At 65.9% G+C, this 55558-nt stretch carries 57 protein-coding genes and 1 pseudogene (1 of these 58 cut by a window edge); 12 read left to right on the forward strand and 46 right to left on the reverse strand.

Going from position 1 to position 55558, the window contains the following annotated elements; translation table 11 throughout:
- Positions 1–160 precede the first annotated feature (160 nt).
- Positions 161–1309, reverse strand: coding sequence for a GuaB3 family IMP dehydrogenase-related protein (locus QQS52_RS02320; protein WP_472772411.1), 1149 nt, complete (start codon positions 1307–1309; stop codon positions 161–163).
- Positions 1310–1386: 77 nt separating this feature from the next.
- The gene (gene guaB, locus QQS52_RS02325) at positions 1387–2907 is read right to left on the reverse strand and encodes an IMP dehydrogenase (RefSeq protein ID WP_070769190.1); all 1521 of its coding nucleotides are present in this window, start codon (positions 2905–2907) and stop codon (positions 1387–1389) included.
- A gap of 133 nt (positions 2908–3040) precedes the next feature.
- On the opposite strand from guaB, the gene QQS52_RS02330 reads away from it, so the two are divergent.
- Positions 3041–3412, forward strand: coding sequence for a DUF5319 domain-containing protein (locus QQS52_RS02330; RefSeq protein ID WP_070769189.1), 372 nt, complete (start codon positions 3041–3043; stop codon positions 3410–3412).
- 80 nt (positions 3413–3492) lie between these two features.
- Here the strand turns inward: QQS52_RS02330 and QQS52_RS02335 are convergent, their stop codons facing one another.
- Both QQS52_RS02335 and QQS52_RS02340 read right to left on the reverse strand, forming a co-directional pair.
- Positions 3493–4314, reverse strand: a complete 822-nt coding sequence (locus QQS52_RS02335; RefSeq protein WP_472772412.1) for a hypothetical protein — start codon at positions 4312–4314, stop codon at positions 3493–3495.
- Between the two features lie 61 nt (positions 4315–4375).
- Positions 4376–4936, reverse strand: a complete 561-nt coding sequence (locus QQS52_RS02340) for a sigma-70 family RNA polymerase sigma factor (protein WP_472772413.1) — start codon at positions 4934–4936, stop codon at positions 4376–4378.
- A gap of 410 nt (positions 4937–5346) precedes the next feature.
- Here QQS52_RS02340 and QQS52_RS02345 point away from each other — a divergent pair, with 410 nt between their 5' ends.
- Positions 5347–5664 (forward strand): WhiB family transcriptional regulator, encoded by a 318-nt coding sequence (locus tag QQS52_RS02345; RefSeq protein ID WP_070769187.1) that lies wholly within the window; start codon positions 5347–5349, stop codon positions 5662–5664.
- 110 nt (positions 5665–5774) lie between these two features.
- Here QQS52_RS02345 and QQS52_RS02350 read toward each other — a convergent pair.
- The 12 genes and pseudogenes from QQS52_RS02350 to glmS all read right to left on the reverse strand — a co-directional run bounded on the left by QQS52_RS02350 (position 5775) and on the right by glmS (position 19635).
- A pseudogene (locus tag QQS52_RS02350) lies at positions 5775–8155 on the reverse strand (ATP-binding cassette domain-containing protein).
- A 132-nt stretch (positions 8156–8287) separates the two neighbouring features.
- Positions 8288–9904 carry a chaperonin GroEL gene (gene groL / locus QQS52_RS02355; protein WP_472772414.1) on the reverse strand — a complete coding sequence of 539 codons (1617 nt, stop codon included), beginning with the start codon at positions 9902–9904 and terminating at the stop codon, positions 8288–8290.
- 18 nt (positions 9905–9922) lie between these two features.
- Positions 9923–10216: a co-chaperone GroES gene (gene groES / locus QQS52_RS02360; RefSeq protein ID WP_472772415.1), complete on the reverse strand. Its 294-nt coding sequence runs from the start codon at positions 10214–10216 to the stop codon at positions 9923–9925.
- A 355-nt stretch (positions 10217–10571) separates the two neighbouring features.
- Entirely contained in the window at positions 10572–11969 is a 1398-nt protein-coding gene (locus tag QQS52_RS02365) for an L-serine ammonia-lyase (protein ID WP_472772416.1), read from the reverse strand.
- A 275-nt stretch (positions 11970–12244) separates the two neighbouring features.
- Positions 12245–12670 (reverse strand): hypothetical protein, encoded by a 426-nt coding sequence (locus tag QQS52_RS02370; protein WP_472772417.1) that lies wholly within the window; start codon positions 12668–12670, stop codon positions 12245–12247.
- 469 nt (positions 12671–13139) lie between these two features.
- The gene (gene tsaD / locus QQS52_RS02375; RefSeq protein WP_472772418.1) at positions 13140–14192 is read right to left on the reverse strand and encodes a tRNA (adenosine(37)-N6)-threonylcarbamoyltransferase complex transferase subunit TsaD; all 1053 of its coding nucleotides are present in this window, start codon (positions 14190–14192) and stop codon (positions 13140–13142) included.
- Positions 14193–14293: 101 nt separating this feature from the next.
- The gene (rimI, locus tag QQS52_RS02380; protein ID WP_472772419.1) at positions 14294–14776 is read right to left on the reverse strand and encodes a ribosomal protein S18-alanine N-acetyltransferase; all 483 of its coding nucleotides are present in this window, start codon (positions 14774–14776) and stop codon (positions 14294–14296) included.
- Positions 14773–15510, reverse strand: a complete 738-nt coding sequence (tsaB, locus tag QQS52_RS02385) for a tRNA (adenosine(37)-N6)-threonylcarbamoyltransferase complex dimerization subunit type 1 TsaB (RefSeq protein ID WP_472772420.1) — start codon at positions 15508–15510, stop codon at positions 14773–14775. Before tsaB ends, rimI begins: the two co-directional genes overlap by 4 nt.
- Positions 15510–15986: a hypothetical protein gene (locus QQS52_RS02390; protein WP_296202884.1), complete on the reverse strand. Its 477-nt coding sequence runs from the start codon at positions 15984–15986 to the stop codon at positions 15510–15512. The genes tsaB and QQS52_RS02390 overlap by 1 nt, the downstream gene beginning before the upstream one ends.
- A gap of 163 nt (positions 15987–16149) precedes the next feature.
- Entirely contained in the window at positions 16150–16656 is a 507-nt protein-coding gene (tsaE, locus tag QQS52_RS02395; RefSeq protein ID WP_070769176.1) for a tRNA (adenosine(37)-N6)-threonylcarbamoyltransferase complex ATPase subunit type 1 TsaE, read from the reverse strand.
- A gap of 1 nt (position 16657) precedes the next feature.
- On the reverse strand, positions 16658–17758 hold the full coding sequence (alr, locus tag QQS52_RS02400; RefSeq protein WP_472772421.1) for an alanine racemase: 1101 nt from the start codon (positions 17756–17758) through the stop codon (positions 16658–16660).
- A 5-nt stretch (positions 17759–17763) separates the two neighbouring features.
- The gene (glmS, locus tag QQS52_RS02405; protein WP_472772422.1) at positions 17764–19635 is read right to left on the reverse strand and encodes a glutamine--fructose-6-phosphate transaminase (isomerizing); all 1872 of its coding nucleotides are present in this window, start codon (positions 19633–19635) and stop codon (positions 17764–17766) included.
- A 134-nt stretch (positions 19636–19769) separates the two neighbouring features.
- Here glmS and QQS52_RS02410 point away from each other — a divergent pair, with 134 nt between their 5' ends.
- Positions 19770–20603, forward strand: coding sequence for a poly(ethylene terephthalate) hydrolase family protein (locus QQS52_RS02410; RefSeq protein WP_472772423.1), 834 nt, complete (start codon positions 19770–19772; stop codon positions 20601–20603).
- Here QQS52_RS02410 and QQS52_RS02415 read toward each other — a convergent pair.
- The 4 genes from QQS52_RS02415 to glmM all read right to left on the reverse strand — a co-directional run bounded on the left by QQS52_RS02415 (position 20600) and on the right by glmM (position 24257).
- Complete coding sequence (locus QQS52_RS02415) at positions 20600–20881, reverse strand: hypothetical protein (protein WP_472772424.1); 282 nt, start codon at positions 20879–20881, stop codon at positions 20600–20602. The genes QQS52_RS02410 and QQS52_RS02415 overlap by 4 nt on opposite strands.
- Positions 20875–22455, reverse strand: coding sequence for a zinc metalloprotease (locus QQS52_RS02420; protein WP_472772425.1), 1581 nt, complete (start codon positions 22453–22455; stop codon positions 20875–20877). Before QQS52_RS02420 ends, QQS52_RS02415 begins: the two co-directional genes overlap by 7 nt.
- Positions 22442–22756, reverse strand: a complete 315-nt coding sequence (locus QQS52_RS02425) for a hypothetical protein (RefSeq protein WP_472772426.1) — start codon at positions 22754–22756, stop codon at positions 22442–22444. Before QQS52_RS02425 ends, QQS52_RS02420 begins: the two co-directional genes overlap by 14 nt.
- A gap of 157 nt (positions 22757–22913) precedes the next feature.
- Positions 22914–24257: a phosphoglucosamine mutase gene (gene glmM, locus QQS52_RS02430; RefSeq protein WP_472772427.1), complete on the reverse strand. Its 1344-nt coding sequence runs from the start codon at positions 24255–24257 to the stop codon at positions 22914–22916.
- Between the two features lie 137 nt (positions 24258–24394).
- Here glmM and QQS52_RS02435 point away from each other — a divergent pair, with 137 nt between their 5' ends.
- Positions 24395–25933: an FAD-binding oxidoreductase gene (locus tag QQS52_RS02435; RefSeq protein WP_472772428.1), complete on the forward strand. Its 1539-nt coding sequence runs from the start codon at positions 24395–24397 to the stop codon at positions 25931–25933.
- A 32-nt stretch (positions 25934–25965) separates the two neighbouring features.
- Positions 25966–27273, forward strand: coding sequence for a class I SAM-dependent methyltransferase (locus QQS52_RS02440; protein WP_472772429.1), 1308 nt, complete (start codon positions 25966–25968; stop codon positions 27271–27273).
- A 137-nt stretch (positions 27274–27410) separates the two neighbouring features.
- Here QQS52_RS02440 and rpsI read toward each other — a convergent pair whose 3' ends face one another.
- From rpsI to eccCa, 6 genes are all read right to left on the reverse strand, one after another.
- Positions 27411–27950, reverse strand: coding sequence for a 30S ribosomal protein S9 (rpsI, locus tag QQS52_RS02445; protein ID WP_070769167.1), 540 nt, complete (start codon positions 27948–27950; stop codon positions 27411–27413).
- Positions 27950–28393: a 50S ribosomal protein L13 gene (rplM, locus tag QQS52_RS02450; protein WP_070769166.1), complete on the reverse strand. Its 444-nt coding sequence runs from the start codon at positions 28391–28393 to the stop codon at positions 27950–27952. Before rplM ends, rpsI begins: the two co-directional genes overlap by 1 nt.
- 280 nt (positions 28394–28673) lie before the next feature.
- Entirely contained in the window at positions 28674–28961 is a 288-nt protein-coding gene (locus QQS52_RS02455; protein ID WP_070769165.1) for a WXG100 family type VII secretion target, read from the reverse strand.
- 78 nt (positions 28962–29039) lie between these two features.
- The gene (locus QQS52_RS02460) at positions 29040–29357 is read right to left on the reverse strand and encodes a WXG100 family type VII secretion target (RefSeq protein WP_472772430.1); all 318 of its coding nucleotides are present in this window, start codon (positions 29355–29357) and stop codon (positions 29040–29042) included.
- Between the two features lie 206 nt (positions 29358–29563).
- Positions 29564–30613, reverse strand: a complete 1050-nt coding sequence (locus QQS52_RS02465) for a type VII secretion-associated protein (RefSeq protein ID WP_472772431.1) — start codon at positions 30611–30613, stop codon at positions 29564–29566.
- Positions 30610–34236 (reverse strand): type VII secretion protein EccCa, encoded by a 3627-nt coding sequence (gene eccCa, locus QQS52_RS02470; RefSeq protein WP_472772544.1) that lies wholly within the window; start codon positions 34234–34236, stop codon positions 30610–30612. Before eccCa ends, QQS52_RS02465 begins: the two co-directional genes overlap by 4 nt.
- A 312-nt stretch (positions 34237–34548) precedes the next feature.
- Between eccCa and eccD the strand changes: the two genes are divergently transcribed.
- A complete protein-coding gene (gene eccD, locus QQS52_RS02475; RefSeq protein ID WP_472772432.1) occupies positions 34549–36027 on the forward strand; it encodes a type VII secretion integral membrane protein EccD in 1479 nt (492 codons plus the stop codon).
- A 35-nt stretch (positions 36028–36062) separates the two neighbouring features.
- On the forward strand, positions 36063–37220 hold the full coding sequence (locus tag QQS52_RS02480) for a S8 family serine peptidase (RefSeq protein ID WP_472772433.1): 1158 nt from the start codon (positions 36063–36065) through the stop codon (positions 37218–37220).
- Here the strand turns inward: QQS52_RS02480 and eccB are convergent.
- The 14 genes from eccB to QQS52_RS02550 all read right to left on the reverse strand — a co-directional run bounded on the left by eccB (position 37214) and on the right by QQS52_RS02550 (position 49066).
- Entirely contained in the window at positions 37214–38518 is a 1305-nt protein-coding gene (gene eccB, locus QQS52_RS02485; protein ID WP_472772434.1) for a type VII secretion protein EccB, read from the reverse strand. The genes QQS52_RS02480 and eccB overlap by 7 nt on opposite strands.
- A gap of 102 nt (positions 38519–38620) precedes the next feature.
- The gene (truA, locus tag QQS52_RS02490) at positions 38621–39547 is read right to left on the reverse strand and encodes a tRNA pseudouridine(38-40) synthase TruA (RefSeq protein WP_472772435.1); all 927 of its coding nucleotides are present in this window, start codon (positions 39545–39547) and stop codon (positions 38621–38623) included.
- A gap of 514 nt (positions 39548–40061) precedes the next feature.
- Positions 40062–40583, reverse strand: a complete 522-nt coding sequence (gene rplQ, locus QQS52_RS02495) for a 50S ribosomal protein L17 (protein ID WP_472772436.1) — start codon at positions 40581–40583, stop codon at positions 40062–40064.
- Between the two features lie 64 nt (positions 40584–40647).
- A complete protein-coding gene (locus tag QQS52_RS02500) occupies positions 40648–41658 on the reverse strand; it encodes a DNA-directed RNA polymerase subunit alpha (RefSeq protein ID WP_070768227.1) in 1011 nt (336 codons plus the stop codon).
- 66 nt (positions 41659–41724) lie between these two features.
- The gene (gene rpsD / locus QQS52_RS02505) at positions 41725–42330 is read right to left on the reverse strand and encodes a 30S ribosomal protein S4 (RefSeq protein WP_070768226.1); all 606 of its coding nucleotides are present in this window, start codon (positions 42328–42330) and stop codon (positions 41725–41727) included.
- A gap of 23 nt (positions 42331–42353) precedes the next feature.
- Positions 42354–42758: a 30S ribosomal protein S11 gene (rpsK, locus tag QQS52_RS02510; RefSeq protein ID WP_070768225.1), complete on the reverse strand. Its 405-nt coding sequence runs from the start codon at positions 42756–42758 to the stop codon at positions 42354–42356.
- Positions 42759–42761: 3 nt separating this feature from the next.
- Positions 42762–43130, reverse strand: a complete 369-nt coding sequence (gene rpsM / locus QQS52_RS02515) for a 30S ribosomal protein S13 (protein WP_296202787.1) — start codon at positions 43128–43130, stop codon at positions 42762–42764.
- A gap of 182 nt (positions 43131–43312) precedes the next feature.
- Entirely contained in the window at positions 43313–43531 is a 219-nt protein-coding gene (gene infA / locus QQS52_RS02520; RefSeq protein ID WP_004566852.1) for a translation initiation factor IF-1, read from the reverse strand.
- Positions 43532–43787: 256 nt separating this feature from the next.
- Complete coding sequence (locus QQS52_RS02525) at positions 43788–44648, reverse strand: L,D-transpeptidase (protein WP_472772437.1); 861 nt, start codon at positions 44646–44648, stop codon at positions 43788–43790.
- A gap of 142 nt (positions 44649–44790) precedes the next feature.
- Positions 44791–45588, reverse strand: coding sequence for a type I methionyl aminopeptidase (map, locus tag QQS52_RS02530; RefSeq protein WP_472772545.1), 798 nt, complete (start codon positions 45586–45588; stop codon positions 44791–44793).
- A 16-nt stretch (positions 45589–45604) separates the two neighbouring features.
- Entirely contained in the window at positions 45605–46150 is a 546-nt protein-coding gene (locus tag QQS52_RS02535; protein ID WP_472772438.1) for an adenylate kinase, read from the reverse strand.
- Positions 46150–47475, reverse strand: a complete 1326-nt coding sequence (gene secY / locus QQS52_RS02540) for a preprotein translocase subunit SecY (RefSeq protein ID WP_472772439.1) — start codon at positions 47473–47475, stop codon at positions 46150–46152. Before secY ends, QQS52_RS02535 begins: the two co-directional genes overlap by 1 nt.
- Positions 47476–47732: 257 nt before the next feature.
- A complete protein-coding gene (locus QQS52_RS02545) occupies positions 47733–48398 on the reverse strand; it encodes a response regulator (protein ID WP_472772440.1) in 666 nt (221 codons plus the stop codon).
- Entirely contained in the window at positions 48398–49066 is a 669-nt protein-coding gene (locus QQS52_RS02550; protein WP_472772546.1) for a sensor histidine kinase, read from the reverse strand. Before QQS52_RS02550 ends, QQS52_RS02545 begins: the two co-directional genes overlap by 1 nt.
- Before the next feature lie 171 nt (positions 49067–49237).
- Between QQS52_RS02550 and QQS52_RS02555 the strand changes: the two genes are divergently transcribed.
- From QQS52_RS02555 to QQS52_RS02565, 3 genes are read left to right on the forward strand one after another with little or no spacing between them, the layout of a single operon-like run.
- Entirely contained in the window at positions 49238–49924 is a 687-nt protein-coding gene (locus QQS52_RS02555; protein ID WP_472772441.1) for an ABC transporter ATP-binding protein, read from the forward strand.
- Positions 49921–51372, forward strand: a complete 1452-nt coding sequence (locus QQS52_RS02560) for an FtsX-like permease family protein (RefSeq protein ID WP_472772442.1) — start codon at positions 49921–49923, stop codon at positions 51370–51372. Before QQS52_RS02555 ends, QQS52_RS02560 begins: the two co-directional genes overlap by 4 nt.
- A gap of 48 nt (positions 51373–51420) precedes the next feature.
- The gene (locus tag QQS52_RS02565; protein ID WP_296202732.1) at positions 51421–51588 is read left to right on the forward strand and encodes a hypothetical protein; all 168 of its coding nucleotides are present in this window, start codon (positions 51421–51423) and stop codon (positions 51586–51588) included.
- 144 nt (positions 51589–51732) lie between these two features.
- Here the strand turns inward: QQS52_RS02565 and rplO are convergent, their stop codons facing one another.
- The 6 genes from rplO to rpsH are packed head-to-tail and all read right to left on the reverse strand — an operon-like array spanning position 51733 to position 54373.
- Complete coding sequence (gene rplO, locus QQS52_RS02570) at positions 51733–52182, reverse strand: 50S ribosomal protein L15 (protein WP_070768216.1); 450 nt, start codon at positions 52180–52182, stop codon at positions 51733–51735.
- A gap of 7 nt (positions 52183–52189) precedes the next feature.
- Positions 52190–52375: a 50S ribosomal protein L30 gene (rpmD, locus tag QQS52_RS02575; protein WP_290224733.1), complete on the reverse strand. Its 186-nt coding sequence runs from the start codon at positions 52373–52375 to the stop codon at positions 52190–52192.
- A gap of 3 nt (positions 52376–52378) precedes the next feature.
- A complete protein-coding gene (gene rpsE, locus QQS52_RS02580) occupies positions 52379–52999 on the reverse strand; it encodes a 30S ribosomal protein S5 (protein WP_070768214.1) in 621 nt (206 codons plus the stop codon).
- 34 nt (positions 53000–53033) lie between these two features.
- Positions 53034–53435, reverse strand: coding sequence for a 50S ribosomal protein L18 (gene rplR, locus QQS52_RS02585; RefSeq protein ID WP_070768213.1), 402 nt, complete (start codon positions 53433–53435; stop codon positions 53034–53036).
- A gap of 3 nt (positions 53436–53438) precedes the next feature.
- Positions 53439–53975 (reverse strand): 50S ribosomal protein L6, encoded by a 537-nt coding sequence (gene rplF / locus QQS52_RS02590; RefSeq protein ID WP_472772443.1) that lies wholly within the window; start codon positions 53973–53975, stop codon positions 53439–53441.
- A 14-nt stretch (positions 53976–53989) separates the two neighbouring features.
- The gene (gene rpsH / locus QQS52_RS02595) at positions 53990–54373 is read right to left on the reverse strand and encodes a 30S ribosomal protein S8 (protein ID WP_472772444.1); all 384 of its coding nucleotides are present in this window, start codon (positions 54371–54373) and stop codon (positions 53990–53992) included.
- A gap of 499 nt (positions 54374–54872) precedes the next feature.
- Between rpsH and QQS52_RS02600 the strand changes: the two genes are divergently transcribed.
- Both QQS52_RS02600 and fdhD read left to right on the forward strand, forming a co-directional pair.
- Positions 54873–55145, forward strand: a complete 273-nt coding sequence (locus QQS52_RS02600; RefSeq protein WP_472772445.1) for a DUF6457 domain-containing protein — start codon at positions 54873–54875, stop codon at positions 55143–55145.
- Between the two features lie 96 nt (positions 55146–55241).
- Positions 55242–55558, forward strand: partial view of a formate dehydrogenase accessory sulfurtransferase FdhD gene (gene fdhD, locus QQS52_RS02605; protein WP_472772446.1) — the 5' portion only. 523 nt of this gene lie beyond the right edge of the window; the window shows 317 of its 840 coding nt (coding positions 1–317); it begins with the start codon at positions 55242–55244; the stop codon falls past the right edge of the window.

Raw genomic sequence — 55558 nt, forward strand, 5'->3', positions numbered from 1 at the left:
GACGCGAAGGAGGGCATCGCCGTGCTTGGCGATGCCCTCCTTGTCTTTCCTGTTCTTTTCTGAACAGCGCGCCCCGGGCTTTAGGCGCCTAACCATTGGCGTGCTAGCTTCCTAGCACCCTATTCCCGGGTCCGCGCTTTGTGCCGCGTGCCTTCTCGGCTTAGCCGCGGATGGCGAGGTTGACCTTCTGGAAGGATTTGAGGTCCGTGTAGCCGCACTTGGCCATGGCGCGCTTGAGGCCGCCGACCAGGTTGAACTGGCCGAAGGGCTCGTTAGAAGGGCCGTGCAGGACCACCTCGAGGCTCGGGGTGTTGTGGTCAGCCTCGCCGTCTAGGAAGTCGACATCCAAGTCGTCCGGGACAGCGGCGGCGTAGTCCACGAAGCCACGCGGGAAGCGCGGATGCCCGGCGGCGGCCGGCCAGTACCAGCCCTTGCCGCCAGCCTCGCGGGCCGAGGCCAGAAGCGGACCCAGGACGACGCCGTCGGCGCCGCAGGCCACGGCCTTGGTGACCTCGGCGGAGTTGACGAAGTCGCCGTCGGCCAAAACGTGCACGTAGCGCCCGCCGGTCTCATCCAGGTAGTCCCGGCGCGCGGCCGCGGCATCCGCCACAGCGGTGGCCAGGGGCACGTCGATCCCGACGGTCTCCGGGTTGGTGTTCACGCCGCCGCCCACGATGACGCCGGCCGCGCCGGTTCGCATCAGGTGCAGGGCCGTGGTGTAGTCCGCCACGCCTCCGGCGATGACCGGCACGTCCAGGGAACCGATGAATTCCTTGAGGTTCAGCGGCTCGCCGCCGGTGCTGACGTGCTCGGCGGAAATCAGGGTGCCCTGGATAAACAGCAGTTCCGCGCCGGCCGCGATGACCACCGGAGCCAGCTCACGGGCGTTTTGCGGGGACACGCGCACCGCTACGGTCACGCCCGCCTCCCGCACCTGGCGGATGCGCTCGGTGAGCAGTTCCGTGTCCAGATCCGCGCCGTGGAGGCGCTGTAGCACGGAGTTATCACCCGGGTGGGAATAGACCTGCTCGAGGGCGGCCTCCAAGTCGGCGTGCCGACCCCACAGGCCCTCAGCGTTGATAACGCCTAGGCCTCCTTGCTTGCCCATCTCGATGACGAATTCCGGGGTGGCCAGGGCGTCGGTCGGGTGGGAAACAAACGGGATGTCGAAGGTGTAAGCGTCGATGTGCCAGGTGGTATCCACGTCCTTCGAGGACCGCGTGCGCCGGGTTGGTACCAGGGAAATATCGTCCAGGTCGTAGGTGCGTTGCGCCTGCCGCCCCAGTCCGATTTCTACGTAGTCGCGCATGTGCTGCTCCTTATCTGTGAGTGTTGCGACGTTGCGGGGAGTGCTACGTGCCGTATAACGGGTTGCCTACGCGCTGCTTAGCGGTAGTTCGGGGCCTCGACGGTCTGCTGCAAATCGTGCGGGTGGGACTCGCGCAAGCCGGCCGCAGTAATGCGGACGAAACGCTTGGTCTTGAGATCCGCGATGGAGGCCGAGCCAGTGTAGCCCATGGCCGCGCGCAGGCCACCGATGATCTGGTGGGTAATCGCGTCGATCTCGCCGCGGTAAGGAACCTTGCCTTCCACGCCTTCCGGCACCAGCTTGTCTTCGCTCCTAACGTCGGCCTGGAAGTAGCGGTCCTTGGAGTAGGAGCGCTTCTCCCCGCTCAGGCCGCGGCCCTGCATGGCGCCCATGGAGCCCATCCCGCGGTAGCGCTTGTACTGCTTGCCTCCCACGATGACGATGTCGCCCGGGGCTTCCCGGGTGCCAGCGAACATGGAGCCCAGCATGACGGTATCGGCGCCGGCGGCCAGGGCCTTAGCGACGTCGCCGGAGTACTGCATGCCGCCGTCACCGATGATCGGGACGCCGGCCGGGCCGGCCACGGCGGCGGCCTCCATGATGGCGGTGATCTGCGGGGCGCCCACGCCGGCGACGACGCGGGTGGTGCAGATGGAGCCCGGGCCGATGCCGACCTTGATGGCGTCGGCGCCGGCGTCGATCATGGCCTGGGCGGCCTCGCGGGTGGCCAGGTTGCCGCCCACGACGTCGACGCGGTGGCCGAAGTCCTTCTTCACGCGGGAGACCATCTCCAGCACGCGGTTGTTGTGGGCATGGGCGGAGTCAACGACCAGCACGTCGACGCCGGCATCGACCAGGGCGCCGGCGCGCTCGTAGGACTCCTCGCCGGTGCCGATGCCGGCGGCGGCCAGCAGGCGGCCGGAGGAATCCTTGGAGGCGTTCGGGTACTGCTCGGACTTCACGAAGTCCTTGACGGTAATGAGGCCGACCAACACGTTGTTGTCGTCCACGATGGGCAGCTTCTCGACCTTGTTGTTCGACAGCAGCTTCAGGGCCTCGCTCTTGGACACGCCCTCCTTGGCCACCACCAGCGGCATGGAGGTCATGATGTCCGAGACCTTGCGCTGGAAGTCCGGTTCGAAGCGCATGTCGCGATTGGTGCAGATGCCCAGCAGGACACCCTTGTCATCGACCACCGGCAGGCCGGAGATACGGAACCGCGCGCACAGGGCGTCGACTTCCTCGATGGTCATATCCGGCGACGCCACCACCGGGTCGGTGACCATGCCGGACTCGGAACGCTTGACGGTTTCCACCTGCTCGGCCTGCTCCTGAGTCGACAGGTTGCGGTGCAGCACGCCGATACCGCCCTGGCGGGCCATCGCGATAGCCATGCGCGCTTCCGTGACCGTGTCCATGGCCGCCGAGGACAGCGGGATGCCCAGCCGGATGTTGCGGGTAAACTGCGCCGAGGTGTCTACCTGAGAAGGCACGATATTGGATTCGGCCGGCAGCAGAAGCACATCATCAAAGGTCAGCCCATTGAGCAGGATCTTATCCGGGTCGTTTCCCCCAGTTTGCACGCGGTTGTCAGTCATCTTGAGTGCCCATCTCCTTAAAACGAAGCCGAGTTTTGGTGGTATGCACCCTAACTGTAGTGCCTTTTAGCGCCACATCGTGAGTCCGGGGGAGAATTGCCTAAGTCTGGTTGAGTAAATAGGCTTCTAAACTGTGAACTTTTTCGCCAATATGCCCCGCGACCCTTTTGCCGACGACCCCAATGATCCCGCCTCCTTCCTGGAAGAAGAAGAGCAGGCACAGCCGCTGAGCCAAGAGGAGCGCGCCGCCGTGATCCACGACCTCGCCTTGGTCCAGGAATTCGCCCGCGCACTCGGACCCCGCGGAGTGGACGGAATCTTCTTCTACTGCGAGGACTGCCAGGAAAACCACTTCTACGAGTGGGACATCATGGCCGCCAATATGCGTGCAACCTTGAACAACGAACTCGCTCCGGTGCACGAGCCGGGCGCTGAGCCGGATCCGAACCGCTACGTGCCCTGGGACTACGCCCTGGGCTACCTAGACGGGCTCGACGCACGCTAAAACCGCCCCCGGCGAAAGGTGGACCCCACCCCGCCGAGAGCGGCTCTCTGCAAAGACGTTTCTTAGAAGGACTTAGCTACTTACTGCTGCACCTGCGGAGGAGCGAGTTCACCGTCGTTTTCCTCCGGGGAAGCGCTCGGCTCCTCCGTGGGTTCTGTCGGTGCGGGCAGCGGGTTGGGCAGCCCGGTCTCGGTCACCGTAACCGTCACGGTCTGGGTGGCCTTCTCCGTCACCGTGGTCGGCTCCGGGGCAGGAGCCGGCTTCTCGGCCTCCGTGTCCTGCTCGGGCGGCACGGTCTCAGTCACCGTCTCCGTCGGGCGCGGGCGAGCCACCCGCGACGAGCGGGCCTTGTCCTGCTTGACCTCGGCGTCGGCTTCCTTCTCTTCTGCCAGGTTCAGCATCTTGCGGGCCTCCGCCAGAAGGGACTGCGCGCCCTCCCAGTCGCCGCTGGCGGCGCGGGACTCAACCTCATCCAGCTTGCCGGCCAGCTCGACCGACTGCGGATCGTGCTGGGCGCCAAAGCCCTGGGTGTTGTAGACCACCGCGCCGGCCCCGGCGATGACCAGGGTGGCCGCGGCCGCGCCGATGAGGCCGTGGACGAACGGGTGCGGGCGCTTGGCCTTGCGGCGATCCGCCAGCGAGGCCACGGAGGCCCTCGCGGCGTTCCCCGTGCCCTCGGCGGGCTCGGTATCCTCGCCCTCACCCAAAGCAACCACCGGTACCGGCGGCAGCGGCTGGTGGACCTCATTGCGCAGATCCATCAGCAACGCCGCTAGCTCGTCGTTGCCGTCACTGGGGTCTTTTCCTGCGGATAGATCGGTCAGGAAGTGATCGTCATCAACTAAGGGCTGCAGCTGATCGGCCAAGTCATTAGTGTCATCGGGCCGACGTCGCTTTGACATGATCATCACTCCTTTCCGATCCTGCTGTGCAGGACATACATAAAAATCTGGTTTTTAGTTGTTATTGAGATTCAGCCAGCTGCTTGCGCAACTGCCCGAGGGCTCGGTGCTGAGCTACCCGGACCGCGCCCGGAGTAGAACCTACGGCTGCGGCTGTTTCCTCCGCGGAAAGGCCCACGAACACCCTTAAAATCACAATGTTGCGAGCCTTTTCACTTAATGTATCGAGCAACTCGCGAACTCTGTTACTTCCGTCTGTAACCAGCGCGTATTCCTCTGGACTTTGGCCGGAAGCCGTCTGTTCCGGCAGGTCTTCAGTAGGCACCGAGTGGTCGCGCCCCAAGGTGCGGTGCGCGTCCGCCACCTTGTTAAAGGCGATGCCGTAGACGTAGGCCATGAACGGCCGCCCCTTGTCCTCGTACTTGGGCAGGGAGGTCGCCACGGCGAGGCAGACCTCTTGCGCCACGTCGTCGGCCGCCGGGTGGCGGTGGCCGCCAATCCGGGCGCGGCAGTACCGCACCACCTGCGGGTGAATCAGGCGGATGACCTCTTGCAGAGCCCGCCGATCGCCCGATACCGCCGACGGCACTAGGGCCGCTAGCTCGGTTTCGGAATCGCTCACGTTCAGGCTCTACTTTCTCGTTTAAGGTTTCACAGCACGACAGCACGGTGGCCCGGGCACCCGTGTTGGGGCGTGGGGGGCGGACACCGGATCAGGTCGGAAATTAGCCGTCTCAGAACTATACCGATGATCAGCGTCTAATTCATCATCGTGATTTTACTTTTAGTCACGACGCGGAGCGCTTCATCTGGCTTTTCTACCCCGAAGGTAGTAGACCACGCCGCGGTAGACAAAGTTCACCAAACTTTAACCTTTGTGTATATAACCTGGCCAGACGGCTAATCGTGAGGATTTAAACAATTAGAAAACCAGCTGGCAACCAGCTGGAAACCCAACGTTTACCCATGCGGGCCACACTGCCAAATCGGAATACTTCAAGTCCCGAACTAACCAATTGAGGAGATTTCGTCGTGTCACAGCCGCATCTGCTTCCCGGACCGAACGCAGATTTTTGGGAATGGCAACTGCATGGAGCATGCCGCGGGAAGAACTCGGATGTTTTCTACCACCCGGACGGGGAACGCGGACGTGCCCGCGCGCAGCGTGAGAACCGCGCGAAGGCCATCTGCAACGCCTGCCCGGTCATCGAGCTGTGCCGTGAGCACGCCCTCCGGTCCGCTGAGCCCTACGGCGTGTGGGGCGGCATGTCCGAGTCCGAGCGCTCCCACGCCCTGCGCGCTCGCAACAAGCGCGCCCAGGTCACCAAGGTCGCCCCGGTTACCGTCTAGGCGGTTTCCCGTTAGGGCTTGACCCCTACCGCCACTGGCGCACAGGCAACCGCGCTGCCCAATAATGCAGCCTGCTGCCCTGCCGCCCCGGTGGTTCCTTTTGTGGCCTCCTACCCTTCTTGGGTCTCTTGGGCCTCGTGGGCCAGGTAACGGGCTAGGTAGCTGCCGGTCACCGAGTCGGCGACTTCGGTGAGCTCGCACGGGCTCGTGCTGGCCACCACCCGGCCGCCGGCCGAACCGGGCCCGGGGCCCAAATCGATGACGTGATCGGCGTGGGCGATAACCGCCGGGTGGTGCTCGACACAGACGACGGTGTGCCCGCTGTCGACGAGCTCATGGAGCAGCTCCAGCAGCACCTGCGTGTCCAGCAGGTGCAGTCCCGTGGTCGGCTCGTCCAGGATGAGCACGTCGGCCGCCGCCTTCTTATCGGCCATGTGCACGGCCAGCTTCAGCCGCTGGCGCTCCCCTCCCGACGGGGTGTTCAGGGGCTGGCCCAGGTGGATATAGCCCAGGCCGACGGTGCACAGGATCTCGCAGATTTTCGCCGCGGCGGGCACGCGGGATTCCTTGGCGGCGAAGAACTCGGTGGCCTCCGCGGCGGGCATTTCGAGGATCTCCGCGATGTTCTTATCGCCGAAGGTATAGGCCAGCACCTCCGCGGAAAAGCGCTTACCCTCGCAGACCTCGCAGGGCACGTCGACCCCGGTCATCACGCCCAGCTCCACGTAGACCACCCCGGCGCCGTTGCAGTTCGGGCAGGCACCGGCGGAGTTGGCCGAAAACAGCGCGGGCTTGACACCGTTCGCCTTGGCGAAGGCCTTGCGGATGGGCTCGAGTGCGCCCGTGTAGGTCGCGGGGTTCGAGCGCCGAGACCCGGTGATGGTGGCCTGGTCGACCATGAGGACGCGGTCGTTCTCGGCGAGTTTCTGCGGCAGGCAGGCCAGCAGCGAGGACTTGCCCGAGCCGGCCACGCCGGTAATGGCGGTGAGCACCCCGTGGGGATATCGACGTCGACGTCGCGCAGGTTGTTAACGCTCGCGCCGCGCACCTCGATGGCCCCGGTGGGCGTGCGGACCTCGTCCTTGAGGCCGGTCTGCAGAGCGAGCGCCCGCGCGGTGGCTGTGTCCGCTTCGACCAATTCCTCGACCGTGCCGGTGAACACAACCTCGCCGCCGTTAGTGCCGGCGCCGGGACCGAGCTCTACGACGTAGTCGGCAATGTCGATGGTCGCGCGCTTGTGCTCAACCACGAGGACGGTATTGCCCTTGCCCCGCAGGCGCAGCAGCAGGCGGTTGAGGCGCTCGATGTCCTGCGGGTGCAGGCCCGCGGTCGGCTCGTCAAAGACGTAGGTGATATCCGTCAGCGCTGATCCCAGGTGCCTAACCATGCGGGTGCGCTGCGATTCCCCGCCCGAGAGGGTGCCCGCCGGCCGGTCTAGGCTGAGGTAGCCCAGGCCGATCTCCACCGCGCTGTTGACGGCCTGGCGCAGGTTGTCCACCAGCGGGGTCACGCGGGCATCCTCCAAGCTCTCCAGCCAGGAGTAGACCTCGGTCAGCTCCCACTGGGAGACCTCCGCCAGGGAAACACCCGCGATATAGGACCGGCGGGCGTGTTCGGCCAGGCGGCTGCCCTCGCAGGCTGGGCAGTCGACGAAGCGGGCGGCGCGCTCGACGAATTCTCGCATCTGCTTGGGCAGCTGCTGCGGGTCCTTGGACAGCGTCGAGCTCTCCAGCCTCGGCACCAGGCCCTGGTACGAGATGTTGATGCCGTTGACCTTTACCTTGACGTCGTCGAGGTAGTAGAGAGCGTGCTTTTGTTCGTCGGTGAACTCGGCCACGGGCACGTCCGTGGGGTACAGACCGGACTGGGCGTAGCTCTGCCAGGTCCAGGAGCCGACCTTGAGGCGCGGGACGATGATGGCGCCGTCGTCGAGGCTGAGCGACTCATCGACTAGCGCCGTGAGGTCGAGGTCAGTGACCCGGCCGGTGCCGCTGCAGTCCGGGCACATGCCGCCGGTGCGCTGGAAGTGGGTGACGTCCTTCTTCGCCCCGGCTTTCTCGACCTGGATGGCGCCCTGCGCGCTCACGGAAGGCACGTTGAAGGAATAGGCGGCCGGGCCGCCGGCGTTTGGCTCCGCGATGCGGGAAAACAGCACGCGCAGCATGCCGGTGATGTCCGTAGCCGTGCCGAAGGTAGACCGCGCGTTCGCGGCGAGCGGCTCCTGCCCCACCACGATGGCGGCGGTCAGCCCCTCCAAGCGGTCGACGTCGGGGCGGGCGGTCTGCGGCATGAACCCCTGGACGAAACCGGGGTAGGTCTCGTTGACCAGCCGCTGGGACTCGGCCGCGATGGTATCGAAGACCAGGCTAGACTTGCCGGAGCCCGACAGCCCGACGAAGACGGGCAGCTGGCGCTTCGGGATATCGACGCTGATATCACGCAGGTTGTTATCCCGCGCGCCGGTGACCCGGATGAATTCTTGTTGTGGCACGAGGCATAGCTTAAAGCACGATTAAGGGCCCCGCCGGCTGGCTAGCCGGACGAGGCCCTCGCGCTCTTTTCAAGCAGGAGGCCCGACGGTTACCCGGCGGAAACTGCCTTACGCGCGTGAGCTCACGCGGTTTTAGTGATGGTGGTGGTGACCATGGGAGGACTCTTCTTCCTCGGCGGGCTTTTCCACGACGGAGGCGTCGGTGGTCAGCACCATGCGTGCCACGGAGGTGGCGTTGACTACGGCGGAGTGGGTGACCTTGACCGGGTCGATGATGCCGTTGTCGATGAGGTTGCCGTACTCCAGGGTGTGAGCGTTGAAGCCTTCACCGTTGGACATTTCGGCCACGCGGTTGGTCACCACGGCGCCGTCCTCACCGGCGTTAGCGGCGATCCAGTAGGCCGGGCGCGACAGCGCTTTGGCTACGGAGAGCACGCCGGTCTTGGCCTCGCCCTCGAAGTCCTGGGCGAAGGTCTCCAGCTCGCGCGCGATCTGGACCAGGGCGGAGCCGCCGCCGGCGATAACGCCTTCCTCGACCGCGGCACGAGCGGCGTTGATGGCGTCCTCGACGCGCAGCTTACGCTCGTTGACCTCGGTCTCGGTGGCGGCGCCGACGCGGATGACGGCCACGCCGCCGGAGAGCTTGGCCAGGCGCTCCTCGAGCTTCTCCTTGTCCCAGGTGGAGTCGGTGCGCTCGATTTCGCGGCGGATCTGGCCGCGGCGCTCTTCGACGGCCTCGGCGGTGCCGGCGCCGTCGACCAGGACGGTATCCTCCTTGGTCACGGTCACGCGGCGTGCGGAGCCCAGAACCTCGAGGCCAACCTCGTTGAGGTTGATGCCCAGCTCCGGGTCCACGACGGTGGCGCCGGTGACGACGGCCAGGTCGTCCATGAAGGCCTTGCGGCGGTCGCCGAAGTACGGGGCCTTGACGCCCACGACCTTCAGGACCTTGCGGATGGAGTTGACCACCAGGGCCTGCAGCGGCTCGCCCTCGATGTCCTCGGCCATAATCAGCGTCGGCTTGCCGGACTCGGCGATCTTTTCCAACAGCGGCAGGAAGTCCGGCAGGGAAGAGATCTTGTTGCGCACCAGCAGGATCTGGGCGTCGTCGAGCACGGCGTGGTTGGTCTCTTCCTCCGTCGCGAAGTACGGGGAGAGGTAGCCCTTATCGAAGGAGATGCCTTCCGTGACATCCACGGTGGACTCCATGGTCTGGGACTCCTCCACGGTGACCACGCCGTCCTTGCCGACCTTTTCCATCGCGCCGGCGACCATCTCGCCGATTTCCGGGTCGCGGGAAGAAACCGTTGCGACTTGGGCGATTTCGGAGGCGGAGTTAACCGGGGTGGCGCGCTTCTTGAGCTCTTCCACGGTCTTCTCTGCGGCCGCGGCAATGCCACGGTTGAGCTCGACCGGGTTAGCGCCGGCGGCCACGTTGCGCAGACCTTCGAAGATCAGTGCCTGGGCCAGCAGCGTCGCGGTCGTGGTGCCGTCGCCGGCGATGTCGTTGGTCTTGACCGCCACGGACTTGACCAGCTGGGCGCCCAGGTTAGTGAAGGGCTCGTCCAAGTCGATGTCGCGGGCGATGGTCACGCCGTCGTTGGTGACGGTCGGGCCGCCAAAGGCCTTGGACAGAACCACGTTGCGGCCGCGTGGGCCCAGGGTGACCTTGACGGCGTCGGCGAGGGTGTCCACGCCGCGCTGGATGCCCTCGCGGGCCTCCTGATCAAATGCAATGAGTTTTGCCATTAGTGGCTACACCACCTTTTACTTTTCGATAACGGCGAGCAGGTCGCGAGCGGACAGCAGCAGGTACTCCTGGCCGTCGTACTTCAGCTCGGTGCCACCGAACTTGGAGAAGATAACGGTGTCGCCTTCGTTGACACCCACTGGGACGACTTCACCCTTGTCATTGGTGCGGCCCGGGCCGACGGCAATGACGGTCGCCTCTTGCGGCTTTTCCTTAGCCGATTCCGGGATTACCAGGCCGGAAGCGGTAGTGGTTTCCGCTTCGACGATCTGGACCAGAACTTTATCTTCCAGCGGCTTGATGTTTGCCATGGTGTGATTCCTCCGTTTATGAATCAATGAGTTGTATGTGCCGGTTGCATGCATTGCCAGCACAGCCGTCGTCGCGGGTGAACAACTGTGGGTCAAACAACCTATCTAGCACTCTACCCGTGCGACTGCTAACCGACAACAACACCGCTCCCCCGCCGCGCACACGCCCGTCACTCCTCCACACCACCAGGCCTCGACGCCAAACCGCCCCACCAAGCCACACTCCCTAAGCCACGCCGCCGGCCCCTCCCCCGGCCGCAGCCAAAGCCAACGCGCAAAAGACCCCGCCGGCAGCTCGTGCAAGCCACCGGCGGGGCCAAAGGCAAGCCCTGTGCCTTAAACCGTCAGCGCGCTACTAGCAGGAGACCTGGGCGACGGTGAAGCCCATGGTTTTGGCCAGCCCGCCTAGGGAGGTCTCCTTGTACTTGGAGAGCATGTCCCGGCCGGTTTCTGCCATGGTCTTAACCGCGTTATCCAGGGAGACAACGTGGGAGCCCTCGCCGCGCTTGGCCAGGCGGGCGGAATTGATGGCCTTGACAGCACCGACGGCGTTGCGCTCGATACAGGGGATCTGCACCAGACCGCCGATAGGGTCACAGGTCAGGCCCAGGTTGTGCTCGAGCGCGATTTCGGCGGCGTTTTCCACCTGCCGGGGCGTGCCGCCCAGCAGCTCCGCCATGCCGGCGGCTGCCATGGAGGAAGCCGAGCCCACCTCGCCCTGGCAGCCAACCTCGGCGCCGGAGATAGAAGCGTTCGTCTTGATGATGATGGCCACCGCTCCGGCGGTCAGCAGGTAGCGGTGAACGCTGTGCTTGTTGAAACCGCGCTGGAAGTCACGCGCGTAGTGCAGCACGGCCGGCAGGATGCCGCAGGCACCGTTGGTCGGGGCGGTAATGACGCGGCCGCCGGCGGCGTTCTGCTCGTTGACGGCCAGCGCGTAAAGGTCCACCCAGTCCATAGCCTCCAGGCCGGAGTCCTCGTCTTCGCTCTGCGCCAGCAGGTCCTGGTAGAGCTTCGGCGCGCGGCGCGGGACCAAGAGGCCGCCCGGCAGGATACCGTCGGTCTCAATGCCCTGGGACACGGCCTGCTGCATAACCTCCCAGACCCGGTCCAGGTGGGCCAGCACGAAGTCCTCGCCACCTTCATCAGCGTGGAGAAAGGACTCGTTGGCCAGCATAATTTCCCAGATTGCCAGGTCGTGCTTCTCGCACAGCTCCAGCAGCTCATCGCCAGTGTCGAACTCGTAGGGCGCGCGCATGTTCTCCGGCATGGGCGTGGGGTTCTCCGCGGCCAGCTTGGAGGCCTCCAGCTCCGCGCGGGTCTGGATGAAGCCGCCGCCAACGGAGAAGTACGGCACACCCTCAGCAATGCACTTGCCGTCGGCGTCGTAGGCCGAGAACAACATACAGTTCGGGTGGCCCGGGAAGGGCTCGTTGTCGAAGACCAGGCTGTAGTCCATGGTCCCGGTCGGGCCGGTGACACTGCCCTCGCGCGGGATATTGGTGCCGGCGACCGGCTCTGCGTCCAGCGGCACGTCCAGCGGAGTCCAACCGACCATGCCGAGGATGACCGCGCGGTCCGTGGCATGCCCCAGGCCAGTGGCCGAAAGGGAGCCGCGCAACTCGCAGCGCACCAGCGCCGGGTATTCGACCAGCGAGTCCACGAAGGCCTTGGCCGCGCGCATGGGGCCGACCGTGTGCGAAGACGACGGGCCGATACCGATACTGAAAATGTCAGTCACTGTCAGGGTCATGAGGTACTCCTTTTGGTTGCTCCACTCGTGGCTCGCGCGCCTGCCGCAACCAGATAGGGGTGCGAAGAAATTATCGCGACCGGGCGCGCCGCCTCTCACCGCCCATCCTAACGGTTGTAGCGATGCCAGGCACATCTAGAAAGAATTGTCATCTGACTCAAGTTTTTGAACCCACGACCTGCCACTTCCACCAATTGCACAAAAATTATCACCGCCCCTCTTACAAGGGACGGTGATTGACGGTCGCGCGGGGCGCCAGGACCGCTCCCGCGAACTTAGGCCCGCTTGTCCGTGTTGATAACGGCCGCGCGCCAGAGCTGGTATTCCTCCGGGTTGTCCTCGCGGTAGTTCAGCACGGCGCGAATGGAGTTTTCCACCCCTTCGACGATATCATCAGTAATGTCGTCGCCTTCCGCCCCCACGAAGATAACCGAGCCGGAAATCGCCCGAATCGGGTCCTGCAGGAAGGCCGAGTTGCCAGTATCAGCGGTATTACGCGCCAACGACGCCACCGGGTTCGGCTCCGCACCCTCAGCGCGGGCGTCCGGGTTGAACAGCGCAGCGTAGGTCGCGCCATCTTCCTGGAAGGCCACCGCCACGCGGTCTTCAGCAGCCCCACCCAGGAACTGGTTAGCGTGCTCCAGCTCGAAGGTGATCTTTCGGCGGGTCAGGTCAGGGTTGACAAGGAATCCAATAGTCATAATTCCTAAAACTAGCCGCCACACCGAAAAACCACACTCTGAGCAGGTAAAACTTTGGGTAAACATTCCGTGAACCACGGGCCAATAACTCCGATCGCAGGCGCCCGCGCTTTCCTCGGCGACTCCTCGATCCAACCGGGTAGCTAAGGCGCTAGCGGAGAGCTAAGTCAAAGGACAAGCAATTGTGAAAATATTGGGCTAATTGTCGTTTAAAGTTTGGCTCGATGGTAGGCAATGATTCTGTCTCTTACCGGGGCGCGGAGCATTAATCCACTCGGCTCCCTTCGCGAATCGGAAGACACGGAAGACTTGTGGAGCCTTGTCAACGCTACTGCATCCATAACGCCCGAGACTCCGCTATCTCCTTGGTTTGTAGGGGAAAGCAACGATAGCGAGATCCGAGGCAACGGTCAATTAGACACCCTTGTCCTCGAGGTGTACACCGCTGACAAGGACTCGGGATCTGCGGTTAAGAACCCGCCGGAACCAGCGGGATCTCCACCTCCAGCTGGGTGTCCGTGGCGGTGGCGAGGCCGGAGGGTTCGGCGTCTTCGGTGATGAGTTGTGCGGCGACGGCGGCGATCATGACGCCGTTGTCGGTGCAGAGTTTGAAGCTCGGGACGCGCAGCTCGATGTCGGCTGCGGCGCAGCGCTCGGCGGCGAGTTCGCGCAGCCGGGAGTTGGCGGCGACTCCGCCGCCCAGCAGCAGCACGCCGGCGCCGGTGTCTTGGCAGGCACGCAAGGCCTTGGCCGTGAGCACGTCGCAGACGGCCTCCTGGAAGGAGGCGCAGGTGTCCTCCACGGAGATAACCTCGCCGTTGCGCTCGGCTTGTTCGACGTAGCGGGCCACGGCGGTCTTCAGGCCCGAGAAGGAGAAGTCATGGCGGTGGTCGCCGCGCAGATCCTCTGCCTTGCTGAGCCCGCGGGGGAACTTGATGGTGGGCTCGCCGCGGGCGGCGAGTTTGTCGATGACCGGCCCGCCCGGATACCCCAGGCCCAGCAGGCGGGAGACTTTGTCGTAGGCCTCGCCGGCGGCATCGTCAAGCGTGGTGCCCAGCTCCCGCATGGGGCGGCCGACGGCTTCGACCTCCAGTAGCTGGGTGTGTCCGCCGGAGACCAACAGGGCCACCGCGTGCGGCAGCGACTTGCCCTCCAGGTTGGCTACGGCAACGTGGCCGCCCAGATGGTTGACCCCGTAGAAGGGCACGCCCCAGGCGGCGGCATAGGCCTTGGCCGCGGAGGCGCCCACCAGCAGCGCGCCCGCCAGGCCCGGGCCGACGGTAGCGGCCACGGCATCGGGGCGCTCAACACCGGCCTGGCGCAGGGCTTCCTCCATCACCTGGGGCATGGCCTCCAAGTGAGCGCGGGAAGCGATCTCCGGCACGACGCCGCCGAAACGGGCGTGCTGTTGCATGGAGGAGGCCACCGCATCCGCCAGAACGCGCATCTGCCCGGCCTCGTCGACCTCCACGATGCCGACGCCAGTCTCGTCGCAGGAGGACTCGATTCCCAATACGATCATTGCCGTTCGCCTTCTTTAGTTTCTTGTCATTCCCGCCCCGGCCGCGCTGTGGCCCGGCGCCAGGCTGGTTGTTAGTTCTCTGGTTGCTAGTTCGCTGCTTGCTAACTGTCGTCGGCGGGCTGCCCGCCTTCTCGCTTATAAGTGTAGGCATCCGCGCCGGAAGGTTGGTAATAGTTGCGGCGCAGGCCCAGCCGGTGAAAGCCATAGGCCTCGTACAGGCTCATGGCCGGCGCGTTGTCCACGCGCACTTCCAGGAAGATCGGGGCCTTCTCACGGTCGGCGATAAAGCAGATATTGTCCATCATCATCCGGCCGATACCGCGGCGCTGGTGCGCCGGATCCGTGCCAATGGTGTGGATTTCATACTCCGGGGCATCGGCCGGGCCCATCCGCCCGATGCCCGCGTAGCCGACCAACAGATCCGCCTCGGTATCCTGCACACCCAGGTAAAAGGTGTGCGGCTGGCGGAACTCCGCCTGGAAGACCTCTTGCGACCAGGGGGTCTCCCCCGGGAAGAGCACGGTTTCCAGCTCGGCGCACCGGGCGGCGTCGGATGCTTTCAGCTCCCGCAGGACGAGGCTCACAGCTCAACCTCGGGGATGGCCGCCGAGCGCGGCTTCGGCGCCGGCTCCTTCGCGTCGGGCCGGCGCAGGTACAGCGGCACCAGCGACTCCGGCTGCGCGTTAAAGTCCACGGCTGCTGCCAGCGCGGCCGGGCACGGGTTCAGCGCCGGGCGCACAGCAGCGTGCCACTTCTCCGGCAGCCGCTCCCCCAGCGCCGCGGGGATGTAGATGGCAGTGACGGCGTCTGGGAAGTCCACGTCCTCGGGGCGGGCCACGTCCGGCCCGCTGACGCGCTCGGTGCCGCGGTAGACGGAGTAGTAGATCTCCTTGCGACGGGCATCGGTAGCCACCACGCACTCGCCGGTTTCTGCGGAGCCGCTGGTGTGTGTGCCTTCCGCGGCACCGCTGTCCTGGGCGGCTGCGGCCACCGCGATGGCGTCGTGCGAGCAGAGCCCATAGACCGGGATTCCGCGCGCTTGTGCCAGGGCGGAGGCCGTGGCCATGCCGACGCGCAGGCCGGTAAACGGCCCCGGCCCGCACCCGGCCACGACGGCGTCCAGCTGGGAATAGTCCCCGCCCAGCAGCTGGTCGATGGTGGGCATCAGCAGCTCATTGTGGGCCCGGGTGTCCTTAACGGTCGCGTCCTGGGCCGCCGACGGTTGGGCATAAGCCGCGTTGCCCGGCTGGGACGGGTCGATATCCACCAGACCGGTGACCAGATCCGTGGTGGAGGTGTCGATGCACAGAACACGCATTAGGACGCCAGGACCCAGGTTCCGTCTTGGTTCTGCATGAAGGGCAGCAGGGAGAAGCCGTTGATGACCGGCGGGACCTGCTGGGAGCACAGGTCAACCTCGCTGCGGTCCAGCTTCTCCGGGAAGGTGTTCAGGTCATCGTCCAGGGCCACCAGGTAGTTGGTGTCCTCCGGGACCTTGCCGTCCACCAGGTCCAGCTCGTCCGGGTTCAGGCCGAAAGCTTCCCGAAGCTCATCGCCGGAAACGCCCGGGCAGACAAACGCCGCGGCGGTCCACTCTTCGCCGTAAACGTCCGCCGGGGACAGGGCCGTGCCGTGCAGGCCCTTGTTCTTGGTCTCTTCCAGGATGTGGCCCACGCGGCCGACCGGCTCGTCGGCGCGGGCGGCGGTCCAGCCGACCAGGCCCAGGATGGCGATGAGGAAGCCGACGGTGACGACGGCCACCAGTGCGGCGGCTGACTTGGACAGTTTCATCATGGTGACTCCTTTTGCGCGACAGTCGTACGCCCGACTATCGGATTAGTTATATGGGGATTAAGTGCCTAGACAGGCTTGGGCATTGTTTTTACGCCCTGCAATGGTACATCGTGCAGGTTCCGCGAGTGTGTGGCGCCTCCGCGCTCATCGCGGGCGCGGCCGGCTAGCGGCTGTGCCACTGCCAGGAAATAACGCGGGGTCCGTCTTCATCCAGCGGGGCGTCGTCAGCCCGCGCGCTTTCCCGGTCGATGCGCACGAGCAGGAAGTCGTCGCTGAGCTGCTCGACCAGCCCGCCGCCCCATTCGGCGACGACGACGGCGTCGGCCAGCTCCGTGTCCAGGTCCAGCGCGTCCAGGTCTCCGATGGGATCACCTGAGCCGGCGCCGAAGTCATCCAGCAGGCGGTAGGCGTCCACGTGCACCAGGTTCGGGCCGGGCTGCTTCGCGCGGTGCTCCCGGGCGATGACGAAGGTCGGTGAGGTCACCCGGCCTTTCACACCCATGCCCGCCGCGATGCCCTGGGTCAGGGTGGTCTTACCCGCGCCCAGCGGGCCGTCCAGGATCACCACGTCACCGGCCTCCAGTGCGCGTCCCAGGCGCGCTCCTAAGTCCTGGGTCTGCTCGCGGGTGCTCAGGGTCTCGCTGCCGCAAGCGGGAAAATCGCTGCGCATCCTAGGCCTCCTGCCGGGGCAGGTAGGTCCGCTGGGTGCGCCCGGTGGGCCGGCAGACCACCTCGTAGTTGATGGTCCCGGCGGCGTTCGCCAGGTCGGTGGCGCTGCGCCCGCCGGTGCCGAAGAGCACGGCCTCGTCCCCGATGGCCACCCCGTGCGGGTTGGGGCCTAAGTTCACCACGACCTGGTCCATGCACACCCGGCCGACCTGCGGGTAGAGGTGGCCGTTGATGCCCACTTCCAGCTTGTCCTGGAAGTTGCGCGGCAGGCCATCGGCATAGCCGGCGGGCACGGTGGCCAGGTAGCCCGGCTCGGACGCGCTCCAGGTCAGGCCGTAGCAGGTGGCCTCCCCCGGCTCGATCGGCTTGACGTTGATGACGGTGGCAGCCCAGGTCATCGCCGGGCGCAGGTCGTGTTCCAAGCCCTCGATTGGGTCCAGGCCGTAGCAGGCCAGGCCCACGCGCACCTGCTCGAAGTAGGCGCTCGGGCGGGTGAGGGTGGCCGGGGAATTCGCCAGGTGGTTGACCGGGCACTCCAGGCCCATCGAGCGCGCCTGCTCTAGGGCGTTGCGGAACTGCTGTTCCTGGTAGTCGTTGTGCGGATGATCCGGGGTATCAGCGCACGCGAAGTGCGACATCAGGCCGGTGACCTCCAGGAAGGGGCAGTCGCGCAGCAGTTTAAAAGCTTCCGGCCAGTCCGCGCGCTGGATGCCCGAGCGGTGCATCCCGGTCTCCACGCCGATGATGACGCTGGCCGGAGTCTCCTGGTTGATCAGTGCCCGGGCGTGCTCCAGGGAGGGCACGCCGACGGTAATCCCGTGGGCTAGCACCTCCGAGAGATCATCGCTGGGGTCCCAGATCCACGCCGCGATCGGCTGGTTGACGCCGACCTGGCGCAGGCGCACGGCCTCCGCCGTGGTGGCCACACCGAAGGCGTCCGCGCCGGCGGCCTCCATCACGGGGGCCACCTTTTCGATTCCATGCCCGTAGGCGTCCGCCTTCACCACGCACATCAGCCGGGTGCCTGGGCCCACTTTGTCCTTGAGGTAGGCAACATTGTGGTCGATGGCATCCAAATCGATGCGGGTGGTGAGTAATGGCATGGAAGCTACTCTACCGTCACCGACTTTGCGAGATTACGCGGCTGGTCTACATCGTAGCCCTTCGCGGCGGCGACGTTGCAGGCGAAGATCTGCAGCGGCACGGTAGCCAGCAGCGGCTGCATCAGGGTCGGGGCCTGCGGGATGCGGATGATGTAGTCCGCGTAGTCCTCGACCGCGGCGTCGCCTTCCTCGGCGATGACCACGGTGACGGCGCCGCGGGCGCGGATCTCCTGGATGTTGGAGACCACCTTGGAGTGCAGCGAGTCGCGGCCGCGCGGGGACGGCACGATTACGAAGACCGGCTGGCCCTGCTCGATAAGAGCGATAGGGCCGTGCTTGAGCTCGCCGGCGGCGAAGCCCTCGGCGTGCAGGTAGGCGATTTCCTTCAGCTTCAGCGCGCCCTCCAGGGCGACGGGGAAGCCGACGTGACGGCCCAGGAAGAGCACGGAGGTCGCATTCTGCATGGACTTGGCCAGATCCGCGACCTGCTGCTCGCCGTCGATGACCTCCTGGATCTTGTCCGGCATGGCGCGCAAATCGCGCAGGATGGCCTCGACCTCGTCAGTGAACTTGTTGCCGCGCAGCTGCGCCAGGTACAGGCCCAGCAGATAGGTGGCGGTGATCTGCGCCAGGAAGGCCTTGGTGGAGGCCACCGCGATCTCCGGGCCGGCGTGGGTGTAGAGCGCGGCATCGGATTCACGCGGGATGGACGAGCCCTGGGTGTTGCAAATAGCGATGACCTTCGCGCCCTGCTGGCGGGCATGGCGCACCGCCATCAGGGTGTCCATGGTCTCGCCGGACTGAGACAGGGCCACCACGAGCGTCTTTTCGTTGACGATGGGATCGCGGTAGCGGAACTCATGCGCCAGCTCCACCTCGGTGGGGATGCGGCACCAGTGCTCGATGGCGTAGCGGGCCACGTGGCCAGCGTAAGCGGCGGTGCCGCAGGCGATGACGATGATCTTGTCAATGGACTTGAGCACGGACTCTTCGATCCGCAGTTCGTCCAAGATCAGCTTGCCGGACTCGTCGAAGCGCCCCAGCAGGGTGTCGCGGACTGCGCTCGGCTGGTCGTGGATCTCCTTGGCCATGAAGGAGTCGAAGCCGCCCTTTTCCGCCTGCGCGGCGTCCCACATGATTTTAAACGGCTTGCCCTCGGCCGGGTTGCCATCGTAATCGGTGATGGCGACCTCGTCCGCGGTGATGGTCACAACGCGGTCATTGTCAATTTCGACGGCGGACTTGGTGTAGTCGATGAAGCCCGACACGTCGGAGCCCAGGAAGTTCTCGCCCTCGCCCAGGCCGATGACCAGCGGCGAGTCGCGACGGGCAGCCACGATACGGTCCGGCTGATCCGCGTGGATGGCCAGCAGCGTGAAGGCACCTTCAAAGCGCTGGCAGGCCAGCTGCATAGCGCGGGTCAGGTCACCTTCGGCCTCGCCGTGGAAGACGTCGGCGAGCACCGTGGCAGCAACCTCGGTGTCGGTCTCCGATGCGAAGTGGGCGCCCTTGTCGATGAGCTCGGTACGCAGCTCGGAGAAGTTCTCGATGATGCCGTTGTGGACGACGGCGAGCTTCCCGCCGTCGACGACGTGCGGGTGGGCGTTGATATCGGTGGGGCCGCCGTGGGTGGCCCAGCGGGTGTGGCCGATGCCCAGGACCGAGTCCGGCACCGGGCGGTTGGCCAGCTCCTTATCCAGCTCGGCTACCTTGCCAGCCTTCTTGCGCCAACTGATCTCCCCGTCCGCGTACATCGCGATGCCGGCGGAGTCATAGCCGCGGTATTCCAGACGGCGCAGCCCCTCCAGCACGACGTCGAGGGCAAAATATTCACGGTCGTTTCCCGATAGACCAACGTATCCGACGATTCCACACATAGCCCCAGATGTTACAGCATTATCCAGCACTCCGACGGAGGCAGGTTGTATATTCACCTCGCCGTAACAATTGCCCGGAGTTTTCGGCCCCGGTCAGGTGCTACCGTGCCAAGGTTTGCTCTATCCTGGTAGATGTGTCTGCGAATTTGAAGAAGCATCTATCGACCCTGTCCAAGCGCGGCCCGCACCGGGTACTTGTCGGCGATCTGTCGTACGCCGGCCTCAACGGCAAGGTGTATACCCCTGCCGAAGGCAACGCGCTGCCCGCTGTGGCCTTCGGCCACGACTGGATGAAGAAGGTGAAAAGCTACCACGCCACGTTGCGCCACCTGGCCTCGTGGGGGATCGTGGCGGTCGCCCCGGACACGGAGACCGGCTTTCACCCGAACCACCGCAACTTAGCCGCTGACATGGAAACCGCCTTGCAGATCGCCGCCGGTGTGAAGCTGGGCCAGGGCAATATCTCCGTCGGCCCGGGCAAGCTCGGCATGGTCGGCCACGGCATGGGCGGCGGCGCCGCCGTCTTGGCCAGCGTCGACAACGACAAGGTGCGCGCTGTCGCGGCCATTTACCCCGCCTCCACTGCCCCGTCGGCCTCCCGCGCCGCCCGCCGCCTGGAGATCCCCGGCCTGGTCATCGGGTCCGGCCGTTCCGATATCTTCAGCGCCGGCAACCCGGCGAAGCTGGCCTACAACTGGGCCGGCGACTGCTCCTACCGGGAGATTGCCAAGGGCACCCAGCAGGGCTTTAGCGAAGACCGCCTGACCAAGCTCATACTCGGCACCCCGGCCTTTGAGGGCGGCCCCACGGAGACCGCCCGCGGCCTTATCACCGGTTTCTTCCTCCACCAGCTCAACAACGACAGCAAGTACTCCGATTTTTCCGATCCGGAGGCCGTCGGCAAGAACGTGAAGAGCTTCATCGGCGAAGATCTCAGTGAGAAGGCCGGCGTCACCCGCGACGACTAGCCCCTCCGCAGCACGGATTTTACCTGCCCCGGCACACTTGTGCGCTGGGGCTTTCTGCGTTCCTCCCGCCCCAACCGCGCCGGCGCCCCGGGGTGCGCCGCCGAAGTCCGCGGCGTCTTGCCGGCCGCCTTCGCCTCGGCACTAGCCTGGTTCTTGGCATTGTCCGCCACCTTTTCCAAGTCTTCCTGCGCCTTGGCCAGGGTGCGTTCAAATTCCAGCAGCCGCGCCGCGGTGCGCTGGCGGAACTGCCGGGCAAATTCGTCGAAGTCGTCTACCATCGTCCTGCCTTTCGGGCTCGCTCTTGCAGTTCATCTCCAGTATCTTCTTCCTGCACTTGTGCCTCCTGCAGGGCAAGCCCCGCCCCACCACCGGCGTCCGCAGCCGGTGGTGCCGCCGGTTCGGGCGCTACCGGCTGGGCAGCAGGCTCGGGTGCCGGCGGCGCGGCATCTATATGGGCCAGCTTGCCTGCCGGCGGTTCCGGCTCCGGCACCTCTGACAGGTCCGGCGGCCCGGGCTTCGGCTCAGGAGCCGGTTCTGATTCCGGTGTGGGTTCCGGCTCAGGCTCCGGGCAGGGCTCGGGTGCTGGTTCCGGGTCTGGCTCTGGCTCAGGAGCTGGTTCTGGTTCCGGGCATTCCATGCCCTCCAGGCACTCGGCCGCGGCCGCCAACAGCAGGCCAGCCCCGATAAGTGCGACGCCGGCACCGGCGACGCCGAGGGCGCCGCAGCAGCTTTGCGCGGGCTCGCATGGGACCGGCTCCGGGCAGGGCTCGGGTGCTGGCTCAGGCTCTGGCGCGGGTTCCGGTTCGGGTGCGGGCTGTCTGGTCGGCTCGGTTTCCGGTGCTGGCTTCGGCTCGGGGCAAAGTTCAGGCTCCGGTTCGGGCTCCGGTTTTGGCTCAAGCTTGGGCTCAGGTTGGATTTCTGGTTCCGGGCAGGGCTCAGGGTGACGGGCCGGTGCCGGTTTGGGCTGTGGCTGTGGTTCTGGTTGTTTTTCTGGTCCTGGCTTTAGCTCAGGTTCTGGGGCCAGCTTGGGCGCAGGGTCCAGGGACGACGGCTCGGTCGGTGGTGGGACGGCATCCGGTGCGGGCTTGGGTTGTGGTTTGGGTTCGGGCCTGGGTTGCGGTTCTGGTGTGGGTTCCGGCTCGGTCTCTGGCTGGGGTTCTGGCTGACCCTTGGCGCAGGGTTCGGTTTCTGGTTCTGCGGGGGCTTCCGGCGGCTCGGGCGGTAGGGGACGCTCGCAGGCGCACTCACAGCGGCGCTCGAATTCCTCGTAGCAGCTGTCGATGGCCTCGTCACGCTCCCGGCAGGTGCCGGCGACCTGCTTGTTGGTGTCCTCGATGACGCGGCCGCCGATGGCGGAGATGGCCGGAATGAGGAACTGGGCCACGGGGTGGCGGCGTAGCACCATCGCCAGGATGTCCAGCAGCCCGATGGCGGCGCTGAGCAACTCCCCGATCGCGGAGTCGGAGACGTGCACCACGTCGTCGATGGCTTGGGCGCAGTCCTCCGCGTCGCGGGCGAGCTCGTCGGCCTGGGTGCGGTCGTCCTCGTGGTCGTCGTTAAGGGTACGCAGGCGATCCAGCAACTTGTCGCCGGCGACGAGGAAGCCGCCGCCGAGCAGGAATTCGCGCAGCTCACCGCCGCCGCGGTTAGGCCGGTCTGCGCCGACGGCCGCCCGGGTGCCCGCCACCAGGTCGGCGCTGCTGAGCCCGTCGACGGAACCGACCATCTTCTGCAGTACCCCTATGGGCAGGCTCGGGCCGGAATACGCGCCCTGGCTGGCCAGCTGGAAATTGCTCACCGAGCGGGAATAATCGGCTAATTGGCTGCAGGTCATGGCGCTAGTGCTGCTCATGGTCATCCCCCTGCCCCAGGCGGGCGCCGAACGCGTCATCGCCGCGGTAGACGGCGGTGAACTGGTCGGCCGCGGCGCGCACGGTTGCGTCCATGTTGTTAAGGCGCCAGCCGCCCAGCTCATGCAGGCGGTTAAGCAGCTGTTGGATGCGCTGCCCGTGGCCGGCGAAATCACGGCCGGCGGCGGCCTGCGGGTACTCCGGCACACGGCGCAGGTGCGCTTGGCGCTGCGCGCTCACGCCGGTGGATACCTGTCCCAGGCGAGCGACAATATCAGTGTGGTCGAACTCGATTTCCGGCACCGAGGGACTCCCTTTCTTGCAGTCTCTTCTCTTCAGGTCCGAGCCGCCCCGAATGGGAGCAGCTTCACCTTTTTGGACTGCCGGAAGTCCCCGGCGGTTCCCACCAATTTTTCTGGAACCGCTCGTGGGTTCTCGGTTGCCGGTGGCGCGGGTGTTTTTAGACCCCGGCGACCACGGCGGCGAGCCGGCCGGCGACCTTGCGGGCCTGCTCTTCCTCGGCGGCTTCGACCATGACGCGGAAGAGCTCCTCAGTACCCGACGGGCGCAGCAGCACGCGGCCGGTGCCGTGGAGTTCCTCCTCGGCTTGGGCAATGGCGGATTTGACCTCATCGTTGTCCATGATGGCGGACTTGTCAGAGACCGGCACGTTGATGAGCACCTGCGGCAGGACCTTCATCACGCTGGCCAGCTCCTGCAGCGACTTGCCGGAACGGGCCATGCGCGCCATGAGCGACAGGCCGGTCAGGGTGCCGTCGCCGGTGGTGCTGTCGTCCGGCAGGACGATGTGGCCGGACTGCTCGCCGCCCAGAGAGAAGTCGCCGCGGATGAGCTCTTCAACCACGTAACGGTCGCCGACCTTGGTCTGGACGACCTCGATGCCCTGCTCCTGCATCGCCAGCGTCAGGCCCAGGTTGGACATGACGGTAGCGACCAGGGTCTTGTGGCGCAGGTCGTTGTCCTCGTGCATGCCGACGGCCAGGATGGCCATGATTTGGTCGCCGTCGACGACGTTGCCGGCGGCATCGACAGCCAGGCAGCGGTCGGCGTCGCCGTCGTGGGCCAGGCCGAGGTCCGCGCCGTGCTCCACCACGGCCTTCTGGGCCTGCTCGATATGGGTCGAGCCGCAGTCCTCGTTGATGTTGAAGGCGTTCGGCTTGTGGTGGATCGGGATGACCGTCGCACCGGCGGCCTCGTAAGCCTGCGGGGCGACCTTGGAGGCGGCGCCGTTGGCGGTATCCACCACGACGGTGATACCGGACAGATCGGCGGTAACGACCTCGGCGAGGTGCTTGAGGTAGCGCTCGCGGGCATCGGGAGCCTCCGAGATGATGCGGCCCAGCTTGGTGCCGGTCGGGCCCTCCTCGCTCAAGGTGTCCATTACCCGCTGGATGTCGTCTTCCACCGCGTCCGGCAGCTTCCGCCCGCCGGCGGAGAAGAACTTGATGCCGTTGTCCGGCATGGGGTTGTGCGACGCAGAAATCATCACGCCTAGGTCCGCCCCGTAGTCATCAGTGAGGAAGGCAATCGCCGGGGTTGGCAGCACGCCCACGCGCAGCACATCCACGCCGCGGGAGGCGAGCCCGGAAGCGATCGCCGCGTCGAGCATCTCCCCGGACACGCGCGGGTCGCGGCCGATGATTGCGAGCGGGCGACGCTCGTAGGATTCCCGGTTGGCGGTAAACACCTCCGCCGCCGCTTGGCCAAGTTTCAGTGCCAGCATGGGGGTCAGCTTCTGGTTAGCCAGACCCCGTACTCCGTCGGTGCCAAATAGTCGAGTCATGTCCAACATTATGCCCCTACCATTATGCTTCGCGCGACCGGACCGGACCTACTCCCACTTCCTGCACTCACCTAAAGTGGGGAAGCTGCGCCGGTACCGAATAGCGCCGCGCCCGGACACGCTTAAAATGGCCCCATATGAGCGCAGGCGAAACCTTAAGAGAATCACTGATTAACGTCACCGGTCGAGCTACTAATGCGCTAGCCCGCGCATTACCCGGCCGCACTGTCGACGCGGAAAACATCCAAACCATCGGCTGGCACCGCCACGCGGAAGGCGTGCGCCGGCTGCTGGACAGCTTTCAGGCCGTCCCCGCCGGCAAGCGGGTGCGCCTGGCGAAGAAGACCTCCAACCTCTTCCGCGGCCGCGAGTCCACCACCCCGGGGCTGAACGTGAGCGGCCTGGGCGGGGTTATCGCTATCGACCCGGTGGCCAAGACCGCCGACGTGCAGGGCATGTGCACCTACGAGGACCTGGTGGACGCGACCCTGCCCTTCGGGCTCGCGCCGCTGGTGGTCCCGCAGCTGAAAACCATCACCCTGGGCGGGGCGGTCACCGGCATGGGGGTGGAATCCACCTCCTTCCGCAACGGCCTGCCGCACGAATCCGTGCTGGAGATGGACGTCCTCGACGGCAACGGGCAGATCGTGACCTGCTCCCGGGAAGAAAACGTGGATCTGTTCCGCACCTTCCCCAACTCCTACGGCTCGCTGGGCTACGCGGTCCGCCTGACCATCGAGCTGGAGGAAGTCCCCTCCCGCATCGAGGTCCGCTCCGTGCGCTTCCACGACCTTGACAGCTTCCAGGACGCCCTGGCCGAGGCCTCCGCCAGTGGAGAATTCGACGGCACGCGCCTGCACGGTCTCGACGGGGTGGCCTTCAGCCCGCAGGAGGCCTACCTGGTACTGGCGGTGGAGGCTGGCGATTCCGCCTCCCATACCTCGGACTACACCGGCCAGGCCATCTACTACCGCAGCCTGCAGCACCCCCACGGCACGAGCCACGACCTGCTGAGTATCCGCGACTATATCTGGCGCTGGGACACTGACTGGTTCTGGTGCTCCCGGGCCTTCGGCGCGCAGAACCCGACGGTGCGCAAGATCTGGCCGCGCCAGTGGCGCCGCAGCTCCTTCTATTGGAAGATCGTGCGCCTGGACCGCAAGTACCAGCTAGAATACAACTTCCTCAAAAAGCCCAAGGACCTGCCGGCCTCCGAGCGAGTGGTCCAAGACGTGGAAGTCCCCGTCGATAAGACCGCCCAGTGGCTCGACTGGTTCTTTTCCGCCAGCGACATCCAGCCGGTCTGGCTGTGCCCCATCCGGCTGCGCGACGGCGTCGAGGACCTGGTCGGCACCGGCGAGGTTGCCGCTTCCTCGGACTCGCCTTGGCCGCTGTACCCCCTAAAGCAGGGGACGACCTGGGTAAACGTCGGATTCTGGTCCGGGGTCCCGGCCGACCACGTCAGCTCGGAGCAGGAGCCGGGCGCCTTCAACAAGGTCATTGAGGCCAAGGTCAGCGAGCTGGGCGGCCACAAGTCCCTGTACTCCGAGGCCTTCTATACCCCGGAGCAGTTCGCCGAGCTCTACGGCGGCGACCTGCCGGAGAAGATGAAACAGCAGGCCGACCCGGCGGGACGTTTCCCTACTCTCTACGACAAGACCGTGAACAACTCTTAAGACAACGAAAGAAAGAAAGGAAGCCCTATCCCATGCCCGGTAAGTTTCAGCCGATGACGGTAGCCGAGATCATCGACGCCTTCGTCCCCGCCGCCAACCCCTTCTACTGGACCGCGTTCGATGGTTCTTCCACCGGCAACCCGGACTCGCAGTACCACGTGTCCATCAACAGCGTGGAGGGCCTGTCCTACATCGCCACCGCCCCGGGCGACGTCGGCCTGGCCCGCGCGTTTATCACCGACGGCATCAGGGTCAAGGGCGAGCACCTGGCGCACCCCTACGGCATCTTCGACGCCCTGCACGAGATGTACCGGAAGTTCGAGCGGCCGGATACCAGCACGCTGCTGAAGATCGTGCGCTCGCTGGCCTCGATGGGCGCTATCCAGATCCAGCCGGTGCCGGAGGCGGAGCGCGCCGGCCGCTTCGAGCGCATGCTGCGCCAGGGCCTGTCGCGGCACTCCAAGGAGCGCGACGCGGATGTCATCTCCGACCACTACGACGTGGGCAACGACTTCTACGAGCTGTTCCTGGGCGATTCCATGACTTATACCTGCGCCTACTACCCCAGCCCGGACGCCTCGCTGGACGAGGCCCAGGCCAACAAGTACCGCCTGGTCTTTGAGAAGCTGCACCTGAAGGAAGGCGACCGCCACTTGGACATCGGCTGCGGCTGGGGCGGCATGGTCCGCTACGCCGCCCGCCAGGGCGTGAACTCCATCGGCGTGACGCTCTCGCGCGAGCAGGCCGAGTGGGGCCAGAAGAAGATCCTGGAGGAAGGCCTCGAGGATCTGGCTGAGATCCGCTACATGGACTACCGCGATGTGCCGGAGGAAAACTTCGACGCCATCTCCTCCATCGGCCTGATGGAGCACATCGGCGTGAAGAACTACGCCAGCTACTTCGACTTTTTGTCCGGCAAGCTGCGCGAGGGCGGCGTGATGGTCAACCACTGCATCACTTACCCGGACAACCACAAGACCCCGCGCGGATCCTTCATCGACCGCTACATCTTCCCGGACGGGGAGCTGACCGGGTCCGGCACCATCGTCCGCAAGATGCAGGACCACGGATTCGAGGTCTTCCACGAGGAAAACCTGCGCTTTGACTACATGCGCACGCTGTCGGCCTGGTGCGAGAACCTCAAGGACAACTGGGAAGAGGCCGTCAGCCTGGTCGGCCTGCCGACCGCCCGCCTGTGGGGCATGTACATGGCCGGCTCCCAGTGGGGCTTCGAGCACAACATCGTTCAACTCCACCAAGTGGTAGGCATCAAGCTGGACAAGACCGGCTCCCGCTGCGGCACCCCGGAGCGCCGCTGGTGGAACGACTCGGTCTTCTAACCCCTTGCTGTCCTAGGCCCCGGGTGTCCTAGACCGAGACCCCCGCCAGGGTCCCGGGCCTAGATAACACGAACGCCGCTTGGGCTTCCCGGAAAGGGAAGGGCCCAAGCGGCGTAAGTGTAAGTACCAGCGAAGAATTAACGCTTGGAGTACTGCGGGGCACGACGTGCCTTGTGCAGACCAGCCTTCTTGCGCTCGACGGCACGAGCGTCACGGGTGAGCAGGCCGGCCTTCTTCAGGGCGGCGCGGTCAGCCGGGTTGTAAACGTTGAGTGCGCGGGCGATAGCCAGACGCAGAGCGCCGGCCTGGCCGGTCGGGCCGCCGCCGTTGACGGTGACCTTGATGTCGAACTGGTTCTCGCGGTCCAGCAGGGTCAGCGGAGTGAGGATGTCCTGCTGGTGCAGCTTGTTCGGGAAGTAGTCATCCAGGGTGCGGCCGTTGACCACGATCTCGCCGGAGCCGGCGATCAGGCGGACACGAGCGACGGCGCGCTTACGGCGGCCGACGGTCTGGATCGGGCCCTCGTGGATGGCCGGGGCAGCAGCCTCAGTCTCCTCGGCGGACTCCGGAGCAACGACGTCACCGATGGTGTTGGTGAACTCTTCGGTTGCGGCGGCTGCGGCTGCGATGTCAGCAGCGTCTGCCACGTTGTTATCGATGTTGTTCTGCTCGGTCATTACTGTGCCACCTGCTTAAGCTCGTAGGATTCCGGCTTCTGGCCGGCGTACGGGTGCTCCTCGCCTGCAAAGACGTGCAGCTTGCGGGCGGAAGAACGGGAAAGCTTGTTGTGCGGCATCATGCCGGTGACAGCTTCTTCGATAACGCGTACCGGGTTGGCGTCCAAAGACTGCCCCAGGGTCATGGTCTTCAGACCACCCGGGTAGCCGGAGTGGCGGTAGCGCTTTTCGCGGTCACGCTTGTTGGAAGAGATGTGGATCTTGTCAGCGTTGATGATGATGACGTGGTCACCACAGTCAACGTTCGGTGCGAACTGCGGCTTGTGCTTACCACGCAGCAGGTCTGCCACGGTGGAAGCGAGCTTGCCCAGCACCACGTCAGTAGCGTCGATGACGTACCACTTGCGGGTGATGTCACCGCTCTTAGGGTGGAAAGTAGACAAAATGACTCCTTGAAAGTCTGTCTCGGAACTGCCGGCCAACGCCATGGTCCTTCAACTGCCCCTAGATACAGCGGCCGGTGGAGACCTGCACTAGGTGCCGCGTCCAGCCCCAAAGCAGGGCTGTGCCGCTCAGACACATAGGTCTACTACTCTAGTAGTTTCGTCCTGAATTCCCAAAACGCCGCTCAACAGGGGCAACACTCCCCTTCCCAGACAAAACCCGCCTTCCCCTTTGGGCCGGGAAGGCGGGGTGACAGACGGGATTGTGTGGTGGGTGCGTTTAGCCCCAGCTGGCGGCGGCGCGGCGGTTGACGTCGCTCATGGCGTCGTTGCCCTCGGAGACAGTGCGGGAGATGGTCATCAGCACCTGGTTGAGCTCCAGGGCCGCGTTGTCCCACTTGCGCTGGGCCTGCTGGTAGGCGGCTGCGGACTCGCCCTCCCAGGTAGCGGCCATCGGCTCGATGATGGATTTGAGCTCATCCAGCAGGCCGTTGATGCGGGCCGAGGTGGAGTTGATATCAGCAGCGGCGGCCTCGATGGCGCCGAATTCGTACTTGATAGCGGTCATGCGCGAATTTTTCCTTCCTGGTGTTTTTCTGGTGTGTGCTCGCGCGGTCGGGGTTGTACCGCGCGGGGTGCCTGGCGGCTACAGGGCCAAGCCGGCGCCGCCGACGTTGTTGAGGACCTGCGCGTTCTGGGCCTCGACGTCGTCGAAGTTGCGGGCGTTGCTGCGGATGTTGTCCGAGATAGCGGACAGGGCCTCGCGCAGCTGTTGGGCAGAAGCGTTGTAGCGCTGCATCAGGTTGTCGAAGGACAGCTGCGCGCGGCCCTCCCAGCTCGCGCGGGTGCCTTCCACGACGTTGTGCAGGCGGGTCAGCTCGCCCTGGACTTCATCATTGGTGGAATCGACATGCCCGGCCGTGGCCTGCATGACCTCGGCTTCGGTCTTAAACGTGGTGTGCATAGTGTTCGCCCCTCCTCGAACGGGTTGACAGTGTGGTGTCACGGTCGTGTGTCACGGTGTGGTGTGACGGGATTGATGTGTCGCGGTTGCTTGTCAGACTGGTGGAGGAAGTCCCCCGCCGCCGCGTTCTTTCCGACGCGGTGCCTTCCTCATCTTTATTGGACTGCCCTCTGGCTCATTCGGTTCCCGGAGTTTTTAAAAAAGTTTTAGCCCTCCCGGGCCAGGGATTCTTCGGCCATGCGGCAGGCGGCTTTCTGCGCGACGCTGGGCAGCTGGCGGGTGTGGCAGCCCACGGACAGCTGGTGATCGCCGTCCACCCACGTCGTCCAGACCACGTGCGAGTCGTCGCCCGGCTTTTCCACGTAGGTCAGCCGGCCTTCGTGCTCCTGCGGGTGGGACAGGGCGTCGTCGCCGGCGATTTCTTCCTGGATCTCTTCCAGCAGGTATTCCGCGGGCACCGAATACAGCGGATCCGCGGCGAAGAGCACCCGCAGGTCCGGATCCGGCCCCGTAGCCGTGACCAGCCCGTCGCCCTCAGCGGATTCCTCGGGGTGAAAGCCCTGCGGCAACTGCACCGACAGTCCCGCCGCGCTGAGCTGTTCCGGCGCGGGCGGCGGCTCGTTTGCCGGCCCGTCGCTGCCCGCCTCCCCGGGAACCGGTGGGTCCTCACCCTCGTCGGCGGGAGCGGCCGCCACCGCGTTATCAGTTGCCCCATCGCCCGTACTCTCCTCGTTTGTATCGCCGCCGCGGCCGACCACTAACCAGGCCACGCCGGCCACGATCAGAACCACCACGGCCAGCAACGCGTAGAAGGGCTGGAACCACCCTCCTTTGCTGGAGTTGTCCGCGCTCGGGCGCAGCGGCTCGGCGCGCGCTGCGTCCGGGTTTGGCCCGCCGGTATTGACGGACTCGACTACGGGCGCGGGCGGGGCGAAGACCTCGGTCTCCGGGTGGGTAGCCGCGTGCTCGGCGGTGTCTACCACCGGCACCTCCCGGCCTTCGAGCTGCCGGGCGATAATGCTCACGGCTTCAGCCGAGACCGCAGTCGCGCTGGAGTCCGCGCAAACCTTCACGGGCGCTTCCGGCCAGTGGGCGCCCAGGATCTTCTCCGCCTGCTCGAGCGCGCCGTCCAAGGCCCAGCCCTCCACGATCCCGGTGCCGGGCAGGTCGTAGCGGTAGACGGTTTCTGGGCCTTCGAAAATGGTGGCGGTATCCAGGATGGTGATGGTCAACAAAGCGGGTGCGGCGGTCGTCATGGCGTGTCCTTTCGGTTGCTTGCTGCTCGGTTACTCTCGGCTTGTTTGCTTTCTGCTTGGCTGCCCTCGTCTCGGTCTTCGGCGGCTGGTGCTGCGTCTTCTTGGTCGTCGGCGGCGCGGATGACTTGGCACAGTCCCAGTTCCTCGCCGCGGACGTGGAAGCGACCGCGCCCGGGCGGCTGGCGCTTGGGCTTCATACCGAAGATGGGCCCTTCCTCCTTGTCAGCGTCCAGAAGCAGGACGGCGGGCTGGGTGTCTTTGAGCGCCGAGCAGAACTTGCCGAACAGAGCGCGGCCTATGCCGCCGGCCTTGCGGGCGAAGATGACGTGCAGGCCGATGTCCTGGGCGTGCGGGATGAGCTCCACCAGCGGGTGCAGGGCGGCCTCGCTAGTTAGCTCCGCGTCGTCGATGACCACGTAGATCTCCGGGCCGGACCACCAATCGCGGGCGCGCAGCCGTGCCAGGGTGATATCCGGCCCCGGCAAGCGTTCGCGCATAGTCGCCGCGGTATCGCGCAGGGCCTTCTCCGCCGCTGCAGGCGTGGCGGCATAGGCGGCGAGCATGTCCTCGTCGAGCGCGCCCAGGTGCGCCCGACGCGGATCGATGACCACCAGGCGGGCGTCCTCCCGGGGCAGGCCGGCCACAACATTAGCGATGACGCGGACGAAGGTGGACTTGCCGGACCCGCTGGCGCCGACGCAGACCAGGTGGGCGCTGGTGGCCGGATCCCAGGCCACCGGCTCCAGATCGCGGCCGCCGATTCCCCAAACCAGCCCGGTGGTCAGCGCGTGCCGGGGCAGGTCGGCCGGGCGCAGCTGGTCGGGCAGGGTCTTGAGCCGGGGCACCGGGTCGCCGCCGCGTGACTGCAGGTGCGCCACGTCCTGGTTGGAGGTGCGCGCCAGCAGCATCATCTCCCCGGTATCGGTGAGCCCGCGGCCGGGCAGGGCCGGCAGCTTCTGCTGGGCCTTGCGGTCCACCAGGGATTCCATGGCCTCCCCCAGGCGCAGCTCCAGCCGGTGGGCGATAAGGTCCCTAATCGACGGGCGCAGGGTGGTCCACCGCGGCGTGGATAAGACCAGGTGGACGCGGGCGCTGGGGCCGTCGGCGGCTAGGGCGGTGATCTTCTCCGTGAGATCGTTGAACTCCGCGCCGGCGGTGCCCACGTGGTGCCAGCCGTCCAGGACTAAGAAGGTGTGGCGGGGCTCGGGGCGCTCGACCAGTCCGGTGACCTCGTCGATGACGCGGCGAACCGTGTCCGGCTCGTCGCGGCCGGCCACGCCCGCCACGTGCGGCAGGCGGTCCAGGTTGGCTAGCGCCCCGCCGCCCAGGTCGATGACGTAGAAGCGGACGGCCTCGGTTCCATGGTTCGCGGCCAGGGAGCCGACGACGGTGCGCAGCGCCATGGACTTGCCGGTTTGCGGACCGCCGCAGACGGCCGCGTGCCCGCCGGCGGTGGAAAAGTCCACCACCAGGGGATCCTGGCGCTGGTTGTAGGGACGGTCGATGAGCCCGACCGCGGCCTGCAGGTGGGTGGTCTGGCCGGCCCGATGCAGGATGTCGGGCAGCTCGACCGCGGCGGGCAGCGGCGGCAGCCAGATGCGGTGGGCGCTGTGCCCGCGGTTGTCGGCCTCCGCGCGGGCGGCGGCCACGACCTCGTTGAGCAGCGTGGTGGACTCGTCCCAGACAAGCTCCGGCTCGTTGTCCTCCGCGGGGTGCGCGTCCCAGCCGTCGAAGACGGACACCCGGGCCGGCGGTGCGCTTGCCCCTACGGCTGGGTCGGCCGGGCGCGCGAGCGGCCCAGAGACGTAGGTGGCCTGGAAGCGCTCCAAGGCGTCGCCGTTTGTCTTCAGGTAGCCGGCGCCGGGCTGGGCGGGCAGGTGGTAGGCATCGGTAGCGCCTAGGACCTGGCGGGACTCCGCGGCGGAGAAGGTCTTGAGTCCGATCCGGTAGGACAGGTGTGAGTCCAGCCCGCGCAGGCGGCCCTCCTCCAGCCGCTGGGAGGCCAGCAGGAGGTGGACGTGCAGCGAACGGCCCAGGCGGCCGACGGCGACGAAGAGGTCGGCGAAGTCTGGGTGCTGGCCTAGCAGCTCGGAGAACTCGTCCACCACGATGACCAGGGCGGGAAGCGGTGGGAACTGCTCCGGGTCGCGGCCGGCGTTGTAGTCGCCGACGTTGGCGAAGTTGCCGGCCTGGCGCAGGATCTCCTGGCGGCGGTTCATCTCCCCGGAGATGGCGTCGTACATGCGCTCGACCAGGACGGATTCTTCCTCCAGGTTGGTGATCACCGCCGCGGTGTGCGGCAGCTGCTCGCAGCCCAGGAAGGTCGCCCCACCTTTAAAATCCACGAGCACCAGGTTCAGCTCCTCGGGCGAATGCGTGGCCGCCAGCGCAGTGACCAGGCTGCGCAGCAGCTCCGACTTGCCGCTGCCCGTGGCCCCGATGCACAGCCCGTGCGGCCCCATGCCACCCTGGGCGGACTCCTTCAGGTCGAGGTAGACCGGCTGGCCGCTCGGGTCCAGCCCCACCGGCACGTGTAGGCGCTGCGACCCGGCGCGCCCCGGCCAAAGGTTTACTCCCCGCAGCTCCGCGATGTCGCGGTGCCCGAGCAGGGCCACCAGGTCGCCGCCACCGGAGCCGAGCTTGGGCCCCGACTCAGCCAACGGGCGGCGGCAGCGGGCCATGCGGCGGGCGATGAGCACCGCGCCGTCCTCCCCCAGCTGGTCCGCGCGCCCCAGCTCCTCCTCGCCCGCGGCGGTGGAAACCAGCAGCGTTGTGCCGGATTCCGGGCCCGCCCCGTCGCGCAGGCTCAGGCACAGCCCCTCGTGCTCGGCGCGCAGCCCGAGCGCGGTGTTGCGGCGGGAGCCGACGTCGATGATGGTGGTTATCCCCTCCTCGTCGAGGAAGTCTTCCACCCCGGTGGTCGCCACCCCGTCGACGATGAGCACGCGGTAGTCCGCCTGCTCCGGCCGGCGGGCGTGCGGCAGCCACTTCAGCCACTCCCAGCCGGCCCCGCGCACGGAGAGGCCCAGGGTGTCGGGTCCGTGCGCGCAGGCCAGCTGGATGACGATGGCCCGCGCCAGATCCGCCGCGCCCGCGCCCGCTATCCCCAGCACGCCAAAGGCCTGGAGCTGGACAACCACGGGCATCTCCGACAGGGTCTCGACCGCCTGGATGGTCCGGCGCAGGCTGACTGCGCACACCGGGTCGAGGTCCTCGGCCGCGGCCGCCTCCGGCACCTGGATCTCCGTGGCCAGCTTCGTCTCGCCCACGCCGATGCGCACCTCCAGGGCGTCCGGGTCGTCCGCGCTGCGCTCCCACAGCCGCTGGTTGTGGACGAAGGCGGGCAGCTGCTCGACGGGCGGGTGACGGTGCAGCTCGTGGGCCCGCTGCGCGGCGCCGTTGTCCAGAGCCTTCTCGCGCAGCGCCTTCAAGTGGCGCAGGTAGGTCCGCCGGGTCTCGTCCGGGTCCTGGCCGCCGGTGGACGGGCCGAACATCATGAACATGCTGGCCAGCATCATGATGGGAAACATGAGCATGAGCGGGCTGAAGGTGCGCTCCGACCCGCCGCTTAGGACCATGAGCGCGACCATGCCGAGCATGGCGGCGACCATGACGATGGGCATGATGATGCGCACCAGCGGCACGGGCTGCTTGCGTTGGGCCTCCGGCACCGCCTCTGCGGTGATGGTGCCGGTCGGCGCCGGCGGCACCGGTTGGCGCTGCGTTAAGGTTGTTGGCTCGATTACTTGAATATTCTCGCGCTGATCCAGCACGGCTGTTACACCCCCGAAATGTTTTTTGGCGGCCACCTCCCCTAGCGGTGGACACGCTGCCCACAGTAAGCCACAATTGAGCGCGACGGGCAAGGTGGGCAAGAAAGTTTTTAGCCACCGGCCTGAGAAATCGGGGATCTACTACTTCGGGGGTGAAGTGTTGTGAACGCTGCGATCACGCATACCGTCCGCGTGACGGTGCGCGTCCACGCAGGTAATTTTCGGAAAGAGGCGGATCTGTCCTTACCGGTGACCGGCAGCTTGGGCGAGATGATTGAGGATATCGGCTATCTGGTCGACGCGCCCCAGCTGTCCAAGCCGTGGCGGGCGAGCACCGCGGGCGGGCGCGGGCTGGACATGGCCCAGCCGCTGTCGGACACACGGGTCAAAGACGGCGCGGTCATCATCCTCAACCCGCAGGAGGACACCCCGGCGCCGGTTATCCGCGACTCGGCGGAAGCGCTCGTGGCAGCCGGCCGCCCGGCGGAGCTTCACGGGCTGGCCGCGGTCTGGGCGGGTATTGGGCTGGTCGCCGTCGCCGCCCTGCTGGCGGGCGTGCTGCCCGCCAGCGCCGCGGTCGCCATCGCACTAGCCCTTGGCACCGCGCTGGTTATCTACCAGCCCGCGCCCCATCCCTTAGTCCCGGCGTTGGTTTTCGCCGGGGCGCTGGCCGGCTGGTGGGCCGTCGCCCCGCCGGGTGGGGCCCTCCCGCCCGCGTGGCAAGCGGCTAACCAACAGCTGGACGGGCCCGCGCTGGTTGTGCACAGCGCCCTGTCCTGGGTGGTGCCCGCCGCGCTTGGTGATGCCGCCTGGGCGCTGCTGGCAGCGTTGTCCTGCGGGCTGGCCATGGTCCTGGTCTTCCACGTGACCGCCGTGGCCAGCCCCAAGTGCACGGCCGCCACGCTCACCCTGGGCGGGCTGGGGTTGGTGGCGGCCGGTGGCGTGGCCATGCCGGGCGAGGCGCCCTTCGTCGCCGCCGGCGCCGCGGTGCTGCTTACGGTGGTCTGCCTCATCGCCGCCGCCCCGGGCGTGGTCACGCGGGCGGCGGGCCTGTCGGTGCCGCAGCTGCCGACCGCGGGCCAGGACTTGTCGGTCTCCGACGGGCACCAGCCGGACGTGGACGCCCGCGCCCAGCGCGCCCAGGAACTCTACGCCGGGGTCTGCCTGGGCGCCGGACTGGCCGCACTGCCCGCGCTGGCGGCGCTGGCGCTGACCGGCACGGGCATTACCCCGGTCTACGAGGGGCCCTTCGGCACGCAGCTTAACGGGTCCGGCTTCGCCCAGGCGCTGTGCCTGTGCGTCGGCGGGGCGCTTATCATGCACGCGGTGCGGCACGGGCAGGCCAGCGCCGCGTGGTGCCTGTCCCTGCTGGCGGCCGCTAGCCTGCTGACCGCGTGCCTCATCCCGGTTGTGGCCAGCGCGCCGGCCAGCGACGGTGACCCGCACCTGGCGATGTTCATCGTCGCCGGCATCGCCGCGGCGGGCGCGCTGAGCACCCCGCTGTGGGCGGCGAAGGTGCCCACGGCGGAACCGACCACCATCGTGTGGTGGGAGCGCGCTGAGGCGCTTGCGATCGCCACCTGCCTGCCCCTGGCCGCGCACCTTATCGGGCTCTTCGCCCTGCTGCGGGGTCTGGGATGACACAGCGCGGGGGAAAAGCGACGAGGAGCGCGGCTATGCTCCTCGCCGGCGGGCTTGTCGCGGGCGGGGCTGCCGTAGCCGCCGCGGCGGAACCGGACACTGCCTGCGCGGTGGCGGTGCCCACCGAGGAGGTCCCCGCCCCGACCGCCGAACAGGCCGACTACCGCTCCCGCCTGCACGCCCAAGCCACCGGGGACGGGGTGACCGTGGCAGTCATCGATACCGGCGTCCACCCGCACCCGCAGCTGGGCCAACTGGACCCGGGTCCCGACTTCGTCGATCGGGAGGAACCGAACCCGCTCGAGGACTGCGACGCCCACGGGACCGTGGTCGCCGGGGTCATCGCCGCCGCCGATACCGGTGTCGCCCCCGGTGCCCGGGTGCTGGCCATCCGGCAGACTTCGGCGCACTACCACGCCGCCGGCGGGGACGGCGGCCAGGAGGACTCTGCCGCCGGCAACCTGGACACCCTGGCCGAAGCGATCGAGGCGGCCGTCGCGGAGGAGGCCGACGTAGTCAACATCTCGGTGGTCTCCTGCTTGCCCGCCGGCACCAATGTGGATACGGGAAGGCTCGACGCCGCCTTAGAGCGCGCCGAGGCCGCCGGGACCGTGGTGGTCGCCGCCGCCGGCAACGCCGGCGAGTCCTGCGAGCCAGGCCATACCGTCTACCCGGCCCACGCCGCCACCGTCGTCTCCGTGGGCGCGCTGGCTGACCCGCAGGTCCGCGCGGACTACTCCATCCCCCAACCAGACTCTGGGCTGGCACTGTCCGCGCCGGGCTCGGTGCCACTGGGCCTCGCCCCCGGAGGGCAGGGCTGGGCCCGCGCGGTCGTGGCGGCCGATGGGACCGGCCCGCAGCGCGAGTTCACGGGCACCAGCTTCGCCGCGCCGACCGTCACCGGCACCGCGGCACTGCTGCGGCAAATCCACCCGGACGCCAGTGCGGCGGAGATCCGCGCGCTGCTGGCGCAGACGGCCGAGCCCGCCCACGGCGGCGTGGATCCTTTGGCGGCTGTGAGCGCGCGCCCGGCTGATTACGCCGTTGACGGACGGGCGCTGGCCGTGGCCGCGGGCGATAACTCGGTGCGCCCGGCCACCCGGCGGGCCCAGCTGGTGTTGCTCGGCCTGGCCGGCACCGCGTTAGTCGCGGCCCTGGGGTGGGCCACTCTCCGGCGCGGGCGCGCTCAGTAGCTGGCCTTGAGCGCTTCCTCCCGGCTGAGTTGGCTGCCGCCCGGCAGCAGCCGGAGGATCTGCCAGGGTACTTCTCCCCCGGCGCCCGTGCCCAGGGCCTCCAGCGTGGCCGCGTCCTCCACGGAGTGCCGCAGGCCGTGCGCGGTGACCAGGTGGAAGCCGTGCTCGGAGCTTAGCCCCAGCCCGCCCTGGGGCAGGCCGCTGAAGCGGTCGGCCACAGCCGAGCCGGACAGCTCGATGGTCCCCTCCTGCGGCGGCGCGGCGGCCCCACGGCCGGCGGCCGTCGCGCACAGCCAGCCGTGGGCCGGGTCGATGAACTCGGGCGCTGCCTCGGGCAGGTGGAAGGCCTCCTGCGCCGCCGGGGCATCCGGCAGGGCGGCCACCTCCTCGTGGCTCAAGCGCTGCAGATCCGCTCCGGCGTCGACCAGGGCGTCGGCCTGCGGCTCGGTCAGCGCGAAGACTCCCTCGTCCGTCCGGGCCCACAGCCCCTGGTCCCCGGTGCCGGTATCGATGACGGCCGGGAGCGGGTCCGGGAATTCGACGGCAGGCAGCACCCGGAACGTGTTGAGCAACTCCGCGGGCAGCTCCCAGCGGAAGGTATCCGCATCCACGCCCAGGGCGCGCCGTATGATCCGGCCCTCCGTCGTCTCCGCCGGCGGGATTTCGCGCCGACCATTCGCGTCCACCAGCCAGTCCGTGTCCTCCGTTTCCACCCACGCGGCCTGCCCGTCGAGGAGGGTGTGTCCCTGGTTGGCGGTGACCACGATGTCCCCGGCGCTGAATTCGCGGGCAGCGTCGATGGTGATGACGAAACCGGGGGTCTGGGCCGCGTCCGCGCCGGCGAAGCAGGCCAACCACTCCACCGCGTGTTCGGTGCCGGAGGCAGCAATAAAGCCAGGCGCGTCCGCAATACCCAGCGGCACGCCCAGCTGCGCGTCGTCCAGGTGCCGGGTACCGATGCGGGCCGGTTCCGCCGGCTCGCCGGCGATGATGCGGGCCGAAGCCAGGTTCGCCACCGGGTGGTAGGTGCCGTCGACGAGCACGAAGAGCTGCTTGTCCGCGGACTCCACGATGGGCGCCTCGCCGGGGTTGGGCTCCGGCTGCAACCAGGCCAGCAGGGCCGAGCCTATGCCCACCAGCACCACGGCGATAAGTCCAAAGACAAGCGCGCGCCGGCGAGTGGACAGCGGATCATGAATCATGCGGATATCCCCCATGACCAGGCCGTGCTCTACCCGCCTGCGCAGGAACTTGTGGCCGGATACTTGTGCTTTCGTCGTGGGCACTGGACGTGCCATAAATGTTCCCCCCTGGATAGCCAGCGACACCCCATCGCTGCTGTAGAAACCGTACCGTCGGCAGGTGCAAAACTCTGCCGCTGCCAGTCAGGGTAGTCGGGCTTAGCCCAGCTCGCTACCGCTGCGCTTGGCCCGGGTGGCCTCCGCCCGCGCGGAGAGCTCTTCCGGGGCCGGGTAGTCCACGCCCACTAGGCTAAGCCCCTTGGCCGGGGCGACCGGGATCTGGGAGGAGCGTTGACTCTCCGCAAGCATCGCCGTCGCGAAGTCGGTGTCACGGCGCCCCTGCCCCACCGCCAGGCAGCAGCCCACCAGGGAGCGCACCATCGACCAGCAAAACGCGTCAGCGACCACGTGCGCCTGGTACAGATTCGGCTCGGTGGCCGTCGAGACATCCTCCCAGGTAAAGCTCTCCAGCTCGCGTATGGTGGTGGCATGCGGCTTGGCCTTACAAAAGGCCGCGAAGTCGTGGAGGCCCACCAGGAGGTTGGCGGCCTGTTGCATCGCGTCGATATCCACCGGCTTCGGCCAGACCGCGGTATCCGCCCGGCGCATGGGTAGCGCCCCGGCCGGAGACGTGGTCACCCGGTAGAGGTAGTGCCGCCGCAGGGCCGAAAAGCGCGCGTCGAAGCCAGCGGGAGCGAAGGCCACGTCGTGGACCCGGATATCGTCCGGCAGGAGCTTGGCCAGGCGGCGGACTAGCTTGCCCGGATCCCCGTCGATGGAGCGTTGCTGCAGCGACTCCTCCGGGATATCGAAGTGCGCGACCTGACCGGCCGCGTGCACGCCGGCGTCGGTGCGCCCGGCGACGGTCAGCTCGACTGGGTGGCGCAGGATCATCGTCAGTTTGTCCTCGATGACCGCCTGTACCGTACGCAGCTCGCTGCCCTGCTGCGGTTTCTGCCGGGCCCACCCGTGGAAGCCAGTGCCGTCGTAGGCCACGTCCAGGCGCACGCGCCGCACGCTGACGGTGGGCGCGGAGTTGGCCGTTTCCTCCGGGGTGGCCTGGCGGGGATGCTCAGCAGAGTTCATAGGACCACATGCTACCGCCACGCCGGGCCGGAAAAAATTTTTGGACCCGATTTCTTGGCACCTAGCGGGCATTATGTGGGATAGCTGAATGTGTGGGAATTGCATTAACAGCACCTTTACAGACTGACCTGCCACAATAATTGTCAGGCGCCAAGGGAAGGCGATAATTTCCACTTTCCTTGGTGTGGATTTGAGAGATGGTCCTTGCGCCCCGCAGGGCGGCTGTTGACAGCCAAAGCGGGGCGGACTTCGCAGAGGCGGCTTGAACGGCCGCGGAGGAGTATTCCTTTTCAAGCAGTGGCTTGGGGAACCTTAGAGAGACAGAGACAGCGAACCGCCGGTAGCCTTCGGGCCGCCGGCGGTTCGTTGTTGTACCGGCCGTCGTACCGTTCAGCGCGGTGCTATCCCGCACTGAGCGATATCCCGCACAGGAAGCGGGCGCCACGGCAGAAAGAAACCGCCCGGCCTCCCCGCGGGCGCGGAGTGGACGGGCGGTTTACTGAGTAAGAAGGACTTACTTGTCCTCAGCCTCGGTCTCAGCCTCAGCAGAAGCCTCCTCGGCCGGAGCCTCGGTGGTCTCCTCAGCCGGAGCTTCCTCAGCGGTCTCCTCGGCCTTTTCAGCCTCAGCCTGCTTGGAGGCGGCTGCGCGGGTGGCGCGGTTAGCCTCGACGGAGACGGTCTCCTCAGTCACCAGGGAGATCTGGGACATCGGAGCGTTGTCGCCGGCGCGGTTGTCCAGCTTGATGGTGCGGGTGTAGCCGCCGTCGCGGTTAGCGAACTTCGGGGCCAGCTCATCAAACAGGTAAGCAACAACATCCTTGTGCGGGATGAGCTTCAGAACCTGGCGGCGGTCGGCAACGGAGCCGGACTTGGCCTTGGTGATGATCTTCTCGGCGTAAGGACGAAGCATCTTCGCCTTCGCATCGGTGGTCTTGATAGCGCCGTGCTCGAACAGGCTGACTGCCAGGTTGCTCAGCAGGTGAGCTTGCTGGGCAGCGGAGCCGCCGAGACGGGCACCCTTCTTCGGGGTAGGCATTATGTACTCCTCGTTAGCGTTTTAAATGAGCGCTGCAGCCGGCTGCGCCGGCGCACTAGCTTCTTTACTCGGAATCGTCTGCAGCCGGATCCTTAAAGTCACCGGTTTCAGCGTCGTAACCTTCCAGCTGGGTGGGGTCGAAGTCTTCCGGAGTGTCCTTCAGAGCCAGACCCAGGTTAGCCAGCTTGATCTTTACCTCATTGATCGACTTCTGACCGAAGTTGCGGATATCCAGCAGATCGGACTCGGTGCACTCGGCGAGCTCACCGACGGTGTGGATTTCCTGGCGCTTCAGGCAGTTGTAGGAGCGAACGGAGAAGTTCAAGTCCTCAATCGGCTTGCTGTAGGCAGCGATGAACTCCGTCTCCTGCGGGGACGGGCCGATCTCGATGCCCTCGGCGGCCGTGTTGAGTTCGCGGGCCAAGCCGAACAGCTCAACCAGGGTGCCACCGGCGGAAGCCAGGGCGTCGCGCGCGGTGATGGAGTTCTTGGTCTCCACGTCGATGATTAGCTTGTCAAAGTCGGTGCGCTGCTCAACACGAGTTGCCTCGACCTTGTACGAAACCTTGAGGACCGGGGAGTAGATCTGGTCGACCGGGATGCGGCCGATTTCCCCAGACGTAGCGGCGGCCGGCACGTAGCCGCGGCCGCGCTCTACGACGAGCTCCATGTCCAGCTTCGCGGTGTCATTCAGGCTGGCGATGTGCAGATCCGGGTTGTGGATCTCCACGCCGGCCGGCGGCTGAATGTCGCCCGCGGTGACCTCGCCCGGGCCTTCCTTGCTCAGGTACATAACGACCGGCTCCTCGGAGTCGGACGACAGCACTAGGCCCTTGATGTTCAGGATGATCTCGGAAACGTCTTCCTTGACCCCGTTGATGGTGGTGAACTCGTGGAGAACGCCATCAATCTTGACGGAGGTCACGGCCGCGCCCGGGATGGACGACAGCAAGGTGCGACGCAGGGAGTTGCCGAGGGTGTAACCGAAGCCCGGCTCGAGCGGTTCGATGACGAACTTGGAACGAGACGAGTCGATGAATTCCTCGGAGAGCTGAGGACGCTGGGAAATGAGCATTGAAATTCTCCTTTTCGACGCCCGCTATATGACGTCGGTAGAGGGATAAAGAGGACTTTTCGAAGTTTACTTCGAGTAAAGCTCGACGATGAGCTGCTCCTGCAGCGGGATGTCGATCTGTGCGCGCTCGGGCAGCTGGTGCACGAGGATGCGCAGGGTCTCCGGAACGACCTGCAGCCATGCCGGAACGTTGGCGTCGGCCAGGCGGTCCTGGGCCTCTTCGAACCATTCCATCTTCTGGGAACGCTCGCGGACATCGATGATGTCGTACTGCGTCACGCGGAAGGACGGAACGTTGATGTTCTTACCGTTGACGGTGAAGTGGCCGTGGGAGACCAGCTGACGGGCCTGGCGACGGGTGCGAGCCAGACCAGCGCGGTAGACCACGTTGTCCAGGCGGGACTCCAGGAGGATGACTAGGTTGTCACCGGTCTTGCCCGGCAGACGATTGGCCTCTGCGTAGTAGCGACGGAACTGACGCTCCAGGACACCATAGGTGTACTTTGCCTTCTGCTTTTCCTGCAGCTGCAGCAAGTACTCGGATTCCTTGATGCGGTTGCGGCCAGCCTGTCCCGGGGGGTACGGGCGGCGCTCAAACGCCATATCGCCGCCGACTAGGTCGACGCGGAGACGGCGGGATACACGGGTAGCGGGGCCGGTATAACGAGCCATAGTTTAGTTACCTCTTCCTTCCCTTAAACGCGACGACGCTTCGGCGGACGGCAGCCGTTGTGCGGCTGCGGAGTCACATCCGAGATCGAGGACACCTCCAGGCCGGCGGCCTGGAGCGAACGGATTGCGGTTTCGCGGCCCGAGCCCGGGCCCTTAACGAAAACGTCAACCTTCTTCATCCCGTGCTCCATCGCCTTGCGGGCGGCGGACTCTGCAGCCATCTGGGCTGCGAACGGGGTGGACTTACGGGAACCCTTGAAGCCGACGTGGCCGGAGGATGCCCAGGAAATCACAGCACCGGTCTGATCGGTGATCGAGACGATGGTGTTGTTGAAGGTGGACTTGATGTACGCGTGGCCCTGGGCCACATTCTTCTTTACGACGCGACGGCCGGAACGGCGGGCGCCGGAACGAGTCTTTGGAGGCATGAATTACTTCTTCTTTCCTGCGATCGTCTTCTTCGGACCCTTACGAGTACGAGCATTGGTCTTGGTGCGCTGACCACGAACCGGCAGGCCACGGCGGTGGCGCAGGCCCTGGTAGCAGCCAATTTCAATCTTGCGGCGGATGTCAGCCTGTACCTGGCGGCGCAGATCGCCTTCTACCTTGTACTCAGCCTCGATCGCGTCACGCAGTGCCGACAGCTGGTCATCATCCAGGTTGTCGGTACGCAGGTCGGGAGAGATGCCGGTCTTTTCCAGCAGTGCCTTGGCACGGGTGTGCCCGATGCCATAGATGTAGGTGAGAGCGATCTCCATGCGCTTATTGCGCGGGAGATCAACACCAGCTAGACGTGCCATGTGGCTTGTCCTTTCGGGTTTTTACGGTGGTTTTCTCCCTACCCGTCCCCTACCATTTCGCGCGCTGCCCGGACCGTACCGGTGCCAGCGCGAAATTGTGGTGGGGCTCAAGCCACCGTGGCCTGAGGTGGAAAAAGGCGACCGGCCTTGCGGCCGCCCCTGGGTAAGGAGGCTTACTGTCTTTACTTGTAGCGGTAGACGATGCGTCCGCGGGTAAGGTCGTAAGGAGACAGCTCAACAACTACCCGGTCCTCAGGGAGGATGCGGATGTAGTGTTGACGCATTTTGCCCGAAATGTGGGCAAGAACCTTGTGTCCGTTGTCTAGCTCGACACGAAACATTGCATTCGGCAAGGGCTCGATGATGCGGCCCTCGACCTCAATTGCGCCTTCCTTAGCCATAACCTCAACTTTTCTAGCCGCTGGCGACTAACCAAAGCGACTGCATGTATTTGTCTACTACCTGGCGTTTAACGTGCGGGAAGTTCCGCACACATACACCAAACTAAGAGCATACGCGTTAACGACACGAATTCCAAACCCGTGCCACTATCCTTGTGCAGGAACCCAGACGGCAAGCGCCCGCAAAAAGGCCCGCCCCGCGCGATAAGAGGCGGTGCGGGGCGGGCCGGGGAAGTTTTAGATGTCGAAGCTTCGCTTAGTAGATGAAAACCTTGTCACCAATCTGCAGGTCGTTGAAGTAACGGATAGCAGCCTGGTCCGGCAGACGGACGCAACCGGCGGAGTCGTAGGCCGGGTCGCCCAGGTGGAAGGCGTGGCCGCTGTTGGTGAAGTAGATGGCGTAAGGCATCGGAGCGTTGTTGAACTCGTAGGAGATCTCGTCCTTAATCTTACGGTTGACGTGGAAGGTGCCACGCGGGGTCTCCTGGCCCGGCTTGCCCGGGGCCATGGACGGGGCGATGTAGGTGACATCACCGTTCTTCTGCAGCCAGGTGCGGCGGCCGTCTAGGTCGACGCAGACGGCGGCGTCGGCCGGGCACGGGCCGCGGTTGAAGGCGTTGCGCTGGCGCTCCTGCTCCGCCTTACGGGCAGCGGCCTCGGCGGCAGCCTTCTCGCGGGCGGCCTGCTCAGCCTGGGCGCGGGCAGCGGCGTCGCGCGCGGCCTTAGCCTCGGCCTGCTTCTGGGCCACCAGGCCCGGGAACAAAGCGTTCAGGACGTTGTCGACGACCGGGCGCAGAGCGTTGGTGGCCTGCGGGTTGAGCTTGTTGACCTCGTCAAGCATCTGATTGCGGGTGTTCCAGGCCTGCTCGCGAGCCCCGCCGAAGAACTTGTCAGCCTCGTCCTGCACCTGCTTGGACAGCTGGTCGAAGTTCGGCAGTTCGGAGCTACCCTGGTTCAGCTGAACCTGGGAGGACAAACGGGTCGGGTCCGGCATTTGCTGGGCGCGGGCGTTCGGTACGCCACCAATCAGGGTGACGGCCATGGCCACCGTGGCGGCCAGCGCGAGGGCGGCGCGACGGAAAGCCAGGGGGACGGCATTGAAGCGGAATTTCGACATGCTGGAAATTATAGACCTCTGTCCGAGGAATTTCCCAGCCGGGCGTGAACGTTACCAAATCGTAGCCGCGCACGGGCTTTCCCGCCCGGCGCCGCCGCGCGCTGCCCGGTGCTCTCGGAAGCCTGGCCCTAGTAAGGCCGGGCTACTTATTGTAGCGCGGCGTCAGGATGCGCGGGCCGTCGGCGGTGGCGGCGACGGTGTGCTCCCAGTGGGAGGCCAGCGAGCCGTCCTCGGTAATGACGGTCCAGTCGTCGTCCAGAACCACGGAGTCTTCGGTGCCCAGCGTCAGCATGGGCTCGATGGCCAGCACGGAGCCTTCCTGGATATAGGGCCCGCGGCCCGGGCGGCCCTCGTTGGCCAGGTAGGGCTCCTCGTGCATGGTGCGGCCGATGCCGTGGCCGCCGTAGCCGTCGACAATGAACAGCTCGACACCGAACTTTTCCTCGGCGGCCCAGGTGGCTAGCTCGAGCGCGTGGGAGACGTCGGTCAGTCGGTTGCCCGGCACCATGGCTTGAAGCCCCTCGGACAGGACCCAGGCGGTGGCATCGTTCAGCTTGGCAGCCTCCGCGCTGACCTCGCCGACGGGGAAGGTCCAGGCGCTGTCACCCACCCAGCCGTCGAGGGTGGCCCCGCAGTCGATGGAGACCAAGTCACCCTCGGCCAAGACCGTCTCGATATCGGGGATGCCGTGGACGATGACGTCGTTGACGGAGGCGCAGATGGAGCCCGGGAAGCCCTCGTAGCCCTTAAAGGTGGGCTGAGCCCCGGCGCCGCGGATGAGTTCTTCCGCGACGGCGTCGAGCTCGAGGGTAGATACGCCAGGCGCCGCAGCCAAGCGCACGGCCTGCAGGGCGCGGCCGACGATTTCGCCGGCCGCCTGCATGGCGTCGAGTTCGCCCGGGGTGCGGGCGGGGATGCGTTTGCTACGGCGCGAGAAGATGGAAATGGCTCCTAACCTACTTCCCCAGTGCTTCCATGGCGCGGGAGTTGATCTCTTCGATCTCGCCCTCGGCCTTGATCGAGATGATGGCGTCGCCGTAGTGCTGGATAAGCGGGAAAGTCTCATCGCGGTAGACGCCCAAGCGGGTGCGGATAGTGTCCTCGGTGTCATCCGCGCGGCCGCGGGCCAGCATGCGCTCGACCACGACGTCCTCGGAAACCTCGAAGTTCAGCACGCCGTCCAGCTCCAGGCCCTTGTCGGCCAGCAGCTTGGTCAGGATGTCGGCCTGCGCCACGGTGCGCGGGAAGCCGTCCAGCAGGAATCCCTTGGCGGCGTCGTCCTGCTCGAGGCGGTCTTTGACCATGCGGGCGGTGACGTCAGTCGGCACGAGCTGGCCAGCGTCCATGTAGGACTTGGCTTCCTTGCCCAGCTCGGTGCCCTCGCCGATGTTGGCGCGGAAGAGGTCACCGGTGGAGATGTGTGGGATGCCCAGCTTTTCGCTCAAGATAGCGGCCTGCGTGCCTTTGCCGGCACCGGGAGGTCCAAGGAGTACGTAACGCATTATTTCAACAGTCCTTCGTAGTTCGATTGCAGAAGCTGGGACTCAATCTGCTTGACGGTAGTCAAGGCAACAGAGACCATAATCAAGATCGCGGTACCACCGAAGGCGGTCATGCCGCCGCCCTGGGAGTTCCCCACGCCGAAGTCCAGCAGGATATTCGGCAGGATAGCAATGATACCCAGGTAGGCAGCGCCCACGAACAGCAGGCGGTTCATCACGTAGCCCAGGTACTCGGCCGTCGGGCGGCCGGGGCGGATGCCCGGAATGAAGCCACCGTACTTCTTCATATTATCCGCTTGCTCCGCTGGATCGTACTGAACCGATACGTAGAAGTAGGCGAAGAAGATGGTCAGCACGAAGTAGAGCACGATGTACTGCCAGGACGCCGGGCTCTGCAGCCAGGAGATGACGTTGCGCTGCCACCAGTTGTCCGGGGTGACCGCGTTGTTGGAGTTAACGATCTGGGTGATAAGCACCGGCATGTAGATCAGCGAGGAAGCGAAGATCACCGGGATTACGCCGGCCTGGTTGACCTTCAGAGGCAGATAGGTGGAGGAACCACCGTACTGGCGACGGCCCACCATGCGCTTGGCGTACTGGACCGGGATGCGGCGCTGGCCCTGCTCAATGAAGGTGATGCCGATAACCAGGACGATGACGCCGGCGACGATCATGGCGAAGACCAGGCCGCCGTTGTTCTGCAGGATGTTCATGCCGTCGGTAGGCAGACGGGTCGCGATACCTGCGAAGATCATCAGGGACATGCCGTTGCCGATACCCTTTTCGGTAATCAGCTCGCCCATCCACATCACGAGCACGGCGCCGGAGGTCATCACCAGCACCAGCACCACCAGGTCGAAGATGTTGCGGTCCGGAACCAGGACCTCCACGCCTTGGCCTAGCAGCTGCTGACGGTCTGCCAGGGCGACGATGCCGGAGGACTGCAGCAGCGCCAGCGCCACGGTGAGGTAGCGCGTGTACTGTGTCATCTTGGTCTGCCCAGACTGGCCTTCCTTCTTCAGCTGCTCGAAGTGCGGGATGACCACGGTTAGCAGCTGCACGATGATGGAGGCCGTAATGTACGGCATGATGCCGATGGCGAAAATCGACAGCTGCAACAGCGCGCCACCCGAGAACAGGTTGATGACGGAGTACAGGTTGCCGGATTCTTCCGTCAGGTCGCGCAGACGACCCGCGATGGCGCCGTAGTCGACGCCCGGGGACGGGATCTGCGCGCCGATGCGGTACGCGATGATCATCACGATCGTAAAGATGATCTTCTTGCGCAGATCGGCGTCCTTAAATGCCTGGACAATGGCGGACACTACACAATCCTCCTGGCCTACCGAGGGCGTCCGCAGAAAAATACCGCCCGCGTCTCGCGCGTGCCGGTGCCCTTCTACTGCCTCGAGGTGGATACTCATTTGACCCGCTGGGCACGGCCCGGCCGCCGTCCGCGACGCGCGCGGTGAAGGCGGCCTGGTGAGCCCTCCGGGTGGGATGAACAGTTTTGACCCCATTACCCTACCAGCCGCAAAAGCATTGCCCCAATAGCAACGGCCTAAAAGCGATTAGGTTCGCCTTAACCGGGCAGCTGGCGCTGCGCGAGGTAGCGCAAGATGGCCTTGACCCGCCGGTTTTCTTGCGCCGGGTCCAGGCGCAGTTTCAGGAAGATATTGCTCACATGTTTCCCCACCGCCGCCGTCGATAGGAACAGCTTGTTTTCAATCTCCCGGTTGGACAGCCCGCATGACATCAGCTCTAGTACCTCCCGCTCCCGCGGGGTGAGCTCACCGATGCCGCTGCGCGCCGAGTTCATCAGCGCCTGCGCCACCGTCGGGTCGATGACCACGCCGCCGGCGGCCACGGTGTCCAGGGACTTAAGGAAGTCTGCCACTTCTGATACCCGGTCTTTGAGCAGGTAGCCGGTCCCGCCGTCAGTGTTATCGAAAAGCTCCACGGCATAGGCCGGGGCCACGTACTGGCTCAAGACCACGACCGCCAGGCCTGGAAACTCCTGCCGCAGGCTCACCGCGGTTCGCAGGCCGTCGTCGGCCATGCGCGGCGGCATCCGTACGTCAGTGATTAAGACCTCGGGGAGCTGGCCGGCGGCGGCCAGCTCGCGCACCAGGCCGACCAGCTGGTCGGCGTCGCTGGCCTGTCCGACGACGCGGTGGCCGCGGCGCTCCAGTAGCCCGGCCACGCCTTCGCGCAGCAGCGCGGAATCATCCGCGATAACAATCCGCATTATCCGATCCCCGTTTCTCCTCGTTCCAACAGCAACGGAATGACCGCCGCCACCCGCGTGGGCCCGCCCGCCGGCGAGGTCAGCTCCAGCCTGCCGCCGAAAGCCGCCAGCCGCTCGCGCATCCCGGCCAGGCCGCGGCCGCGGGCCAGCTCGGCCCCGCCCGGCCCCTCGTCCACCACGGTGATGCGCAGGTTGGCGTCGGCGGTGACCAGGACGCTGACCGCCGCGCCCGGGGCGTGCTTGGCGGCATTGGTCATAGCCTCGGTGGCGAAGAAATAGGCGGCCGCCAAAATGCTGGGTTGCAGCTCCGGCAGGGGGTGCGGGGCGCGGACGGCGACGTGCGGACCCAGCCCCACCGCGGCATCGTCAAGCGCGGCCACCAGCCCGCGGTCCGTGAGCACCTGCGGCTGGATGCCACGGACGGTCCCGCGCAGGCTGCCCAGCCCGTTATCGATGTCTTCCTTGGCCGCGCGCACCAGCTCTGCCTCGATGCCGTCCAGGTCCAGCAGGGCCTCGCCCAGCTTGATGGAAGCCGCCACGAGGTACTGCTGGGTGCCGTCGTGCAGGTCCCGCTCGATGCGCTGGCGCTCGATTTCATAGGCGTCCGCGATCGCCCGGCGGGCGCGGGTAAGCTCGGCCAAGCGCTGGGCTTGCGCCCGCTCCTGCACGCGCTCGGTGGCGGCCGGGTTGACGGCCGCGCGCGGGTTATGCTTCCACGGGAGTTTCACACTGACAGACTTTAACGCCTGCGCTTTCGGTGGGGGTAGGGCCAGCCCTACCCAGAAATCTAGGACCACCCCGCTTCTGCGCCGGCGTTTTCCTACGTTGAATAGGTAGACATGACCACCACATTGAAACTCAACGACGTCACCAAGAATTTTGGCGGCACCGATGTCCTCTCCGGCATCACACTGAATCTTTCCCCGGGTGAAACCGCCGCCATCATGGGCCCGTCCGGCTCCGGCAAGTCCACCCTCCTGCACTGCATGTCCGGGGTCCTGCTGCCCAGCACCGGCCGGGTCCACTTCGGAACGACCGACCTGACCGAACTCAACGACGGCGACCGCTCGCACCTGCGCCTTAGCTCCTTCGGCTTCGTCTTCCAGGACGGGCAGCTCCTGCCGGAGCTGACCGCCGCGGAGAACATCGCGCTGCCGGCTACCTTGACCGGCACCTCCCGCCGGAAGGCCCGGCGCCGCGCCGTCCACCTGCTGGATCAGCTGAGCCTGGGCGAGTTCGCCGACCGCCGCCCCGGGCAGATGTCCGGCGGGCAGGCCCAACGCGTGGCCATCGCCCGCGCGCTGGCCACCGAGCCCGCGGTCATCTTCGCCGACGAGCCGACCGGGGCGCTCGACCAGGCCACCGGGCACGACGTCATGCAGATGCTGACTACGCTGGTGCGCCAGCAAGGCTCTACCCTGGTGCTGGTCACCCACGACGCGCAGGTGGCCGACTGGCTGGACCGGCGCATCGAGCTGCGCGACGGCATCATCCACGACGACCGCCGGTTGGGGGTGGCACGATGAGCACTCCCACCGCGTCCCCGACCGCCCGCCCCTTTAGGCCCGCGCCGGCGCGCGCCCCCATCGGCGGCCTGACCCTGCAGCTGTTTCGGGCCTCCGTGTCCTCCCGTACCGGCACCGGCACCCTGACACTGCTCTCGCTCGGCTCGCTAACCGTGGGCGCGACGATTGCTTTCCTCGTCGCCGGCGGGACGTACATGTTCTACCGCCGGGGCGAGGACGCTGACCTCCAGGCCAGCTTGGATACCTCCCAGCCGGGCATGGACGCCCACACCTGGACGGTCTTGGCACTAACTGCCTGCGCGTTCCTCGTTCCTGCCCTGTTTAGCCTCATCTCCCAGGCCGCAGTGACCAGCGCTGCCGGGCGGGAGCGGCGGCTGGCCGCGCTGCGACTGGTGGGACTCAGCGCCCGCGACATCACCCGCATGACGGTCCTGGAGACGGGCATCAACGCACTGCTCGGCACGGTTCTCGGGGCGTTTATCAGCGCGCTACTGGCCCCCGCCTTTTCCAGCCTGACCTTTATGGGGATTCCCATCTCCCCGTCCGAGCTCTACCTGCCGTGGTGGGGCTACCTGGCCGTCGGTTCCGCTCTCATCGTCCTGGCGTTGGCCGCCGCCCTGGCCGGCATGCAGCGGGTCGCGGTGAGCCCGCTAGGGGTAGCCCGCCGCCAGCTGCCCCGCGCCCTGCGGTGGTGGCGCGCCGTGGCTTTCCTGGTGCTCGCCGTCGGCCTGTTGGTGGGAGTTAATCAGTTCGACTTCTTTGCCAGCCTGTCGGCTATGCTCGCCGTCGCCGTTTTCCTGCTCCTGCTCATCGGAACTCTAAACCTCATCGCCCCGCTCTTCCTCCAGGTCAGCGCCTGGGCTGCCGGCGCCCTGGGGTCTACCGCCAACTTCATCGCCTCCCGCCGGGTGGCCACCGGGGCCCGGGCGGCCTGGCGGCGGGTCTCTCCGAGCGCGCTCTTCGGCTTCTTGGCCGGGTACATGGTCGTCTCCCCCTTCGGTGACGACGATCTGAGCCAGTCGCTGCGGGAAACCCCGGAGACCTCCATCATTTTCCACGACGTTTTCACCGGGATCATCCTGACCATTTCCTTCGGCTTCTGCATCATGGCAATGTCCATCCTGCAGGGCCAGGCGCACGAGGTCTTCGCCAACGCTGACCTGACCCGCAGCCTCCGGCTGATGGGGCTGCGCCCGGGCTTTCTCACCCGCGTGGCCGCCTACGAGATCTTCGCTCCCCTCATCACCGTCAGCCTGCTCGGTTTCGCTTGGGGCGCGGTAATCGGCCTGGTGATGGCCTACAAAGCCGGGGATCTAGAAATCGCCCCGCGCCTGGCCAACGCCGGGCTCCTTCTGGGCGCGGGCTGGCTCGTCGTGGCCGTGGCGTTCATCGCCGTTATTCCCCTGCGGAATCGGGTAGCCCACAACGCATTCCGCAAAAACGACTAGGCTGGCAGGACAGACAACCGTTAGCCGTTAAAGGAAGGAATTCTATCTATGGCTACCACTAAGCTTCACCCCACCCGCCGCCTGGCGGCCGTCGCCCTGACCGCGCTGCTCGCCGTGGGCGGCGCCACCGCCTGCGACGACTCCTCCCGCAGCGAGAACGAACACGACGTCTCCTCCACCGAGCCGTCCGCGCCGGCCTCCGGAGACTCCAAGTAACCTATCGCGCCGTTCACCTGGCGCTTGCCTCCACAGAGCGGTGAGTGCTGGAGTGGCAGATAAGACATAGAACAATCCCACCGTCGGTGTCCCCGAAACGGGAACCCGGCGGTGGGATTGTTGTTTAGTAGGTCTTAAAAAGACTTACTTGGTCGCGGTGGTGGAACCACCGGCGGCCTCGATCTTCTCCACAGCGGACTTGGAGAACTTGTCAGCGGTGACGTTCAGCTTGACGCTGATTTCACCGTTGCCCAGGACCTTGACCGGCTGCTTAGCGCGGACCAGGCCGGCGGAGACAATGTCTGCGACAGTGACGTCGCCGCCGTTCGGGAAGGCCTTGGCCAGGTCGGACACGTTGACCACCTGGTAATCGACCTTGTTCGGGTTGCGGAAGCCCTTGAGCTTCGGCAGACGCATGTGGATGGGCATTTGGCCACCCTCGAAAGCAGCCGAAACCTGCTTACGCGCCTTAGTACCCTTGGTACCGCGGCCGGCGGTTTTACCCTTGGAAGCTTCACCGCGGCCGACGCGGGTCTTAGCCTTGTTTGCACCCTTGGAAGGGCGCAGATCGTGCAGCTTGATGATATCAGCCATGATTTATCTACTCCCCTGCCACTTCTTCAACGGTGACCAGGTGACGCACCTTGTTAACCATGCCGCGGATGACCGGGGTGTCCTGCTTAACGACGGACTGACCGATCCGCTTGAGGCCCAGGGCCTCAATGTTGGCGCGGTGGTTCGGCTTCGTGCCCACCAGGCCCTTAATTTGAGTAATCTTCAGAGCCATTGTTTATGCCTCCTGACCTGCGCGACGGCGCAGCATACGGGCCGGGGTGACCTCCTCGACAGACTTGCCGCGGCGAGCGGCAACTTCCTCGGGGCGGACCAGCTGCTTGAGGCCGTCCACGGTAGCGCGGACGACGTTGAGGGCGTTGTCGGAGCCCAGGGACTTCGACAGGATGTCCTGCACGCCGGCGCACTCAAGCACCGGGCGGGCAGCGCCACCGGCGATGACACCGGTACCGGGGGCGGCCGGCTTCATCATGACGATGCCGGCGGCGTCGCGGCCCTCGACCGGGTGGGTGATGGTGCCGGCGATCATCGGGACGCGGAAGAAGTTCTTGCGAGCTTCCTCGGCACCCTTCTGGATGGCGGCCGGGACTTCCTTGGCCTTGCCGTAGCCGACGCCGACCATGCCCTGGCCATCGCCAACGACCACGAGAGCGGTGAACGACATGTTGCGGCCACCCTTGACGGTCTTGGACACGCGGTTGATGGTCACAACGCGCTCGATGTACTTATCGCGCTCGTTGTCTTGGTTACGACGATCGTTGCGGCGGTTGTGGCCACCGCGGTTGTTGTTCTTGTTCTCGGCGGAGCGTCCGCCGTCACGCTGTTCACGGTCCGACATTAGGCGTTCCTTCCGTTGATGTTTCCGTTGACCATTAGAACTTCAGACCGCCTTCACGTGCGGCCTCAGCCAGAGCTGCGACGCGACCGTGGTACTTGTAACCACCGCGGTCGAAGACAACCTGCTCAATGCCAGCTGCCTTGGCGCGCTCTGCGATCAGCTCACCCACCTTGGAAGCCTTAGCCTTCTTGTCGCCTTCGAGTGCGCGGATGTCCGCTTCCATGGTGGACGCGGAGACCAAGGTGTGGCCCGCCAGGTCGTCGATGACCTGGACGTGCATGTGGCGGGAAGAGCGGTGGAGAACCAGACGCGGTGCCTCCGGGGTACCGCGCAGGGTCTTACGGATACGGAAGTGACGGCGGGCGCGTGCCTCGCGACGACGGCTAGAGATATCCTTGCCGACTGGAGTGCGCTTGTTGTTTTCAGTGTTTGCCATTGCTTACTTACCCGTCTTTCCGACCTTGCGGCGGATCTGCTCGCCTTCGTAACGAATGCCCTTGCCCTTGTAAGGATCGTCCTTACGCAGGCGGCGGATGTTCGCGGCGATCTGTCCGACAGCTTGCTTGTCAATGCCAGTGATGGAGAACTTGGTGGCGCCATCAGTTGCGAAGCTGATGCCCTCCGGAGCCTCAATGAGGATCGGGTGGGAATAGCCCAAGTTGAACTCCAGGTTCGAACCCTTCTGCTGAACGCGGTAGCCGACACCGAAGATTTCCATCTTGATGGTGTAGCCATCGGTCACGCCGACAACGGCGTTGTTGATGAGGGAACGAGACAAGCCATGCAGGGCACGGTGCTTGCGGTGATCATCCGGGCGGGAGACGCGGATCTCGTTATCCTCCACGGCGACGGTGATCGGCTCCGGGACCTCGACGGCCAGGGTTCCCTTCGGGCCCTTGACCTCGACGGTCTGTCCGTTGATCTTGGTTTCGACGCCGCTCTTAACGGCGATGGGTGCTAGACCGACTCGAGACATGTGTCATACCTCCCTTACCAGACGTAGGCGAGAACTTCTCCGCCTACGCCCTTCTCCTGAGCCTGACGATCGGTCAGCAGACCGTGGGACGTGGAGATGATAGCCACGCCCAGGCCGCCAAGAACCTTCGGCAGGTTGGTGGACTTTGCATACACACGCAGACCCGGCTTAGACACGCGGCGCAGACCGGACAGGGAGCGCTCACGGTTGTTGTACTTAAGCTCGAGGGACAGCTCGCGCTCCTCGACAGAGTAGTCAGCGATGTAGCCTTCCTGCTTCAAGATCTCAGCGATGTTGGCCTTAATCTTGGAGGTCGGCATCGACACGGTGTCGTGGTGCGCATGGCTTGCGTTGCGCACGCGCGACAGCATGTCGGCGATAGGATCAGTCATGGTCATGGTTAAACGACCGTTACCTTTCTCGTTGCGGTTCCCACCCCAGCCGCAAGGCAGACAGAGACTGTCTGCCCGTTCGACTGAACTCACCACGCGCGTTTTCCGTGTGATTTCGGGCTACTCACGCTCCCCGCGGTCAATACCGCGAGGCGCTCGCCACCCTTTGATACAGACACGGTCCGCTCTATCGGCGAGGGGCCTACAACAAAGTTGATGTTCAATTCTTACCTGGAAGGCGCCTAAAAAATCACGGCTCAGCAGGACCCTTAGGGCACTGCCAAGCAGGTCAGGGGTTTAAACCCCTGACGGACGCTATTCCAACGGGAAATTGTACCCAACCAGCAGGGCGTTTGTAAAATTTCTCCTGCTCACGACTGATTGCCCGCCCGCGGCAGCTTCCCGCTCCCCTTCCGCCACCCCGTCTCAGAACCCGACCAACCTCCCGTTATCCCCTCCACCAGCACCAACGCCTCCTTTTGTGCGGGGACCTAAACTGGGTCCCATGTCTGATGATGCGAAGAAGATCGATAACAACAAAGAACCCATGCAATCCGCCCACGCCTGGCTCGTCGAAGCCGCCGGCTACCTGGGCCTGGACAAGGCGGATGCCACCGCCCTGACCAAGGAACTGCTCGACCTGACCGCTGACGTCGCCCACAACCGTTCCCGCCCGGCCGCACCGCTAACCGCGTTCCTAGTCGGCCTCGCGTCCCAGAACACCGACGAGGCCCGCCAGCACATCGACAAGCTGCGCGCCCAGCTCGCCGAGCAGTAGCAACCCGGCCGCACCGGCCAGGTCATAGCAAGCCAGGTCAGTAAGACCCCAGGCCAGAGAAAAACAGGTCAGAGATAAAACAGACCAGGAGGATTAGTGTCCAAGAGGGTTAACGCCCGCTTTGCCGTCACCCGCGTGCGCCTCGCCTCGGGCGGCCAGCTCACCCAGGTCGACACCCGGGCCGACACCGTCGCGGGCGAGGAGCCGCTGGAGATCCGCGTGGACGGCCAGACGATTACGACCACCATGCGCACCCCGGGCCACGACGTGGAGCTGGCCCACGGCTTCCTCCACTCGGAGGGCCACATCCGTACCGCCACCGACGTGACGACCGCGCGCTACTGCGCCGGGTCTACCGTCAACGGGGAGAACACCTACAACCTGCTGGACGTGGAACTGGCCCGGCAGAACGT

The organism is Corynebacterium sp. 1103A, assembly GCF_055700955.1.

Bases quoted from the DNA above. Each gene is read 5' to 3' on its own strand.
- QQS52_RS02500 (WP_070768227.1), bottom strand. From the start codon at position 41,658: ATGCTCATTTCCCAGCGTCCTCAGCTCTCCGAGGAATTCATCGACTCG.
- rpmD (WP_290224733.1), bottom strand. From the start codon at position 52,375: ATGGCTCTGAAGATTACTCAAATTAAGGGCCTGGTGGGCACGAAGCCG.
- groL (WP_472772414.1), bottom strand. From the start codon at position 9,904: ATGGCAAAACTCATTGCATTTGATCAGGAGGCCCGCGAGGGCATCCAG.
- QQS52_RS02555 (WP_472772441.1), top strand. From the start codon at position 49,238: ATGACCACCACATTGAAACTCAACGACGTCACCAAGAATTTTGGCGGC.
- QQS52_RS02455 (WP_070769165.1), bottom strand. From the start codon at position 28,961: ATGACCGCTATCAAGTACGAATTCGGCGCCATCGAGGCCGCCGCTGCT.
- QQS52_RS02535 (WP_472772438.1), bottom strand. From the start codon at position 46,150: ATGCGTTACGTACTCCTTGGACCTCCCGGTGCCGGCAAAGGCACGCAG.
- tsaB (WP_472772420.1), bottom strand. From the start codon at position 15,510: ATGCGTGTTCTGTGCATCGACACCTCCACCACGGATCTGGTCACCGGT.
- QQS52_RS02480 (WP_472772433.1), top strand. From the start codon at position 36,063: ATGCTCCTCGCCGGCGGGCTTGTCGCGGGCGGGGCTGCCGTAGCCGCC.
- rpsE (WP_070768214.1), bottom strand. From the start codon at position 52,999: ATGTCGGACCGTGAACAGCGTGACGGCGGACGCTCCGCCGAGAACAAG.
- QQS52_RS02440 (WP_472772429.1), top strand. From the start codon at position 25,966: ATGCCCGGTAAGTTTCAGCCGATGACGGTAGCCGAGATCATCGACGCC.
- rplF (WP_472772443.1), bottom strand. From the start codon at position 53,975: ATGTCTCGAGTCGGTCTAGCACCCATCGCCGTTAAGAGCGGCGTCGAA.
- QQS52_RS02435 (WP_472772428.1), top strand. From the start codon at position 24,395: ATGAGCGCAGGCGAAACCTTAAGAGAATCACTGATTAACGTCACCGGT.
- guaB (WP_070769190.1), bottom strand. From the start codon at position 2,907: ATGACTGACAACCGCGTGCAAACTGGGGGAAACGACCCGGATAAGATC.
- QQS52_RS02415 (WP_472772424.1), bottom strand. From the start codon at position 20,881: ATGGTAGACGACTTCGACGAATTTGCCCGGCAGTTCCGCCAGCGCACC.
- glmS (WP_472772422.1), bottom strand. From the start codon at position 19,635: ATGTGTGGAATCGTCGGATACGTTGGTCTATCGGGAAACGACCGTGAA.
- truA (WP_472772435.1), bottom strand. From the start codon at position 39,547: ATGAACTCTGCTGAGCATCCCCGCCAGGCCACCCCGGAGGAAACGGCC.
- QQS52_RS02370 (WP_472772417.1), bottom strand. From the start codon at position 12,670: ATGACTATTGGATTCCTTGTCAACCCTGACCTGACCCGCCGAAAGATC.
- rpsM (WP_296202787.1), bottom strand. From the start codon at position 43,130: ATGGCACGTCTAGCTGGTGTTGATCTCCCGCGCAATAAGCGCATGGAG.
- tsaD (WP_472772418.1), bottom strand. From the start codon at position 14,192: ATGATCGTATTGGGAATCGAGTCCTCCTGCGACGAGACTGGCGTCGGC.
- QQS52_RS02565 (WP_296202732.1), top strand. From the start codon at position 51,421: ATGGCTACCACTAAGCTTCACCCCACCCGCCGCCTGGCGGCCGTCGCC.
- glmM (WP_472772427.1), bottom strand. From the start codon at position 24,257: ATGACTCGACTATTTGGCACCGACGGAGTACGGGGTCTGGCTAACCAG.
- QQS52_RS02320 (WP_472772411.1), bottom strand. From the start codon at position 1,309: ATGCGCGACTACGTAGAAATCGGACTGGGGCGGCAGGCGCAACGCACC.
- tsaE (WP_070769176.1), bottom strand. From the start codon at position 16,656: ATGCGCAGCGATTTTCCCGCTTGCGGCAGCGAGACCCTGAGCACCCGC.
- QQS52_RS02525 (WP_472772437.1), bottom strand. From the start codon at position 44,648: ATGTCGAAATTCCGCTTCAATGCCGTCCCCCTGGCTTTCCGTCGCGCC.
- rplQ (WP_472772436.1), bottom strand. From the start codon at position 40,583: ATGCCTACCCCGAAGAAGGGTGCCCGTCTCGGCGGCTCCGCTGCCCAG.
- QQS52_RS02365 (WP_472772416.1), bottom strand. From the start codon at position 11,969: ATGACCCTGACAGTGACTGACATTTTCAGTATCGGTATCGGCCCGTCG.
- eccCa (WP_472772544.1), bottom strand. From the start codon at position 34,236: ATGCCCATCGTCATGGTCGCCGCCATGCTCGGCATGGTCGCGCTCATG.
- rpsI (WP_070769167.1), bottom strand. From the start codon at position 27,950: ATGACCGAGCAGAACAACATCGATAACAACGTGGCAGACGCTGCTGAC.
- rpsD (WP_070768226.1), bottom strand. From the start codon at position 42,330: ATGGCTCGTTATACCGGCCCCGCTACCCGTGTATCCCGCCGTCTCCGC.
- rpsK (WP_070768225.1), bottom strand. From the start codon at position 42,758: ATGCCTCCAAAGACTCGTTCCGGCGCCCGCCGTTCCGGCCGTCGCGTC.
- rplO (WP_070768216.1), bottom strand. From the start codon at position 52,182: ATGGCTGATATCATCAAGCTGCACGATCTGCGCCCTTCCAAGGGTGCA.
- QQS52_RS02420 (WP_472772425.1), bottom strand. From the start codon at position 22,455: ATGAGCAGCACTAGCGCCATGACCTGCAGCCAATTAGCCGATTATTCC.
- QQS52_RS02560 (WP_472772442.1), top strand. From the start codon at position 49,921: ATGAGCACTCCCACCGCGTCCCCGACCGCCCGCCCCTTTAGGCCCGCG.
- eccB (WP_472772434.1), bottom strand. From the start codon at position 38,518: ATGGCACGTCCAGTGCCCACGACGAAAGCACAAGTATCCGGCCACAAG.
- infA (WP_004566852.1), bottom strand. From the start codon at position 43,531: ATGGCTAAGGAAGGCGCAATTGAGGTCGAGGGCCGCATCATCGAGCCC.
- QQS52_RS02465 (WP_472772431.1), bottom strand. From the start codon at position 30,613: ATGACGACCGCCGCACCCGCTTTGTTGACCATCACCATCCTGGATACC.
- groES (WP_472772415.1), bottom strand. From the start codon at position 10,216: ATGGCAAACATCAAGCCGCTGGAAGATAAAGTTCTGGTCCAGATCGTC.
- rpsH (WP_472772444.1), bottom strand. From the start codon at position 54,373: ATGACCATGACTGATCCTATCGCCGACATGCTGTCGCGCGTGCGCAAC.
- QQS52_RS02545 (WP_472772440.1), bottom strand. From the start codon at position 48,398: ATGCGGATTGTTATCGCGGATGATTCCGCGCTGCTGCGCGAAGGCGTG.
- QQS52_RS02460 (WP_472772430.1), bottom strand. From the start codon at position 29,357: ATGCACACCACGTTTAAGACCGAAGCCGAGGTCATGCAGGCCACGGCC.
- QQS52_RS02600 (WP_472772445.1), top strand. From the start codon at position 54,873: ATGTCTGATGATGCGAAGAAGATCGATAACAACAAAGAACCCATGCAA.
- alr (WP_472772421.1), bottom strand. From the start codon at position 17,758: ATGCCATTACTCACCACCCGCATCGATTTGGATGCCATCGACCACAAT.
- QQS52_RS02390 (WP_296202884.1), bottom strand. From the start codon at position 15,986: ATGATGAAACTGTCCAAGTCAGCCGCCGCACTGGTGGCCGTCGTCACC.
- QQS52_RS02335 (WP_472772412.1), bottom strand. From the start codon at position 4,314: ATGTCAAAGCGACGTCGGCCCGATGACACTAATGACTTGGCCGATCAG.
- rplR (WP_070768213.1), bottom strand. From the start codon at position 53,435: ATGGCAAACACTGAAAACAACAAGCGCACTCCAGTCGGCAAGGATATC.